This window comes from Citrobacter sp. T1.2D-1 (assembly GCF_950098555.1).
GTDB lineage: Bacteria > Pseudomonadota > Gammaproteobacteria > Enterobacterales > Enterobacteriaceae > Citrobacter_A > Citrobacter_A telavivensis.
The window spans coordinates 57672-114760 of record NZ_CATNHH010000007.1 but is presented as its reverse complement, the minus strand read 5'-3'; the positions used below and the strand labels follow the sequence as shown (position 1 = coordinate 114760).

The 57089-nt window shown below is 55.2% G+C and carries 54 protein-coding genes and 1 pseudogene (2 of these 55 cut by a window edge); 23 read left to right on the top strand and 32 right to left on the bottom strand.

What is annotated here, in order from left to right; genetic code table 11:
* The 7 genes from phnJ to phnP all read left to right on the top strand — a co-directional run.
* Positions 1-686, top strand: the 3' portion of a protein-coding gene (gene phnJ, locus QQZ17_RS08880) for an alpha-D-ribose 1-methylphosphonate 5-phosphate C-P-lyase PhnJ (RefSeq protein ID WP_235922514.1). The gene continues 106 nt to the left of window position 1, outside the view; the window shows 686 of its 792 coding nt (coding positions 107-792); its start codon lies beyond the left edge, outside the window; it ends in the stop codon at positions 684-686.
* Positions 683-1441, top strand: a complete 759-nt coding sequence (phnK, locus tag QQZ17_RS08875; RefSeq protein WP_152401496.1) for a phosphonate C-P lyase system protein PhnK — start codon at positions 683-685, stop codon at positions 1439-1441. Before phnJ ends, phnK begins: the two co-directional genes overlap by 4 nt.
* Before the next feature lie 189 nt (positions 1442-1630).
* On the top strand, positions 1631-2311 hold the full coding sequence (phnL, locus tag QQZ17_RS08870; RefSeq protein ID WP_152401494.1) for a phosphonate C-P lyase system protein PhnL: 681 nt from the start codon (positions 1631-1633) through the stop codon (positions 2309-2311).
* Positions 2308-3444, top strand: coding sequence for an alpha-D-ribose 1-methylphosphonate 5-triphosphate diphosphatase (gene phnM / locus QQZ17_RS08865; RefSeq protein WP_152401492.1), 1137 nt, complete (start codon positions 2308-2310; stop codon positions 3442-3444). Before phnL ends, phnM begins: the two co-directional genes overlap by 4 nt.
* Positions 3445-3446: 2 nt before the next feature.
* Entirely contained in the window at positions 3447-4001 is a 555-nt protein-coding gene (gene phnN, locus QQZ17_RS08860; RefSeq protein WP_152401490.1) for a ribose 1,5-bisphosphokinase, read from the top strand.
* Positions 3988-4422 carry an aminoalkylphosphonate N-acetyltransferase gene (gene phnO / locus QQZ17_RS08855; protein ID WP_152401487.1) on the top strand — a complete coding sequence of 145 codons (435 nt, stop codon included), beginning with the start codon at positions 3988-3990 and terminating at the stop codon, positions 4420-4422. Before phnN ends, phnO begins: the two co-directional genes overlap by 14 nt.
* A 63-nt stretch (positions 4423-4485) precedes the next feature.
* Positions 4486-5244, top strand: coding sequence for a phosphonate metabolism protein PhnP (gene phnP / locus QQZ17_RS08850; protein ID WP_152401485.1), 759 nt, complete (start codon positions 4486-4488; stop codon positions 5242-5244).
* A gap of 21 nt (positions 5245-5265) precedes the next feature.
* On the opposite strand, the gene yjdP is transcribed toward phnP, so the two are convergent.
* Positions 5266-5595: a DDRRRQL repeat protein YjdP gene (gene yjdP, locus QQZ17_RS08845; protein ID WP_152401483.1), complete on the bottom strand. Its 330-nt coding sequence runs from the start codon at positions 5593-5595 to the stop codon at positions 5266-5268.
* Positions 5596-5938: 343 nt separating this feature from the next.
* On the opposite strand from yjdP, the gene fdhF reads away from it, so the two are divergent.
* Together fdhF and yjcO are read left to right on the top strand one after the other, a co-directional pair.
* The gene (fdhF, locus tag QQZ17_RS08840; protein ID WP_152401481.1) at positions 5939-8086 is read left to right on the top strand and encodes a formate dehydrogenase subunit alpha; all 2148 of its coding nucleotides are present in this window, start codon (positions 5939-5941) and stop codon (positions 8084-8086) included.
* 102 nt (positions 8087-8188) lie between these two features.
* Complete coding sequence (gene yjcO, locus QQZ17_RS08835; protein WP_152401479.1) at positions 8189-8878, top strand: Sel1 family TPR-like repeat protein YjcO; 690 nt, start codon at positions 8189-8191, stop codon at positions 8876-8878.
* Positions 8879-8990: 112 nt separating this feature from the next.
* Here yjcO and gltP read toward each other — a convergent pair whose 3' ends face one another.
* The 8 genes and pseudogenes from gltP to nrfA all read right to left on the bottom strand — a co-directional run bounded on the left by gltP (position 8991) and on the right by nrfA (position 17226).
* Entirely contained in the window at positions 8991-10301 is a 1311-nt protein-coding gene (gene gltP / locus QQZ17_RS08830; protein WP_152401477.1) for a glutamate/aspartate:proton symporter GltP, read from the bottom strand.
* A 334-nt stretch (positions 10302-10635) separates the two neighbouring features.
* Positions 10636-11256 (bottom strand): heme lyase NrfEFG subunit NrfG, encoded by a 621-nt coding sequence (gene nrfG, locus QQZ17_RS08825; RefSeq protein ID WP_152401475.1) that lies wholly within the window; start codon positions 11254-11256, stop codon positions 10636-10638.
* Positions 11253-11735: a heme lyase NrfEFG subunit NrfF gene (gene nrfF, locus QQZ17_RS26405; protein WP_371306077.1), complete on the bottom strand. Its 483-nt coding sequence runs from the start codon at positions 11733-11735 to the stop codon at positions 11253-11255. Before nrfF ends, nrfG begins: the two co-directional genes overlap by 4 nt.
* Positions 11717-13476 (bottom strand): annotated as a pseudogene (locus tag QQZ17_RS08820) (heme lyase CcmF/NrfE family subunit); the annotation flags it as partial. The gene nrfF and the pseudogene QQZ17_RS08820, both read right to left, overlap by 19 nt.
* Positions 13477-13502: 26 nt before the next feature.
* Positions 13503-14459, bottom strand: coding sequence for a cytochrome c nitrite reductase subunit NrfD (nrfD, locus tag QQZ17_RS08815; RefSeq protein WP_152401469.1), 957 nt, complete (start codon positions 14457-14459; stop codon positions 13503-13505).
* Positions 14456-15127 (bottom strand): cytochrome c nitrite reductase Fe-S protein, encoded by a 672-nt coding sequence (gene nrfC, locus QQZ17_RS08810; RefSeq protein WP_152401467.1) that lies wholly within the window; start codon positions 15125-15127, stop codon positions 14456-14458. Before nrfC ends, nrfD begins: the two co-directional genes overlap by 4 nt.
* Complete coding sequence (nrfB, locus tag QQZ17_RS08805) at positions 15124-15687, bottom strand: cytochrome c nitrite reductase pentaheme subunit (RefSeq protein WP_046493984.1); 564 nt, start codon at positions 15685-15687, stop codon at positions 15124-15126. The genes nrfC and nrfB overlap by 4 nt, the downstream gene beginning before the upstream one ends.
* 102 nt (positions 15688-15789) lie before the next feature.
* Positions 15790-17226, bottom strand: a complete 1437-nt coding sequence (gene nrfA / locus QQZ17_RS08800; RefSeq protein WP_152401465.1) for an ammonia-forming nitrite reductase cytochrome c552 subunit — start codon at positions 17224-17226, stop codon at positions 15790-15792.
* Between the two features lie 432 nt (positions 17227-17658).
* Between nrfA and acs the strand changes: the two genes are divergently transcribed.
* From acs to QQZ17_RS08780, 4 genes are all read left to right on the top strand, one after another.
* Positions 17659-19617 (top strand): acetate--CoA ligase, encoded by a 1959-nt coding sequence (gene acs / locus QQZ17_RS08795; protein WP_152401464.1) that lies wholly within the window; start codon positions 17659-17661, stop codon positions 19615-19617.
* 240 nt (positions 19618-19857) lie between these two features.
* Positions 19858-20172, top strand: coding sequence for a DUF485 domain-containing protein (locus QQZ17_RS08790; RefSeq protein ID WP_042321140.1), 315 nt, complete (start codon positions 19858-19860; stop codon positions 20170-20172).
* Positions 20169-21818, top strand: coding sequence for a cation/acetate symporter ActP (actP, locus tag QQZ17_RS08785; protein ID WP_152401462.1), 1650 nt, complete (start codon positions 20169-20171; stop codon positions 21816-21818). The genes QQZ17_RS08790 and actP overlap by 4 nt, the downstream gene beginning before the upstream one ends.
* Positions 21819-22013: 195 nt before the next feature.
* Positions 22014-22556, top strand: coding sequence for a YbjP/YqhG family protein (locus QQZ17_RS08780; RefSeq protein WP_152401461.1), 543 nt, complete (start codon positions 22014-22016; stop codon positions 22554-22556).
* A gap of 79 nt (positions 22557-22635) precedes the next feature.
* Here the strand turns inward: QQZ17_RS08780 and QQZ17_RS08775 are convergent, their stop codons facing one another.
* Together QQZ17_RS08775 and QQZ17_RS08770 are read right to left on the bottom strand one after the other, a co-directional pair.
* On the bottom strand, positions 22636-23325 hold the full coding sequence (locus QQZ17_RS08775) for an LrgB family protein (RefSeq protein ID WP_152401459.1): 690 nt from the start codon (positions 23323-23325) through the stop codon (positions 22636-22638).
* Complete coding sequence (locus QQZ17_RS08770; RefSeq protein WP_152401458.1) at positions 23318-23728, bottom strand: CidA/LrgA family protein; 411 nt, start codon at positions 23726-23728, stop codon at positions 23318-23320. The genes QQZ17_RS08775 and QQZ17_RS08770 overlap by 8 nt, the downstream gene beginning before the upstream one ends.
* 103 nt (positions 23729-23831) lie before the next feature.
* Here QQZ17_RS08770 and QQZ17_RS08765 point away from each other — a divergent pair, with 103 nt between their 5' ends.
* Positions 23832-24725: a LysR family transcriptional regulator gene (locus tag QQZ17_RS08765; RefSeq protein ID WP_152401456.1), complete on the top strand. Its 894-nt coding sequence runs from the start codon at positions 23832-23834 to the stop codon at positions 24723-24725.
* 100 nt (positions 24726-24825) lie between these two features.
* Here QQZ17_RS08765 and QQZ17_RS08760 read toward each other — a convergent pair whose 3' ends face one another.
* From QQZ17_RS08760 to soxR, 5 genes are all read right to left on the bottom strand, one after another.
* Complete coding sequence (locus QQZ17_RS08760) at positions 24826-25317, bottom strand: REP-associated tyrosine transposase (RefSeq protein WP_152406243.1); 492 nt, start codon at positions 25315-25317, stop codon at positions 24826-24828.
* Positions 25318-25694: 377 nt separating this feature from the next.
* Positions 25695-27341, bottom strand: a complete 1647-nt coding sequence (locus QQZ17_RS08755; RefSeq protein WP_152401454.1) for a Na+/H+ antiporter — start codon at positions 27339-27341, stop codon at positions 25695-25697.
* 148 nt (positions 27342-27489) lie between these two features.
* Positions 27490-28839: a guanine/hypoxanthine transporter GhxP gene (gene ghxP, locus QQZ17_RS08750; RefSeq protein WP_152401452.1), complete on the bottom strand. Its 1350-nt coding sequence runs from the start codon at positions 28837-28839 to the stop codon at positions 27490-27492.
* A 346-nt stretch (positions 28840-29185) separates the two neighbouring features.
* Positions 29186-29854 (bottom strand): glutathione S-transferase family protein, encoded by a 669-nt coding sequence (locus QQZ17_RS08745; RefSeq protein ID WP_152401450.1) that lies wholly within the window; start codon positions 29852-29854, stop codon positions 29186-29188.
* 254 nt (positions 29855-30108) lie between these two features.
* On the bottom strand, positions 30109-30573 hold the full coding sequence (soxR, locus tag QQZ17_RS08740) for a redox-sensitive transcriptional activator SoxR (RefSeq protein WP_042321119.1): 465 nt from the start codon (positions 30571-30573) through the stop codon (positions 30109-30111).
* Positions 30574-30658: 85 nt separating this feature from the next.
* Between soxR and soxS the strand changes: the two genes are divergently transcribed.
* Positions 30659-30982: a superoxide response transcriptional regulator SoxS gene (soxS, locus tag QQZ17_RS08735; protein ID WP_042321117.1), complete on the top strand. Its 324-nt coding sequence runs from the start codon at positions 30659-30661 to the stop codon at positions 30980-30982.
* Between the two features lie 2 nt (positions 30983-30984).
* Here soxS and QQZ17_RS08730 read toward each other — a convergent pair whose 3' ends face one another.
* Positions 30985-32571 carry an EAL domain-containing protein gene (locus QQZ17_RS08730; RefSeq protein ID WP_152401448.1) on the bottom strand — a complete coding sequence of 529 codons (1587 nt, stop codon included), beginning with the start codon at positions 32569-32571 and terminating at the stop codon, positions 30985-30987.
* A gap of 594 nt (positions 32572-33165) precedes the next feature.
* Here QQZ17_RS08730 and QQZ17_RS08725 point away from each other — a divergent pair.
* Together QQZ17_RS08725 and QQZ17_RS08720 are read left to right on the top strand one after the other, a co-directional pair.
* The gene (locus tag QQZ17_RS08725) at positions 33166-33447 is read left to right on the top strand and encodes a YjcB family protein (protein ID WP_042999048.1); all 282 of its coding nucleotides are present in this window, start codon (positions 33166-33168) and stop codon (positions 33445-33447) included.
* A gap of 555 nt (positions 33448-34002) precedes the next feature.
* The gene (locus tag QQZ17_RS08720; RefSeq protein WP_152406241.1) at positions 34003-36711 is read left to right on the top strand and encodes a cation-transporting P-type ATPase; all 2709 of its coding nucleotides are present in this window, start codon (positions 34003-34005) and stop codon (positions 36709-36711) included.
* A 66-nt stretch (positions 36712-36777) separates the two neighbouring features.
* Here QQZ17_RS08720 and QQZ17_RS08715 read toward each other — a convergent pair whose 3' ends face one another.
* Together QQZ17_RS08715 and ssb1 are read right to left on the bottom strand one after the other, a co-directional pair.
* Entirely contained in the window at positions 36778-37209 is a 432-nt protein-coding gene (locus QQZ17_RS08715; RefSeq protein ID WP_152401445.1) for a universal stress protein, read from the bottom strand.
* Positions 37210-37457: 248 nt separating this feature from the next.
* Positions 37458-37985, bottom strand: a complete 528-nt coding sequence (gene ssb1, locus QQZ17_RS08710) for a single-stranded DNA-binding protein SSB1 (protein ID WP_284554129.1) — start codon at positions 37983-37985, stop codon at positions 37458-37460.
* A gap of 252 nt (positions 37986-38237) precedes the next feature.
* Here ssb1 and uvrA point away from each other — a divergent pair, with 252 nt between their 5' ends.
* A complete protein-coding gene (gene uvrA, locus QQZ17_RS08705; RefSeq protein WP_152401443.1) occupies positions 38238-41060 on the top strand; it encodes an excinuclease ABC subunit UvrA in 2823 nt (940 codons plus the stop codon).
* A 41-nt stretch (positions 41061-41101) separates the two neighbouring features.
* Here the strand turns inward: uvrA and QQZ17_RS08700 are convergent, their stop codons facing one another.
* The 6 genes from QQZ17_RS08700 to dnaB all read right to left on the bottom strand — a co-directional run bounded on the left by QQZ17_RS08700 (position 41102) and on the right by dnaB (position 46581).
* A complete protein-coding gene (locus QQZ17_RS08700) occupies positions 41102-41452 on the bottom strand; it encodes an MmcQ/YjbR family DNA-binding protein (RefSeq protein WP_061075572.1) in 351 nt (116 codons plus the stop codon).
* Between the two features lie 127 nt (positions 41453-41579).
* Complete coding sequence (gene aphA / locus QQZ17_RS08695) at positions 41580-42293, bottom strand: acid phosphatase AphA (protein WP_152401441.1); 714 nt, start codon at positions 42291-42293, stop codon at positions 41580-41582.
* Positions 42294-42527: 234 nt separating this feature from the next.
* A complete protein-coding gene (tyrB, locus tag QQZ17_RS08690; RefSeq protein ID WP_152401440.1) occupies positions 42528-43721 on the bottom strand; it encodes an aromatic amino acid transaminase in 1194 nt (397 codons plus the stop codon).
* A 30-nt stretch (positions 43722-43751) separates the two neighbouring features.
* Positions 43752-43988 (bottom strand): hypothetical protein, encoded by a 237-nt coding sequence (locus tag QQZ17_RS08685; RefSeq protein WP_152401438.1) that lies wholly within the window; start codon positions 43986-43988, stop codon positions 43752-43754.
* 66 nt (positions 43989-44054) lie between these two features.
* Positions 44055-45134, bottom strand: coding sequence for an alanine racemase (gene alr / locus QQZ17_RS08680; RefSeq protein WP_152401436.1), 1080 nt, complete (start codon positions 45132-45134; stop codon positions 44055-44057).
* Between the two features lie 31 nt (positions 45135-45165).
* Positions 45166-46581: a replicative DNA helicase gene (gene dnaB, locus QQZ17_RS08675; protein WP_042321088.1), complete on the bottom strand. Its 1416-nt coding sequence runs from the start codon at positions 46579-46581 to the stop codon at positions 45166-45168.
* Between the two features lie 64 nt (positions 46582-46645).
* Between dnaB and QQZ17_RS08670 the strand changes: the two genes are divergently transcribed.
* On the top strand, positions 46646-47629 hold the full coding sequence (locus QQZ17_RS08670; protein WP_152401434.1) for a quinone oxidoreductase: 984 nt from the start codon (positions 46646-46648) through the stop codon (positions 47627-47629).
* A 298-nt stretch (positions 47630-47927) separates the two neighbouring features.
* On the opposite strand, the gene pspG is transcribed toward QQZ17_RS08670, so the two are convergent.
* A complete protein-coding gene (pspG, locus tag QQZ17_RS08665; RefSeq protein ID WP_046493907.1) occupies positions 47928-48170 on the bottom strand; it encodes an envelope stress response protein PspG in 243 nt (80 codons plus the stop codon).
* A gap of 133 nt (positions 48171-48303) precedes the next feature.
* Positions 48304-49299: a tRNA dihydrouridine(20/20a) synthase DusA gene (gene dusA / locus QQZ17_RS08660; protein WP_152401432.1), complete on the bottom strand. Its 996-nt coding sequence runs from the start codon at positions 49297-49299 to the stop codon at positions 48304-48306.
* 188 nt (positions 49300-49487) lie between these two features.
* Between dusA and QQZ17_RS08655 the strand changes: the two genes are divergently transcribed.
* Together QQZ17_RS08655 and QQZ17_RS08650 are read left to right on the top strand one after the other, a co-directional pair.
* On the top strand, positions 49488-49709 hold the full coding sequence (locus QQZ17_RS08655; protein WP_152406240.1) for a type II toxin-antitoxin system HicA family toxin: 222 nt from the start codon (positions 49488-49490) through the stop codon (positions 49707-49709).
* Positions 49706-50038, top strand: a complete 333-nt coding sequence (locus QQZ17_RS08650; protein WP_046493903.1) for a type II toxin-antitoxin system HicB family antitoxin — start codon at positions 49706-49708, stop codon at positions 50036-50038. Before QQZ17_RS08655 ends, QQZ17_RS08650 begins: the two co-directional genes overlap by 4 nt.
* Positions 50039-50068: 30 nt before the next feature.
* On the opposite strand, the gene traF is transcribed toward QQZ17_RS08650, so the two are convergent.
* Entirely contained in the window at positions 50069-51283 is a 1215-nt protein-coding gene (gene traF / locus QQZ17_RS08645; protein WP_152406239.1) for a conjugal transfer protein TraF, read from the bottom strand.
* A gap of 312 nt (positions 51284-51595) precedes the next feature.
* Between traF and zur the strand changes: the two genes are divergently transcribed.
* On the top strand, positions 51596-52111 hold the full coding sequence (gene zur, locus QQZ17_RS08640; protein ID WP_042321076.1) for a zinc uptake transcriptional repressor Zur: 516 nt from the start codon (positions 51596-51598) through the stop codon (positions 52109-52111).
* A 77-nt stretch (positions 52112-52188) separates the two neighbouring features.
* Here the strand turns inward: zur and QQZ17_RS08635 are convergent, their stop codons facing one another.
* From QQZ17_RS08635 to QQZ17_RS08620, 4 genes are all read right to left on the bottom strand, one after another.
* A complete protein-coding gene (locus QQZ17_RS08635) occupies positions 52189-52398 on the bottom strand; it encodes a CsbD family protein (protein WP_042321477.1) in 210 nt (69 codons plus the stop codon).
* A gap of 130 nt (positions 52399-52528) precedes the next feature.
* Entirely contained in the window at positions 52529-53854 is a 1326-nt protein-coding gene (gene dinF, locus QQZ17_RS08630) for an MATE family efflux transporter DinF (RefSeq protein WP_152401429.1), read from the bottom strand.
* A gap of 93 nt (positions 53855-53947) precedes the next feature.
* Entirely contained in the window at positions 53948-54556 is a 609-nt protein-coding gene (gene lexA / locus QQZ17_RS08625; RefSeq protein WP_042321072.1) for a transcriptional repressor LexA, read from the bottom strand.
* A gap of 123 nt (positions 54557-54679) precedes the next feature.
* Entirely contained in the window at positions 54680-55048 is a 369-nt protein-coding gene (locus tag QQZ17_RS08620; RefSeq protein WP_152401427.1) for a diacylglycerol kinase, read from the bottom strand.
* 170 nt (positions 55049-55218) lie between these two features.
* On the opposite strand from QQZ17_RS08620, the gene plsB reads away from it, so the two are divergent.
* Positions 55219-57089: the 5' portion of a glycerol-3-phosphate 1-O-acyltransferase PlsB gene (plsB, locus tag QQZ17_RS08615; RefSeq protein ID WP_152401425.1), read on the top strand. Its footprint extends 550 nt past the window's final position; 1871 of the gene's 2421 nt are visible here — the first part of the coding sequence; its start codon is at positions 55219-55221; the stop codon falls past the right edge of the window.

The window sequence follows — 57089 nt, the reverse complement described above, 5'->3', positions numbered from 1 at the left end:
AGATTACCGCCAGTGTGATTGGCGAACCGGATGTGCTGAAGGTTATCGATCAGGGCGCGGATGACACCACCAACGCCGTATCGATCCGCAACTTCTTCAAACGCGTCACCGGCGTTAATACCACCGAACGCACGGAAGACGCCACGCTTATCCAGACCCGTCACCGGATCCCGGAAACGCCGCTGGGAGAAGATCAGATCATTATCTTCCAGGTGCCGATCCCCGAACCGCTGCGTTTTATCGAGCCGCGCGAAACAGAAACCCGCACCATGCATGCGCTGGAGGAGTACGGGATCATGCAGGTAAAACTGTATGAAGATATCGCCCGCTTCGGCCACATCGCGACCACCTACGCCTACCCGGTGAAGGTGAATGGCCGCTATGTGATGGACCCGTCGCCAATCCCGAAATTCGATAACCCGAAGATGGACATGATGCCCGCCCTCCAGCTGTTTGGCGCGGGACGCGAAAAACGGATCTACGCCGTGCCGCCGTATACCCGCGTGGAAAGCCTCGACTTCGACGATCATCCGTTCACCGTGCAGACCTGGGATGAGCCCTGCGCCATCTGCGGTTCAACACACAGTTATCTTGACGAAGTGGTGCTCGATGACACCGGCAAACGGATGTTTGTCTGCTCCGACACCGACTACTGCCGCCAACAGAGCGAGGCACTCAGCCAATGACGCAACCGCTGCTTTCGGTTAATAACCTGACCCATCTCTACGCGCCGGGCAAAGGCTTCAGCGAGGTCTCTTTTGACCTGTGGCCTGGCGAAGTGCTGGGCATTGTCGGCGAGTCCGGTTCAGGTAAAACCACCCTGCTGAAATCCATTTCCTCACGCCTGACGCCGCAGTCGGGCGAGATTCAGTACCAGAACCGTTCGCTCTACGCCATGAGCGAGGCCGACCGTCGTCGCCTGCTGCGCACCGAATGGGGCGTGGTGCATCAGCATCCGCTGGACGGTCTGCGTCGTCAGGTCTCTGCGGGCGGCAATATCGGCGAACGCCTGATGGCGACCGGTGCGCGCCACTACGGCGAGATCCGCGCCACGGCGCAGCGCTGGCTGGAAGAGGTCGAAATTCCGGCCTCACGTATCGACGACCTGCCGACCACCTTTTCCGGCGGCATGCAGCAACGTCTGCAGATCGCCCGCAACCTCGTCACGCATCCGAAGCTGGTGTTTATGGATGAACCGACCGGCGGCCTGGACGTCTCCGTACAGGCGAAGCTACTGGACCTGCTGCGCGGCCTGGTGGTGGAACTGGATCTGGCGGTGGTGATTGTCACCCACGATTTAGGCGTGGCGCGCCTGCTGGCAGACCGTCTGCTGGTGATGAAACAGGGTCAGGTGGTGGAAAGTGGATTAACCGACCGCGTGCTCGACGATCCGCACCACCCTTATACCCAACTGCTGGTGTCGTCAGTTTTACAGAATTGATGTCGCTGCTGTGCCGGATGACGACGCTAACGCGTCTTATCCGGCCTACAGAACCGCGCTTACCCGACCTACGGTACATGTAGGCCGGATAAGGCAAAGCCGCCATCCGGCTACGAAACGTGTAGGCCGGATAAGGCAAAGCCGCCATCCGGCGATCGGACATCCGGCAAAAAGAACGAAGAGGCCAACATGATTCGCGTAGAAAATGTCAGCAAGACTTTTGTGCTCCACCAGCAAAACGGCGTGCGCCTGCCGGTGCTGCAAAACGCCTCGCTGGAGGTAAAAAACGGTGAATGCGTCGTGCTGCATGGCCATTCCGGCAGCGGGAAATCGACACTGCTCCGTTCGCTGTATGCCAACTACCTGCCCGATGAAGGACACATCCATATTCGCCATCGCGACGAATGGGTGGATCTGGTGCAGGCCCCGGCGCGCAAAGTGCTGGAAGTACGCCGCGCCACGATCGGCTGGGTGAGCCAGTTTCTGCGGGTGATCCCGCGGATCTCCGCGCTGGATGTCGTCATGCAGCCGCTGCTGGATCTCGGCGTGCCGCGCGAGGCGTGCGCCGCCAAAGCCGCAAACCTGCTGACGCGCCTGAACGTGCCGGAACGCCTGTGGCACCTTGCCCCGTCAACTTTTTCCGGCGGTGAACAACAGCGCGTCAACATTGCGCGCGGTTTTATCGTCGATTACCCGATTTTGTTACTCGACGAACCGACCGCATCGCTCGATGCCAAAAACAGTGCCGCCGTGGTGGCGCTGATTGAAGAGGCAAAAGCGCGCGGCGCGGCCATTGTCGGCATTTTTCACGATCAAACTGTGCGCGACCGCGTAGCGGATCGTTTGCACCTGATGGGAACAACACCATGATTATCAACAATGTAAAGCTGGTGCTGGAAGATGAAGTGGTGCAGGGATCGCTGGAAATGCAGGAGGGTGTGATTCGCGCGTTTGCGCAAAGTCAGAGCCGTCTTCCACAGGCGCTCGACGGTGAAGGCGGCTGGCTGCTGCCGGGACTGATTGAGCTTCACACCGACAATCTCGACAAATTCTTCACCCCCCGCCCGAAGGTGGACTGGCCCGCCCATTCGGCGATGAGCAGCCACGACGCGCTGATGGTCGCCAGCGGTATCACCACCGTGCTAGACGCGGTAGCGATTGGCGATGTCCGCGACGGCGGCGATCGTCTGGAAAACCTGGAGAAAATGATCAACGCCGTGGAGGAGACGCAAAAGCGTGGGGTGAACCGCGCCGAACACCGCCTGCATCTGCGCTGCGAACTGCCGCACCACACCACGTTACCGCTGTTCGAGAAACTGGTGGGTCGTGAACCGGTCACGCTGGTTTCGCTGATGGATCACTCGCCGGGCCAGCGCCAGTTCGCCAACCGCGAGAAGTACCGTGAGTATTATCAGGGCAAGTATTCGCTGACCGATGAACAGATGGCGCGTTACGAAGAGGAACAGCTTCAGCTTGCCGCACGCTGGTCACAGCCCAACCGGACGGCCATCGCGAAGTTGTGCCATGAGCGCAACATTGCGCTGGCGAGCCACGATGACGCCACCGCCGGACATGTGCTTGAATCACATCAGCTTGGCAGCGTGATCGCCGAATTTCCCACCACCTTTGAAGCTGCAGAAGCCTCACGCCAGCACGGCATGAACGTGCTGATGGGCGCGCCGAACATCGTGCGCGGCGGTTCTCACTCCGGCAACGTCGCGGCGCATACGCTGGCGGAGTTGGGCCTGCTGGATATTCTCTCGTCGGATTACTACCCTGCCAGCCTGCTGGATGCGGCGTTTCGCGTCGCGGACGACGCGGCCAACCGCTTCACCCTGCCGCAGGCGATCCGCCTGGTCACCGCCAACCCGGCACGGGCGCTCAGTCTCAGCGATCGCGGCACGATCGCCGAAGGGAAACGCGCCGATCTGGTACTGGCGCACCGCAAGGGCGATCACATCCACATCGACCACGTCTGGCGTCAGGGAAAGAGGGTGTTCTGAGTATGGGAAAACTGATCTGGCTGATGGGGCCGTCCGGCTCCGGAAAGGACAGTTTGCTGACGGCACTCCGTCAGCAGGAACATGCGCAACTGCTGGTGGCGCATCGTTACATCACCCGCGCGGCGAACGCCGGGAGCGAGAATCATGTTGCCCTGAGCGAACAGGAGTTTTTCACCCGCGCCGGGCATAACCTGCTGGCGTTAAGCTGGCATGCTAACGGCTTTTACTATGGCGTCGGCGTGGAGATCGACCTCTGGCTCAACGGCGGCTTCGACGTGGTGGTCAACGGCTCCCGGGCGCATCTTCCCCAGGCGCAGGCGCGCTACGGTACGGCGCTGCTGCCGGTCTGTTTGCAGGTCTCCCCCACGATTTTGCGCCAGCGTTTACAGGCGCGCGGGCGGGAAAGCGAAACGGAGATCGCCGCGCGTCTCGAACGCGCCGCCCGCTATGCCCCGTTTGACTGCCATACGTTGAATAACGACGGCAGTTTGCACCAGTCCGTCGATACACTGTTAACGTTAATGGGACGCAAGGAGCCACGCCATGTCTGCCTGTGAACTTCGTCGCGCCACGGCACAAGACACCGAGGCCGTGTACGCGCTCATCTGCGAACTGAAACAAACCACGTTTGATTACCCGGCCTTTCGCGCCGGATTCACCGCCAATTTGCAGGATGCCCGATTGCGCTATCAGTTGGCGCTGCTTGACGGTGAGGCGGTTGGGTTGATTGGCCTGCATTTGCAGTATCATTTACATCACGCCAACTGGATTGGCGAGATTCAGGAGCTGGTGGTGATGCCGCAGGCGCGGAGTCTGAAAATCGGCAGCCAGTTGTTGGCATGGGCGGAACAGAAAGCCCGCGAGGCGGGAGCGGAGATGACGGAGCTGTCCACCAGCGTGAAGCGCCATAACGCCCACCGTTTTTATCTGCGCGAAGGCTACGAACAGAGCCATTTTCGCTTCACAAAAGCATTGTGAGGTACGTAGCCCGGATAAGACGCTCGCGTCGCCATCCGGCACGATACGACAAGGGGAGTCACGATGAGCCTGACCATTACGCTGAGCGGCACGGGCGGCGCGCAAGGGGTGCCGGCGTATGGCTGCGACTGCGCCGCCTGTCGTCGCGCACGCTTGCAGGAACAGTATCGCCGACGCCCGTGTAGCGGCGTGGTCAAATTCAACGATGCGGTGACGCTGCTGGATGCGGGCATACCGCACCTGATGGACGACTGGCCGGCGGGCAGTTTCCGACAGTTTTTACTCACCCACTACCACATGGATCATGTACAGGGATTGTTTCCGCTGCGCTGGGGCGTTGGTGCGTCTATCCCGGTGTATGGCCCGCCGGACGAACAGGGTTGCGACGATCTGTTTAAGCACCCCGGCATTCTGGACTTTAGCTACACCGTCGAGCCGTTTGTGGTGTTTGAGTTACAGGGATTACAGGTCACACCGCTGCCGCTGAATCACTCAAAGCTGACGTTGGGTTATCTTCTGGAGACGGCGCACAGCCGCGTGGCGTGGCTATCCGACACCGCCGGACTGCCCGATAAAACGCTCACCTTTCTGCTCAACAATCAGCCGCAGGTTATCGTCATCGACTGTAGCCATGCGCCGAGTCCGGAACCCCCGCGCAACCACGGTGATTTAACCACGGTGATGGCGATGAATGAGGTGATCCACTGCCCGCAGGTGATCCTCACCCATATTAGCCACCAGTTCGACGTCTGGCTGATGGATAACCCGCTCCCGGACGGATTTGAAGCGGGCTATGACGGAATGCAGATTGTGGTGGATTAGGGCATTTTGTGCACGACTGCGTTAACGTTCGTCGTCCTCTTCCATTCGACGCTCTTCATCTTCCAGTTGGCGGCGCTCGCGATCGAGCAGGCGCTGGCGTTCATCCAGTTGACGACGTCTGTCCTCAAACTGACGGCGACGGTCGTCATACTGCCTGCGGCGATCGTCGCTCATTTCATTCTGCCACCTGTCGTCACGCGAATCCTCGTAGTCCCGCCCGCTGTCAGGCTTATAGGCATCGTTGATCGCCTGCTGAATGTTGCCGATGGCATCATCAATAATATCGGCCTGCGCCGGCACGGTAGCCAGCGACAGCAGGCTGAATAAAAAGAGCGTCGGAGTGCGTTTCATAAAACCAGCCTCAAAAGGGGACGTTTTCTACGTTAGTCAACGCAACCTGATGCAACCAGAGGAGGAATCTCAAATTCAGTCTGGGTCAGCAGCGTCCCTCCATGGGTGTACCGGGTTCAAAGCCTTAGCCAGCCAACACGACTCTGCCGCTGCGCGGGGTCGATATGTTGTCATTCACGGGAAATCGTCACGTCAAATATGACGACAGCCTGCTTTTCGTCAGGGTTTTGACCAAAAAATACCCGTAATATCAGGGAAAGTCCCCAATTAAAATGTGGCATAAAAGATGCATACTCAGGGCGACAAGCGTGTATGCGCGATTTGATTAACTGGAGCGAAACCGATGAAAAAAGTCGTCACGGTTTGCCCGTATTGCGCATCAGGTTGCAAGATAAACCTGGTGGTCGATAACGGCAAAATCGTCCGGGCTGAGGCGGCGCAGGGGAAAACCAATCAGGGTACTCTGTGTCTGAAGGGCTATTACGGCTGGGATTTCATTAACGATACCCAGATCCTGACCCCGCGCCTGAAAACCCCTATGATTCGTCGCCAGCGTGGCGGCAAACTGGAATCTGTTTCCTGGGATGAAGCGCTGAACTACGTCGCCGAGCGCCTGAGCGCCATCAAAGCGAAATACGGCCCTGATGCCATCCAGACGACCGGCTCGTCTCGTGGTACCGGGAATGAAACCAACTACATCATGCAAAAATTTGCGCGCGCCGTTATTGGTACCAATAACGTTGACTGCTGCGCTCGCGTCTGACACGGCCCATCGGTTGCAGGTCTGCACCAGTCGGTCGGTAACGGCGCAATGAGTAATGCAATTAACGAAATTGATAACACCGATTTAGTGTTTATCTTCGGCTACAACCCGGCGGATTCCCACCCTATTGTGGCGAATCACGTGATTAACGCTAAACGTAACGGGGCGAAAATTATCGTCTGCGATCCGCGCAAAATTGAAACCGCGCGCATTGCCGACATGCACATCGCATTGCGAAACGGCTCGAATATCGCGCTATTGAACGCAATGGGTCATGTCATTATTGAAGAAAGCCTCTACGACCAGGCGTTTGTGGCCTCGCGTACGGAAGGCTTTGAAGAGTACCGCAAGATTGTCGAAGGCTATACGCCGGAGTCCGTTGAGGAGATAACCGGCGTCAGCGCGAGTGAAATTCGCCAGGCGGCGCGGATGTATGCCGGGGCGAAAAACGCGACCATCCTGTGGGGCATGGGTGTAACCCAGTTCTATCAGGGCGTGGAAACCGTGCGTTCACTGACCAGCCTCGCGATGCTGACCGGCAACCTCGGTAAGCCCAGCGTGGGCGTTAACCCGGTACGTGGTCAGAACAACGTTCAGGGCGCGTGCGATATGGGTGCGCTGCCGGATACCTATCCGGGCTATCAGTATGTGAAAGAACCGGCCAACCGCGAGAAATTCGCCAAAGCCTGGGGCGTGGACAGTCTGCCTGCGCACACCGGCTATCGCATCAGCGAGCTGCCGCACCGTGCGGCGCATGGCGAAGTGCGTGCGGCATACATCATGGGTGAAGATCCGCTGCAAACCGATGCGGAACTCTCTGCGGTGCGCAAAGGCTTTGAGGATCTGGAGCTGGTCATCGTGCAGGACATCTTTATGACCAAAACCGCCTCGGCGGCGGATGTTATTTTACCGTCGACGTCATGGGGTGAGCATGAAGGGGTATTTACCGCGGCTGACCGTGGCTTCCAGCGCTTCTTTAAAGCCGTTGAGCCGAAGTGGGATCTGAAAACCGACTGGCAAATCATCAGTGAAATTGCCACACGGATGGGGTATCCGATGCACTACAACAACACCCAGGAGATCTGGGATGAGTTGCGTCATCTGTGCCCGGATTTCTACGGTGCCACTTACGAGAAGATGGGCGAACTGGGGTATATCCAGTGGCCTTGCCGTGACACGTCGGACGCCGATCAGGGGACGTCTTACCTCTTTAAAGAGAAGTTTGATACCCCGAACGGCATGGCACAGTTCTTCACCTGCGACTGGGTGGCGCCTATCGATAAACTCACCGAAGAGTACCCGATGGTACTGTCAACGGTGCGTGAAGTCGGTCACTACTCCTGTCGTTCGATGACCGGTAACTGTGCGGCCCTGGCCGCGCTGGCAGACGAACCGGGCTATGCGCAAATCAACGCGGCCGACGCGGCGCGTCTGGGCATTGAAGATGAAGCGCTGGTCTGGGTTCACTCGCGCAAAGGCAAAATCATCACCCGCGCACAGGTCAGCGAACGCCCGAACAAAGGGGCGATTTATATGACCTACCAGTGGTGGATTGGCGCCTGTAACGAGTTGGTGACGGAGAACTTAAGCCCGATTACCAAAACGCCGGAGTACAAGTATTGCGCCGTGCGTGTGGAGCCGATTGCCGATCAATCCGCCGCCGAGCAGTACGTGATTGATGAGTACAACAAGCTGAAGGCCCGCCTGCGCGAAACCGCAATGGGTTAACCACAACGTTGATGCATCTCAACAGCCTCCTCCTGGAGGCTGTTTTTTTATCCATACGATCTCTTTATACTGTCCATTCCGTACCCTAATTAAAACTTAATAATGAAACCACTTCTTGCATTGATGTTATTGATGACATTCTTTGCCCGTGCTGCCGATCCTGAGCCTGGAAGCCAGTATTTGCAGGCCGCAGAGGCAGGTGACAAACGCGCGCAATATTACCTTGCTGACAGCTGGTTTAGCTTCGGCGATTTGAGCAAAGCCGAGTACTGGGCACAGAAATCTGCGGACAATGGCGATGCGGATGCTTGTGCGCTGCTGGCGCAAATTAAAATCACTAACCCGGTCAGTCTGGATTATCCGGAAGCGAAAATGCTGGCGGAAAAGGCTGCCCAGGCGGGCAGTAAAGCGGGTGAAATTACGCTGGCGCGAATTCTGGTCAATACTCAGGCCGGTAGACCCGATTACCCCAAAGCCATTTCCCTGCTGCAAAACGCTTCTGAAAATCTGGAGAGCGATGTTGCTGTAGACGCGCAGATGTTGCTCGGTCTGATTTACGCCAACGGCGTCGGGATTCAGGCCGATGATGATAAAGCGACCTGGTACTTCAAGCGCAGTTCCGCCATCTCTCGTACCGGATATTCCGAATACTGGGCGGGAATGATTTTTCTGAACGGCGAACAGGGCTTTATTGAGAAGAATAAACAGAAGGCGCTGCACTGGTTAAATCTGAGCTGTAGCGAAGGGTTTGATACCGGCTGCGAAGAGTTTGATAAGTTAACCAATGGGTGAATCAGATTGCCGGATGGCGGATTGCCTGATGACGACGCTCACGCGTCTTATCAGGCCTACAAAGGATGTGTAGGCCTGATAAGCGAAGCGCCATCAGGCAATCCGCTAACCGTTACTGAGCGGTTTTATCGAATTTGCCCAGTACTTCGCGCTCATACGCCAGCGCTTTTTTGCGGTCAAACTTGTGTTCCCATTTGGCGATAACCAGCACCGCCAGCGCATTCCCCACCACGTTCAGCGCCGTACGCGCCATGTCGAGAATACGATCCACACCCGCGATAAAGGCCAGGCCTTCCAATGGAATGCCTACGCTACCAAGCGTTGCCAGCAGTACCACGAAGGAGACGCCCGGTACGCCGGCAATCCCTTTCGATGTCACCATCAGCGTCAGCACCAGCACGATTTCCTGCCACAGTGACAGGTCGATACCGTACAACTGCGCGATGAAGATCGCGGCAATACTCTGGTACAGGGTCGAACCATCGAGGTTGAACGAGTAACCGGTCGGCACCACAAAACTGGTGATCGAGGCCGGCGCGCCATAGGCTTCCATCTTCTCGATAATCCGCGGCAAAACGCTTTCGGAGCTGGCGGTAGAGTACGCCAGAATCAACTCGTCTTTCAGAATGCGGATCAGGATCCAGATGCTCAGCCCGCAAATGCGCGCGACAATACCCAGCACCACCAGCGCGAAGAACAGGATCGCGAAATGAACCAACAGTACCAGCTTCGCCAGCGGCCACAGTGAGGCAAAACCGAAGTTCGCCACGGTCACGGCAATCAGCGCGAATACCCCGATCGGCGCATAGCGCATCACCATGTGCGTCACTTTAAACATGGTTTCGGAAATGGAACGGAACACCGTCACCAGCGGCTCACGATGCGTTGCCGGCAGTGAGGAAAGCCCCAAACCAAACAGCACCGAGAAAAAGATAATAGGCAGCATGTCGCCCTTCGCCATCGAGGCGACGATGTTCGTCGGGACCAGCGACAGAATCGTGCCCATCAGGCCATGCGCGTGGCTCTGCACTTCTGCCGTCGTGTTCTGGTATTTCGAAATGTCCACGGTCGCCAGTTGCGACATATCAATGCCGGACCCCGGCTGAAACACATTCGCCAGCGTAATCCCGAGGATAATGGCGATGGTCGTGATCACTTCGAAATAGAGAATAGTTTTCGCGCCGATACGTCCCAGCTGTTTCGCATCGCCGACACCGGCAATGCCGACAACCAGCGTAGAGATCACAATCGGCACAACGATCATTTTAATCAGATGGATAAAGATATCCCCTGCCGGAGAGAGCAGGTTTGCAATCAGCCACTCGCGGCTATCGCTGTGATAATGCAGATAACTGCCGAGTAAAATGCCCAGCACCATGGCAATCAGGATCTGCCAGGCCAGGCTGAGTTTAAAACTTTTCATAACGACGGACTTCCTCAATGGAGCGCCATTCCGGTAAAAAAAACAGGAATGGTTACATACTGAAAGGGTATGAATTGTGTTGCGTTGGTTTGTAGAGTTTTTTAACGCGCATAATCAGTACCATTTGCAGGGCATCTTACGCAACCCTTTAAGAACAGGGCTTTTCGCTGAAATAATGCATAATAACGCGAATTTATCGGGATTGAGTTGCATAACCATTTGTTATGGAAAGATTTTTAAATCTGCATTTTTGAATTATAACTTTCAGGAATTATTTTGACCGCGAGGTTCATTTGCCTGTTTTTTAAACAGATAAATGACGCAAATCACAAAATTATTTCTGCCGATTCTGTAACAATTTCGCCATATTAATCGACTCTATCAGTTGTACACGATTCACCCGCGGCGAATTTAAATCCAGCACTTTTTGCCACTGCAAAATCGCCTGTTTGTAATCCGCCTGCATAAATGCATCCGACGCCAGCAGCATTAATGCGGTGACTTCCGAAGCATCCAGCGCCAGCGCCTTGTCAATCATCTCGCGAGACGCCGGCGTCATGTGCTGCCCGGCCTGGTAGTAGAGCACGGTCGCCAGCGCCGAATAGATCTCCGCATTCTCTCCACGGCTACGCAGCGCCTGACGATAAGCCAGTAGCGCATTATCGTAATCATTACGCCACAGATAATACTCGCCGAGCAGCGCCCACTTTTCGCTGTCCTGCGGGTTGGCGCGAATCTGTTTTTGCAGGGCTAACAACTGGGCTTCCGGCGTCGATGTTTCAGCAAATTCATGCAGCGGATCGGCCAGTCGTCGTTGTTCGTCACGCACGGCCTGCCATTTTGGTGACAGCAGATAACCACTGAAACAAACGATGACCATCAGCGCAACGGCCAGCGCCAGCCACTTCAGCGGCAGCGGACGAAAAGGTGCGTCTGAACGTTCGGGCAGACTCATGGCTCGTCCTCCTCTTTACGTTGACGCGTACTGACCCGCCAGAGCACCCCGCCCACCAGCAGCAACAGCAGGCACGGAAGCGCCCACAGCAGCATGGTCTGTCCATTGAGCGGCGGGTTATAGCGGACAAAATCACCATACCGTTCGGTCATCCAGGCGGTGATTTCGGCTTCATTTTTCCCTTCTGCCACCATCGTATAGACCTGATGACGCATGCTGACGGCAACCGGCGCATTGGATTCCAGCAAGTTTTGGTTCTGACACTGCGGGCAGCGTAGCTGGCTGGCGATCGACAGCGCCTTTTCCTGCTGCTGCGGGTTATCAAAAGCCCAGGTATCCACCACCTGAGCATGAGCGGAAAAGGAGATAACCAACAGTAAGATAAACGCCATGAGAGTGCCTGATGACGCTGTGCCTATCAGGCCTGCGCAGCGCTTAAATCGTAGGCCGGATAAGGCGTGTGCGCCGCCATCCGGCACATTGCAGATAAGACTACGCATCGCGCTTTCTCCCACGCCAGCCGCTGAGCAGCGCCCCGGCAATCATCAACAGCCCGCCGCCCCAGATCCAGCGCACACCGCTCTGCACGTACAGGCGCATGGCATAACGCTCCTCGCCGGTTTTTTCGCCCATCACCGCATACCAGTCGTGAAGCAGATCCCAGCGGATGCCAGGCTCCATCATCTGCTGGCGGCGGGCGGAATAAAAGCGCCGCTCGGGCGTCAGGCTACCTATCCGTTTGTCACCCTGCCACAGCGTAATAAGCGCCTTTTCGGTGGTGTAGTTCCCTTTCGCGGCCAGCTCCAGCCGTTCAAAACGGAAGGTGTAACCTGCCAGTTCAACCTGCTGACCCGGGCTCAGGTTGAGGCTTATCTCCTGGCGACTGCCGCTGGAGAAGAGAATCCCCGCGGCAAAAACCAGCACGCCAGCGTGCGCCAGCAGCGCCGGACGCTGGCGGCGTACAGACCCCTTCCGGCTTCTGACCATCGAAATAGCGATCGCTACCAGCATCAACAGCCCAAACGGTAAGGTAGCACGGTTAAAATACGGTGCGCCCACGGAGAGTCGTCCCCAACCCAGCAGGCCATAAATCATCGGGTAGAGTGTACCAATCAGCACAATCAGCAGCACCGCGCAAAAGAGCAGCAGCGCTGCCAGAATCAACATCTCGCGCGACCATACGCCTAAACGGACTGTCTGTTGACTGGCTCGCGCCCGCCAGCCGTACAAGCCGAGCGAGACCAGACTCAGAATGGCAAAGAGGGCAAACAGCGGTACAGCGCGCACATTATCCAGCGCAAAGGCGTGTACAGAAACAAGAATGCCGGAGCGGACTATCAGCGTTCCCAGCAAAGAGAGGATCAGCGTGACGATCGCCAGCAGCAGCGACCAGTGGCGGAAATGGCCGCGTTCGCGCGACACAGACAGGCTGTGCAGCAGCGCACTGGCGGAAAGCCAGGGTAATAAAGAGGCGTTTTCCACCGGGTCCCAGAACCACCAGCCGCCCCACCCCAGTTCGCAATACGCCCACCAGGAACCGAGAATGATACCGAGCGTCAGCGCGCACCAGCCGGGTAGCGCCCAGCGCCAGCATACCCAGGCCGTCATCTTCGTGAAATCGCCATGCAGCAGGGACGCCAGCGCCACACCGGTGGCGACCATCAAACCACCGTAGCCGAGATACAGCAGCGGCGGATGCAGGATCAGCCCCAGATGTTGCAGCATCGGGTTGAGATCGCGTCCTTCTATTGCCGGCGGAAAAATGCGGACAAACGGATCGGACCAGAACACGATGAACAGCAGCAGAAAGGCGACGATCGCGCAGAGCACGCCGAGCGTCAGCGGGAACAGGGGATCCGATTCGCGGCGATAACGCCAGGCAAACAGCGCGCTCCAGCCGGACAGGAAGAGTACCCACAACAACAGCGACCCTTCGTGACCACCCCATACCGCCGCCAGTTTGAGTCCCCACGACAACAGGCTGTGGCTGTGTTGTGCCACATAGAGAACCGAGAAGTCGCTGGTCAGAAAGCAGAATACCAGAATCGAAAAGGCGAGCAGCAGGCACGCAAATTGCGCCCAGACGCCTGCGCTCGCCAGACGCATTACGCCCTGCCAGCGCAGGCGTTCACCTGCCAGTACGGCAAGCGGGGTCAACACGTTGACCCCGAGACTGAATAGCAGCGCCAGAAAACCGGCTTCAGGAAGGAGTACGTCCAGAAATCACCTTTCCCTCACAGCCAGGCCTATGCAACCGTGAGCTGTCCAGCATAAAGAATGAAAAAGCGCAGCAACAGTACGCCCGTCAGGCTGGCACCACATACCGCCAGCACACCGTGAAACGTCGAACCACGACTGGCCCAGGGTTTCAGTAGCATCGGAACGATCAGTCCCAGCCCCGCGACGCCGATCCAGAACCACCACGTCCAGAAGCCTCCGCCCAGCGCCGCCGACAGCGCGCGCATTTTGCCGTCATCCCCCAGAGCCAGCCCCACAAAGAAGGCGGCCAGCAGGAAGATCTCTAGCCACACCACCGGGGTTTCCACGCGGTGAATAAAGTGCGCCTCGGTACTGTGCGGGTTACCGCGCTGGCGTAACGCCATCGCGATCAGCGCCACCGCCGCACCGGAAGAGATCCCGGAGAACAGGAACAATACCGGCAGGATCGGGTTATTCAGGAACGGATAGGATTTCAGTACCGAAAGCAGGAAACCGGTATAAGCCCCCAGCAGCACGGCCAGCACCAGCATCAGCGTTTCGAGTCCACGGTTGAACGGCGTTAACAGCGTCAGCCCCTTCTGCACCACCTCCAGACGGGGGAACCAACGCTGTTGCAGGGCAATGACCTCTTTTTGAAAGATGATGGCCAGCCACACAATCAGCACGACCATATACAACTGGAACAGCAGAACCCCCATCGACATCACCGACGTAAAGCTGTAGTGGAACATCAGCTTCCAGAAGGTCCAGGGACGCGTCAGGTGGAAGATCAGAATCAGCAGACCGAGAATAATCGCCCCTGGCCCCACCACCAGCGTGGTGCGCAGCAGTGTACTGTCCGCTCCGCCCGCCTCCGGATGGTAACGGCGCAGCAGGATCGACAGCGTCACCAGTCCGGCAGAGATACCGATCAGAAACAGATAGATGGCGATAGGCCAGTCCCACACCAGCGATTCAAAGTGGAAAGCAGATGCGTTTGTCATTGGCTCACCTCCCCATATTTAAAGGGAACGCGGTAGACCTTCGGTTTGGTACCCAGCGCCAGCTTGTAGCGATACGTGGTTTTCTGTCGCAGCAGTCGGGAAATATCGCTGTCAGGATCGTCCAGATTGCCAAACGTCAGCGCCTTCGTCGGGCACGACTCGACGCAGGCCGGCAATTTGCCCGCTTTCAGGTTGGTTTTGCGGCAGAAATCGCATTTATCCACCGTTTTCGTGACCGGATGGATAAAGCGCACGCGGTACGGACACGCGGCGATGCAGTACTGGCAGCCGACGCAGAGATCCGGGTTCACGTCCACGATGCCATTCGCGGCATCGCGATACGATGCCCCGGTCGGGCAGACGTCAACACACGGCGCATGATCGCAGTGCTGGCACGAATGACGGAAGAAGCGGTACTTCACATCCGGAAACGTGCCCAGCGGTTCGCTGCGAATGATGGTGAGTCGCGACACCCCTTCCGGTACGTTGTTGACTTCCCGACAGGCATCCATACAGGCGGTACAGCCGATGCATAATGATTCATCATGCACCATGCCGTATCGCACGCCGTTAATATTCAACGTTTTCGCCACCACGCGTCCTGCAGTACCGCTGACGGCCACCAGCGCGCCGACGCCGGTGATGAACTGGCGACGAGAGCAACTCATGGATGCTCCTTAAGCAAAGGAACAGACGCCGGATTAAAGTTCGGATTGTTACGCTGATCGCTATGGCAATCGACGCAAATCTTAACCCGTCCTTTATCGCTTAACGTCTGCATCGTGTCTTGCTTCGGATGCAGTGAGTGACAACTGGCGCAGGCCACTTTAGTCACGTGGACATCGTGCGGCCAGAACGCTTTTTGCAACTGCTCAGGCAAGTGACAGGACAGACAAACGCTGTTCTGCTGCTCCACGTTGTACATCGGCTCGTTGAAGCGCATCACATCCTTCGCCCCTTCACGGTGCTGAGGCGATGGCTTGCCATGACAATTGGTACAGGTGACCGGCAGTTTGTTGTTCGGATTGGTCACGGATGCATGCTTACCATGCATCCCTTCGGTATCCGGCTTGTGACAGTCCAGACACGCGGCATCCGGGCTACGCTGTTGGGTGACCGTCCAGCGTTCAGACTCCTGCGGCGTTGGCGTGGCGGTTATCCCACTCAGGCTCCATAACAGACCTGACGCCAGCACCCCAGCAGTTAATAACGAACGGAATACGCTCATATTCACTCCGTTGCATAATGCCTGATGGCGCTACGCTTATCAGGCCTACAAGACTTCCGTAGGCCGGATAAAGCGCTGGCGCTGTCATCCGGCAAATTGAGGTTATTGGCTTAACAAACCGTTTTTACGCGCCTGTTCTTCCCACTGCGGAATCACCGTTTTGATAAAGTCCTGCTTATCGGCGTTAATCTGCTGCATGTTCAGACCAATGGCCGCCTGGGCTTTCTCTTTGGTGGAGATATCTGGTATCGCGATTTCATGGGTGATGCCTTTGGTTGCCAGCAGACGCGCCAGTTTCGTCCGGGCATCGGCGGCTTTGTCCATCGCGATGCCTAACATCCGCAGACCTTCTTCCGGAGCGTGCATATGGATTCCGTGAGAAGCAATGGCCAGATCCCAGCGCCACTGCGCGTGACGGATATCACTCAGAATCGGTTTCATTTCCGCTTCCGTTGCGCCCGCATCCCAGGCCGCTTTCGCTTCGAAGTGAGCACGCACCAGTTGATCTTCAACCTTGATTTTCAGCCCATTGATCGCCTTCTTACGCTCAGCAACGACATTTTGCAGGGCGGCTTTGTCCTGGGTATGGCAGTTCGCGCAGGTCTGTGGGAAGTTGTCGAACGGGTTACCAATCTTATGATCGGTATAGAGTTTGCCATCGGCGTTCTGCACTTTCGGCATGTGACAGTCGATACAGGTCACATTGTTTTTGCCGTGAATGCCCACGCTCCAGGTTTCATATTCCGGATGCTGCGCTTTCAGCATCGGGGTTTTTGACAGCGAGTTGGTCCAGTCAGCGAAGGTAATGGCGTCATAATATTTCTCCATGTCTTCGACCTTCATGCCGTCATCCCACGGGAACTTAACGGCTTTGTTTTTGCCGTCAAAGTGGTATTCCACATGACACTGCGCGCACACCATCGACTGTTGGTCGAAACGACCGGCTTTATCGAACGGCTTGCCGATGGTCTCCATCGCGCGTTCAGCGTACGGACGAGACAACGTCAGCTCAGGTTTGCCTTTCGCGAAGTCAGGTGACGCCGTGTTGTGGCAATCGCCGCAGCCCAGGTTGTTAACGACTTCCGGACCGCCGCGCGCCCACATACCGTGGAAGTAGCCGTCTTCACCGTCTTTCTGGATAAGACGCGCCACGTCCGGGCTTTTGCAGCTCCAGCAGGCCATCGGTAATGGACCGTCTTCAGCCGTCTTTGGTGCGCCGGTACGTAACGTTTCGCGTACATCGGTCACCGCATAGGCGTGCCCACGCGGTTTGTTGTAATCCCGGGAGAACGGATATCCCGCCCACAAGATCACCAGACGGGGATCTTCCGCTAATGCGTCTTCACGTTTTGATTGCTCTGAGGTGGCTTTCCATGAAAGGTATTGATCGGGGTGCTGAGGGGCGAAGACTTCATTCTTCGCTTCAACGGTAACAGTCTTTGCGGGTTCGGGCGTTTGCTCAGCATAAACCGCAGAAATGAAAAACAGCGGTACGACCAGGCTGAAGAAACGGCGTGCGCGTAGTGTAATCCTTGCCATAGAGGTCTCATCCAGATTGCGCCATTGTGTTCAATGACGGTTCTTTTTTTATTCTATCCATGACGATAACCACACACACCGCCATGACATTGCCCTAATCTAGATGTAACAAAAAACCACACACAAAATGTTGTCTTTAATCAATTGTAAGTGTATGTAAAATACCACTTTAGAGTTAGTCAAGCCGTTTTCTCTCTACTCCTTTCCCCTTTTTCGACCCCGATCGCCTTTCTGGAAAAATTAACATAACCCTCTGTAACGGAAAGATTTTGGCAACTTTTGTTGGTTTCCTTCAAAAAACGTATTGCCGCTAATTTGCACAATTCCCGTATTGCGTGATCTGTCGCGCAAAACCTAAACAAAACTGTCAAAGCCCCTACATTTAACGTTTGTGAGACATATTATTAACATCCTACAAGGAGAACAAAAGCCATGAGCCAAATTCACAAACACGCTATTCCCGCAAACATTGCGGATCGTTGCCTGATAAATCCGGAGCAGTACGAAGCGAAGTACCAACAATCTATTAACGAACCAGATACCTTCTGGGGCGAGCAGGGAAAAATTCTCGACTGGATCAAGCCGTACCAGAAAGTGAAGAACACCTCTTTCGCGCCGGGCAATGTGTCCATTAAATGGTACGAAGACGGTACGCTGAACCTGGCGGCAAACTGTCTCGACCGTCACCTGCAGGAAAATGGCGATCGTACCGCCATCCTCTGGGAAGGCGATGACGCCTCGCAGAGCAAACAGATTAGCTATCGCGAACTGCATCGTGATGTCTGTCGTTTCGCCAACACGCTGCAGGATCTGGGCATTAAAAAAGGCGATGTGGTTGCTATCTATATGCCGATGGTGCCAGAGGCCGCTGTCGCGATGCTGGCCTGCGCCCGCATTGGTGCCGTACATTCAGTAATCTTCGGTGGCTTCTCACCGGAAGCCGTTGCCGGGCGCATCATTGATTCCAGTTCGAAGCTGGTGATCACCGCCGACGAAGGCGTACGTGCCGGTCGCAGCATTCCGCTGAAGAAAAATGTCGACGATGCGCTGAAAAACCCGAACGTAAAAACCATCGAACATGTGGTTGTCCTCAAGCGCACCGGCGGCAACATTGAGTGGCAGGAAGGTCGCGACCTGTGGTGGAGCGACCTGATTGATAAGGCCAGCGCCGAGCATCAGCCTGCGGAAATGAATGCCGAAGATCCGTTGTTCATCCTCTATACCTCTGGCTCCACCGGTAAACCGAAGGGCGTGCTGCACACCACCGGCGGCTATCTGGTGTATGCCGCAACCACCTTTAAGTATGTATTTGACTACCATCCGGGCGATATCTACTGGTGTACCGCCGACGTGGGTTGGGTCACCGGACACAGCTACCTGCTGTATGGCCCACTGGCCTGCGGCGCCACCACGCTGATGTTTGAAGGGGTGCCAAACTGGCCAACTCCGGCGCGTATGAGCCAGGTGGTGGATAAGCATAAGGTTAACATTCTCTATACCGCGCCGACGGCGATCCGCGCCCTGATGGCGGAAGGCGATAAGGCGATTGAGGGCACTGACCGCTCATCGCTGCGCATTCTGGGTTCGGTTGGCGAGCCCATCAACCCGGAAGCATGGGAGTGGTACTGGAAGAAGATCGGTAATGAAAAATGCCCGGTGGTGGATACCTGGTGGCAGACCGAAACCGGTGGCTTCATGATCACCCCGCTGCCCGGCGCGACCGAACTGAAAGCCGGTTCTGCCACGCGTCCGTTCTTCGGCGTGCAACCGGCGCTGGTGGATAACGAAGGTCATCCGCAAGAAGGGGCCGCCGAAGGCAACCTGGTGATCACCGACTCCTGGCCGGGACAGGCGCGTACGCTGTTTGGCGATCACGAACGCTTTGAGCAAACCTACTTCTCAACCTTTAAAAACATGTACTTCAGCGGCGATGGCGCTCGTCGTGACGAAGACGGTTACTACTGGATCACCGGTCGCGTTGATGACGTACTGAACGTCTCCGGTCACCGTCTTGGCACGGCGGAAATTGAATCCGCGCTGGTCGCACATCCGAAGATCGCCGAAGCGGCGGTGGTCGGCATCCCGCACAACATCAAGGGACAGGCGATTTATGCCTATGTGACGCTGAATCACGGCGAAGAACCGTCCCCTGAGCTGTACGCCGAAGTGCGCAACTGGGTACGTAAAGAGATTGGCCCGCTGGCGACGCCAGACGTGCTGCACTGGACCGACTCACTGCCGAAAACCCGCTCCGGCAAAATCATGCGCCGCATATTGCGCAAGATCGCGGCGGGCGATACCAGCAATCTGGGCGATACCTCGACCCTCGCCGATCCTGGCGTGGTAGAGAAACTGCTCGAAGAGAAGCAGGCCATCGCGATGCCATCATAACCACCACCGTGAAATGCCCGATGGCGCAAAAGCTTATCGGGCCTACAGGTTCAGCAACCTTTGTAGGCCCGATAAGGCGTTAGCCGCCATCGGCAAAATAAACAATACCCCCTACCCTTTCTCTACATGAGAGAGGGAAATGATAAAACCTCCCCAAAGGATTTCGCGTTGCAGGACTACGACAGCAGTCAGGTCTTGCCTGCGGCGTGAAAGACGAAGGGAACCTCTGGAGACTCTGTGATGAATGACACCATTTATCAGCGGATAGAAGACAATGCGCGTTTCAGGGAGTTAGTTGAAAAAAGGCAACGGTTTGCCACGATACTGTCGATCATCATGCTGGTGGTCTATATCAGCTTTATTCTACTGATTGCCTTTGCGCCTGGCTGGCTGGGAACCCCGCTTCACGAGGGAACCAGCGTCACCCGGGGTATTCCGATTGGCGTGGGGGTGATTCTGATCTCCTTCGTTCTGACCGGCATCTATATCTGGCGGGCGAACGGCGAATTCGACCGTCTGAACAATGCAGTACTGCGCGAGGTTAACGCATCATGAAGAGAGTCCTGACGGCGCTTGCCGCCACACTACCCTTCGCGGCCAACGCGGCGGATGCCATTAGCGGTGCGGTACAACGCCAGCCGACCAACTGGCAGGCGATTATCATGTTCCTGATTTTCGTCGTATTTACACTGGGTATTACGTATTGGGCTTCTAAACGCGTACGTTCGCGTAGCGATTACTATACGGCGGGCGGGAATATCACCGGCTTCCAGAACGGACTGGCGATTGCCGGCGATTACATGTCGGCAGCGTCGTTCCTCGGGATCTCGGCACTGGTGTTTACTTCCGGCTATGACGGGTTGATCTACTCGCTGGGCTTCCTCGTGGGCTGGCCGATCATTCTGTTTCTGATCGCCGAACGTCTGCGTAACCTCGGTCGCTATACCTTTGCCGATGTGGCCTCCTATCGCCTGAAGCAAGGCCCGATCCGTATTCTGTCGGCCTGTGGTTCGCTGGTGGTCGTTGCCCTTTATCTGATTGCCCAGATGGTCGGCGCGGGCAAACTGATTGAACTGCTGTTCGGTCTGAACTACCACATCGCGGTGGTGCTGGTCGGCGTGCTGATGATGATGTACGTGCTGTTCGGCGGCATGCTGGCAACCACGTGGGTGCAGATCATCAAAGCCGTGCTGCTGCTGTTCGGCGCCAGCTTTATGGCCTTTATGGTGATGAAGCACGTGGGCTTTAGCTTCAATAACCTGTTCACCGAAGCGATGGCGGTGCACCCGAAAGGTTCTGCGATTATGAGTCCGGGCGGGCTGGTGAAAGACCCGATCTCTGCGCTCTCACTGGGGCTCGGCCTGATGTTTGGTACGGCGGGTTTGCCACACATCCTGATGCGTTTCTTCACGGTCAGCGATGCCCGCGAAGCGCGTAAGAGCGTGTTCTATGCCACCGGCTTTATGGGTTACTTCTACATCCTGACCTTCATCATCGGTTTTGGCGCCATTATGCTGGTCGGTGCGAATCCGGCGTATAAAGATGCGGCGGGCGCGCTGATTGGCGGGAACAACATGGCGGCGGTACACCTGGCGAATGCGGTGGGCGGCAACCTGTTCCTCGGCTTTATTTCAGCGGTGGCGTTCGCCACTATTCTGGCGGTCGTCGCCGGTCTGACGCTGGCGGGCGCCTCTGCGGTCTCTCACGATCTGTACGCGAACGTGTTCCGCAAAGGTGCGACCGAACGTGACGAGTTGCGGGTGTCGAAAATCACCGTGCTGGTGCTGGGCGTCATCGCCATTATTCTTGGCGTGCTGTTCGAGAATCAGAACATCGCTTTCATGGTAGGTCTGGCGTTTGCTATCGCCGCGAGCTGTAACTTCCCGATCATCCTGCTTTCCATGTACTGGTCGAAACTGACCACGCGTGGCGCAATGCTGGGCGGCTGGTTAGGCCTGTTGACTGCCGTGGTGTTGATGGTGCTTGGCCCTACCATTTGGGTACAAATCCTCGGCCACGAAAAGGCTATCTTCCCGTATGAATACCCGGCGCTGTTCTCCATTACCGTGGCATTCCTTGGGATCTGGTTCTTCTCTGCCACCGATAACTCGGCAGAAGGGAATCGCGAACGCGAGCAGTTCCGTGCTCAGTTCATCCGTTCCCAGACGGGCTTCGGGGTCGAGCAAGGCCGCGCCCACTAATCAACATTATCCCCTTCATATCTGGAGGGGATATTTCAATGGCTGACCCGGCGTTAATCACCCTTCTTAAATTCATCCACATTCCCTCTGCGTTAACACCTTCCATACTTTTCATCTATGGCATTTTATGCAAAAAATTCATTTTAAATCAGTGGATTATTTGTGGTTTTCACCGAACTAAAAACGGAAATCAGTATGGAATGGAATATCAATACAGCGGTCGATCATGCCACAATGCGCACACTATTACTGATATCACTCCTGCTGATGAGTTGCATCACTCATGCACAGACACCTGAAGCAACCGTCAGAGATTTCTATCATTTTTACCTGACAGATTTTGTCTCTGATAATCAAGAAAATCCGTTGAATTCCGCCAAAATGCAGCAATACGTCGCGAAAGAGACGCTGACCAGGCTTAAAGCCATTCAGGATATCAAGGAACAAGAGATCGTAGACGCGGACTATTTCACCTACTGCCAGGATTATGCTGCCGAATGGATATCCGCTCTCGACGTCGGAACGGCCAGGGATGATGCGGGAGGTAAAGTGCTGGATGTCTGGTTGGGTATTGAGGATGGTAAAAAACGCAAACTTCGCGACTATTTGCGCCAGGAAGACGGCAACTGGAAAATCTACCGGGTGGTAGATGTTTCCAACGGGTTTGAGCAAAACATCTTTGACGATAACGCGATTAGCGCGGCCAGAGCACAGGCCGCCACATTGTCCCAACATTAGCGATTCATGATCATGAATTGTACGGGAAGAAAAAGTGGAGACTGACTCTCTGTCGGGTAGCGCTTCGCTACCCGATTTATCAGAACATCAGCTTCGCTACCAGCGGCGCAACCAGTACCATCACCACACCGGAAAGCATCATCACCAGACTGGCGACCACGCCCTCCTGCTGGCCAAGCTCATACGAGCGCGCCGTCCCTGCCCCGTGCGAAGCCGCGCCAAATCCCGCACCTTTCGCCATCCCTTCACGAATCGACAGACGCAAAAACAGCGCATCGCCGACCGCCATGCCAAATACGCCGGTCACCACCACGAACAGCGCCACTAAATCTGGCTGCCCACCCAGCGGTTCAGCCGCCGCCAGGGCAAACGGCGTGGTCACCGAACGCACCGCCAGGCTGCGTTGAATTTCGTCCGGCAGGGTAAATAAACGTGCCAGCCAGACTGAACTGGTCACCGCGACCACCGTTGCCGTTACCACGCCTGCGGTAAGCGACATCCAGTGACGTTTGATAATGGCAAAATTGTCGTAAACCGGCACAGCAAAGGCGATCGTTGCCGGACCAAGCAGCCACAGCAACCAGTGTGATTCACCGATGTAGCTTTGCCAGGAGATATGACCAAATACCAGCATCAGCACCAGCAGCGCGGGCGTGAGTACCAGCGGCATCAGCGGCAGCTTACGAAAACGACGGTACAGGCGTTTATTGGCGAAATAGATAATCAACGTGATCGCCAGACAAAGCACGCTGAGCTGGAGATTAGTCACGGTTTACCCTGCTTATTTCATAACGATAGACTTTATCCACTACCCACGCCGTTGCACCAAGCACCATTAGCGTGCTGATCGCAATGACCGAAAAAATCCGCCAGCCGTCCACCAGTAGCTGATGGGCATAGTTCACTACCGCCACCACCGCCGGAACAAAGAACAGCAGCATCTCCGCCAGCAGCCAGCGCGCCCCGGCGCGAACCCAGCGCAATGGAAGGATGCGACAAACAATCAGCGCCAGCATCAGCATCATCCCCACCAGATTGGCCGGTAGCGGCAGATGCAGCCAGGAAACCAGATATTGCGCAACGATAAACAAACCTGCATACAGCAGTACCTGAACCGGAACCTGGAGTCGTTGCATAACGGCAGGCGTAACGCGGCTTATCGCCACAGCCATGAGGGAACATCCTGAAAAATAATACGGAACGCCAGTATAGAGAGACCCCGTCGATGACTGAAATGAATTAAAATCATTACAGGCATAGTCGGAAGGAATACTCATGGATATCAGAACGCTGCGTTATTTTGTTGAAGTGGTACGCCAACAGAGCTTCACCCGCGCAGCGGAGAAGCTCTTTGTCACCCAACCGACCATCAGTAAGATGCTGAAAAACCTGGAAGATGAGCTGAGCTGTACGCTGCTGATCCGCGATGGTCGCAAACTGTTGCTCACCGACACCGGTCGCGTCGTGTTCGAACGCGGGCTGGCGATTCTGGCCGAGTTTCGCCAACTGGAAGCCGAACTGGGCGACATCAACCACCTTAATAAAGGACTGCTGCGTCTCGGCATCCCGCCGATGGTTGGCATGCTGATGGCCGGACCGATCGGCTTGTTTCGCCAGCGCTACCCCGGCGTGGAGCTTAAGGTTTCTGAGTTTGGCGGCCTGACGGTGCAGCAGGCGGTGATGAACGGGGAACTGGATGTCGCGATGACCGCGCTCCCCGTGGAGGAAGGGAGCGGTCTGGCGACGTTACCGGTATTCAGCCATCCTCTTTGCGTACTGGTGCCGCGCTCCGGTCAGTGGACCACCTGCCAGTCCGTGTCGCCGGAAGCGCTGGCCGAGCATCCACTGCTGATCTACAACGAGGATTTCGCCCTGAGCCGCCAACTGATGCAACTGTTTAGTGAGCATGAGGTGAAGCCGCGTATCGCGGTGCGCAGCGGTCAGTGGGACTTTCTTGCGGCAATGGTGCAGGCAGGCGTGGGGATCGCCATTTTGCCGGAGCCTATTTGCGAACGGCTGGATAAGAATACGCTGCGCTGGATCCCGCTGGAAAGTGAGTTACGCTGGCAGCTAGGGATGATTTGGCGCGAAGGGGTGTATCTCTCACACAGCGCCAAAGCCTGGCTGTCCTGTTGTGAAGGGTTTTGGTTAACCTCGGCTGACCGATAAACATCGTACCGCCGGATGACGGCTAACGCCTTATCCGGCCTACAACATGCACGAACCGTAGGCCTGATAAGCGCAGCGCCATCAGGCATCAGGCTAACGCCTACACTCGTTCACCCGCCTGTAACGATGCCATGCTACTTGCCCACTTCTGAGGGTATAAACCTCGCTTCACATCGCGGTGAAACGTAGAGTACGGCCAATTTTTTACCTGCGTTACCCAACCATGTTTAACGGGATTGATATAAATATAATCAACATGTCTTTGGTAATCATGCTGGTCCCGTATAGTGTGTTCCCAGAAACGGGGCTGCCAGACCTGCCGTAACGCCAGCGACTTTGAAAAAGTCTTTTTAATAGCCCGCCAACGTGCTGAAAAATCATACTCGTTTTCAGGCAACGTCCAGATACAGTGCATATGCTTGGGCAGAACGACCCAGGCATCGATTTGAAAAGGTTTGTTTCTTTTAACCATCCAAATGGCATTTCTCAGCGCTGCGATCTGTTTTATTAAAAGATGACTTCTGCGATTACGCAGGTTAACGGTAAAAAACCACGTTCCACCGTTGATGTAGTTGCGCCGATAATCAGACATATTTCCTCCTTTTTCGCAAAAATAGGCGGGGACGAGGGAGGTGGCAAGCGTGACTGACTTATTCAGGAATACAACTCGCAAACTAAATTGCCGGATGACGGCTGGCGCCTTATCCGGCCTGCAACATGCACGAACCGTAGGCCTGATAAGCGCAGCGCCATCAGGCAACACGACAAATATGTGCAGACAGACCAACGCCGGATGACGGCTGGCGCCTTATCCGGCCTACAACATGCACGAACCGTAGGCCTGATAAGCGCAGCGCCATCAGGCAACACGACAAATATCGCCGGATGACGGCTAACGCCTTATCCGGCCTGCAACATGCACGAACCGTAGGCCTGATAAGCGCAGCGCCATCAGGCAACACGACGGTTTTACTGATTTTCGATCAGCAACGCTTCCAGCAGGTCGAGATCGTGCAGTAATTTTTGCAGGGTTTCATTGCTGATTTCGCGGGTGGCGCGCAGATGATACAACTCCGCCCGCTCTGATCGCAGCGCCGCGAGGCGGAAGCGGCGTTCCAGGTTCTCTTCCTGGAGCGAACTCTCGACATCGTTACGCCCGTCAGCACGACGACGCAGGTTACCGATGACGCGGGAGCTCACTTCGGTCAGGAGCTGATTATCGATATTCTCCTCAGTATCCGCCGCCAGACGCTCTTCCATTTTCTGGATAGCGACAATCGCCACTTCCGCCGTCGCCGCACGAGCAATCCGTTCCTCTTTCAACTGCTGAGAATGATCGGCCACTTCCAGATGTTGCAGCAGAATCGGCAGCATCACTACGCCGACAAACAGCGAGAACAGAATCACCCCAGCGGCGAGGAAGACCAGTTCGTAGCGCGCCGGGAAGACGTTGCCATCCGGCAGCAGCAGCGGGATAGACAGGACACCCGCCAGGGTGATGGCCCCGCGAACCCCCGCAAAGGAGGCAATCAGCAACTCACGCGTGGACCAGGAGCCAAACTCCATCGGCTTCTTGTGCAGAAAACGCACGCTGAATTTTTTCATCGTCCACAGCCAGCCGAAACGCACCAGCATCAGCGCCGCATAAATCAGCACGATGTCGGTAAACAGCATCCAGGTTTCAACGTTCGGGTCGGCTTCTGCCGCCACCAGAGAGGACTCCAGAATGCCCGGCAACTGCAGGCCCAACAGCAGGAACACCATGCCGTTAAAAACAAACTCCAGCATTGCCCAGGTGCTGTTGGCGCGCAGACGCATCGCCAGCGGCGCACGGCGCATCACGCCCGCACGGGTGATGGTCATCCCCGCCGCGACGGCGGCCAGGATGCCCGACACGCCGATATGTTCGGCAATCAAATAAGAAGCAAACGGCAGCAGGAACAGCAGGACGATCTGCGTGGCGGGTTCGTCACCGCCCCAGCGGCTGAGGAACCCGAGCGAGCGACCGTACAGCCAGCTCACCACAAACCCTGCCAGGATACCGCCGATCGCGACTTTGAAGAATTCCACGGTCGCACCGCCGATGGTAAAAATCATCGTCCCCATCGCCACGGCAACGGCAAATTTCAACGCGACCAGGCCGGAGGCGTCGTTCATCAGCGCCTCGCCCTGCAGAATGCCCATGATTTTCTTCGGTATACGGCCTTCGCCGACAATACCGGAAAGGGCCACCGCATCGGTGGGTGACAGCACGGCGGCCAGCGCAAAGGCGGGTATCAGCGGAATACCCGGCACCACCCAGTAAATCAGGAACCCTATCCCGACCACCGTGACGACGACCAGCGCCAGCGCGAGGCCAAATATCTCTCGCCCATGTTCAAGAAATTCTCGCGTTGGCGTCTTCCAGCCATCGGCAAACAGCAGCGGCGGGATAAACAGAACCAGAAACAGTTCGGGGTCAAACTCGACGTGCAGACCAAACGTGGGCCACGCCAACAGCGCGCCGATCGCAATCTGCATGAGGGGTAAGGGGAGCTGGAAGGGCAATACGCGCGTAAATACCCCGGACAGAGAGACCACAAGGGTCATGATGAGTATTGTGAAGAAGATTTCCATGCGTTCCCTGTTTGCGATGTTTCTTATGTGTTTGAGAGGCGTCGTGCCTTGATTTTACCTTTTTCAGAGTATCGCAAAAGACAACAAGTGTGTGCTGAAAATAAAAATGGGCGGCAAAAGCCACCCATTTTCGGAGTACATTTCGTAATCAGATGGCCCAGCCGCCGGCATAGAACGCCACCAGCGCCACGGCAATCACCACGGTGCCGATGTTCAGCTTGCGCCACTCACCCGAAACCACACGGCCAATCACCAGCGTGGCAAAACCAATCATAATACCGGTCACGATGTTACAGGTCAGTACGATGAATACGGCTGTCACCAGACCCGCCATTGCATCAACAAAGTCAGCAAAATCGATTTTCGCCACGTTGCTCAACATCAGCAGACCGACGTACATCAGCGCAGGCGCCGTTGCATACACCGGAACGAGATAAGAGAGCGGAGAGAGGAACAGGATCAGCAGGAACAGTACGCCAACGGTGATGGCGGTCAGACCGGTTTTACCGCCCGCTGCCGTACCAGCCGCTGACTCGATATAGACCGCTGCCGGCGCCGCGCCCACCAGACCGGAGAACACGCTGCTCAGGGAGTCGGTGGTCAGCGCTTTACCGCCGTCGATGATCTGTCCGTCTTTATCCAACAGATTCGCCTGACCCGCCACGGCGCGGATGGTGCCAGTGGCATCAAACACGGCGGTCATCACCAGCGCCAGGACGCTTGGCAGTACAACCGGGTTCAGCGCGCCCATGATATCCAGGCTGCCAATCAGCGATTTGCCGTTTTCATCGCTCAGCGACGGCATGGCGAAAATGCCGGAGAATTTCACGGCCGGATCGAAAAGCAGGCCGACGATAGAAATGCCGATAATCGTCAGCAGAATCCCCCCCGGCACTTTCAGTTTCTCCAGACCGATAATCACCGCCAGACCAACCAGCGACATAATCACCGGGAAGGTCGCGAAATGACCGAGGGCTACCGGCAGACCGTCCAGCGGGTTCTTGATGACCAGACCTACGCCGTTCGCCGCGATCAGCAGTAAAAACAGGCCGATACCGATGCCGGTGCCGTGCGCGATGCCCTGCGGTAAATTGCGCAGGATCCAGCTACGGATCCCGGTCGCGGAGATAATGGTAAACAGCACACCCATCAGGAATACCGCGCCCAACGCGACCGGAACGCTAATCTGCTGGCCCAGTACCAGGCTGAACGCCGTGAAAGCGGTCAACGAGATGGCGCAACCAATCGCCAGAGGCAGGTTTGCCCACAGCCCCATGACGATAGAACCCAAACCAGCCACCAGACAGGTCGCAACGAACACCGCTGCGGGCGGAAATCCGGCTTTGCCCAGCATGCCAGGCACGACGATAACGGAGTACACCATCGCCAGAAACGTTGTTAAACCTGCCACCACTTCCTGACGGACAGTGCTTCCACGTTGTGAAATTTTAAACCAGGCGTCAAGCGAACCGCCGGTACGCGCTGAAGGCGTAGACATAGAAAACATCCCCTGAGAGTTTATTATTCGTTCTTATGCGTGGTGGACAATCCACTGCCAGCGCAACGTCAACTCCCTGTGCTCTGATCGCGACAAAAGGGGTGTCGCAAAAAGCAAACGTTTAGCTCCGCGCATAAAAAAACGGGTAGTAAAAAAAAGCAAACGATTATCCAGCGATCATACGGGGATTTTCAACTGAACTTTGCCGCTTTTTACTCATTTCTTGCGCTAACGCTGAAGAAATCATCAACTGATGCGCAAACGTTATCGTCAATGCGCAATCCGGCAACATCATTTTCCCGGCCATATTGCAGATGCACAGCTGAAGACAGCTAAAAACCCGCCATCAGCCGCCGGGAATTTCAAAAGGTCCCCCCTGCTGGATGGCACGTTGCCAGGCGGGACGCATCTCCACACGTTTTTTCCACTCGCGGATATGGGGAAGATCGGCAATACCACCCCGCGCCAGCAGTGCAAACAGGGGGAAACTCATCTGAATATCCGCCATGCTGAGATGCTCCCCGGCAAACCATGGCCGCTCAGCAAGATGCGCGTCAATAAAGCGCGCATGGGTTTCCAGTTGCGGATTGAGATACGCTTTTTGCACGCCCTGCCCCAGCGCGCCGCCCAGCGTGCGCAAACCAAAGGGCATCGGCGGTTTACCCAGACTGACGAAGACCAGCTTCATTAACAGCAACGGCATCAGTGAACCCTCGGCGTAGTGCAACCAGAAGCGATACTGGCGCTTTGGCTCCGCTTCATTCGGTTTAAATCGCCCTTCGCTGTCGTAGGTGTCCTGCAAATAGTCGAGAATGGCCCCTGATTCCGCGAGGATTGCACCGTTATCTTCAACTACCGGGGATTTACCCAGCGGATGGATTTTCTTCAGGGCAGGCGGGGCGAGCATACTCTTTTCACGCTGATAGCGAACAATCTGGTAAGGCAGCGACAACTCCTCCAGCGCCCAGAGAATGCGCTGTGAGCGGGACTGGTTTAAATGATGCACCGTCAGCATGATGTTCTCCCGTTATTTCCTCTTACTCACTCTAGTAAATTATGGGAGATGACGAAAAAAATTCGCCTAAAAAAACGCCAGATTAGCTGGCAAACGGGATGATGCGGCTTACACTTACAGTATCAACACAAACCGGAACCTCCACCACGTGCTCGAATGAGGGGTGTTGACGTCGGGGGAAACCCTCCCGTGAACCAGCGGGATAGAGAGAAAGACAAAGACCGGAAAACAAACTAAAGCGCCCTTGCGGCGCTTTAGTTTTGTTCATCCTCCAGCAGGCGTGCGCCCGTGCCCTCTTCGCCCAACCGATCCCCTGGGTTACGCAACGGACAGTCTTTACGCGATAAACAGCCACAGCCAATACAGCCATCGAGTTCGTCACGCAGCGCCACCAGCGTATGAATGCGCCGGTCCAGCTCCTCGCGCCATTGCGAAGAGAGTTGCTTCCACTCTTTAGCGCTGAGGGTATGGCCCTCCGGCAGCACGCCCAACGCTTCGCTGATGGTCGCCAGCGGGATGCCGATTCGCTGGGCAATTTTGATAATCGCGACATAACGCAGCACATCACGCCGATATCTGCGCTGATTGCCGCTGTTGCGGATACTGCTGATCAGCCCTTTGCTTTCATAGAAATGCAGTGCGGAAACCGCCACGCCGCTGCGCTTTGCCACTTCTCCCGGCGTGAGCATCGCTTTTATACGGGGTAATTTCTTTTCCATAAATCTCTTTACCTCAAGTTAACTTGAGGAATTATACTCGCCCGCAGACAAAAGACGAATCGAACACTGAGAAGGAGGCAGCAATATGTCCCATCAGCAAATTATTCAAACCCTTATTGAATGGATTGATGAACATATCGACCAACCGCTGAATATTGATGTGGTCGCAAAAAAATCAGGTTATTCAAAGTGGTATTTACAGAGGATGTTCCGCACGGTGATGCGCCAGACGCTGGGTGACTATATCCGTCAGCGCCGACTTCTGTTAGCCGCCGTTGAACTGCGCAACACCGAAAGACCGATATTCGATATTGCGATGGATTTAGGCTATGTGTCGCAGCAGACGTTTTCCCGCGTGTTTCGCCGGGAATTTGATCGCACCCCCAGCGACTACCGTCACCGCCTGTAGTGTTACTGTCCGCGCTGCATCAGGAGTGCGGGCGGTTGTTGCAACCAGTGAATGAAGTCCTGCGGCGGCAGCGCCTTCGCGAAGTGCCACCCCTGACAGTACTGCACCCCGCGTTTAAGTAACCAGCTCACCTGATCCGCCGTCTCCACGCCTTCCGCGATGGTTTTAAGACGCAGGCTTTGCGCCATCTCAATGATATGTTCCGCAATCAGATGGCTGGTACTGTTGGTGGTCAGCGTATCGATAAAGGACTTGTCGATCTTAAGAATATCGACGTTGAGTGAATAGAGGTTGTGCAGGTTAGAGTAGCCGGTGCCGAAATCATCAATCGCCACTTCATAGCCCGCCTGGCGAAATGCCTGGATCACCGGCGTGGTTTTCGGCACATCGATAAATCCTCGTTCAGTCACTTCCACTTTAATTTGTTGTGCAAGCACGGCGTGTTCGCGCGCTTTATCCGCAATCATGGCAATCAGTCGCGAAGAGTGGAAATCCGACGCGGAAAGGTTGATAGAGATATACAACTGCGGGTTGGCAGCCAGAAATGTCCCCATATCGCTGAACACTTCTTCCACCACATAGTCGGTTATCTGCGCGATCATCCCCTCTTTTTCCGCCAGCGGGATGAACTCGGCCGGACTCATGACCTGACCCTTGCAGCCCGGCCAGCGCAGCAGCGCTTCCGCCCCCACGCATTTCTCATTTTTGATATCAATGATCGGCTGATAGTGCAGGCAGAGCTGGCGTTGCTTAAGCGCGCGCTGGAGCATACGACGCGGGGAGTAGTATTGCCGACGCGCCCGCGACCAGAACATTAACAACAGAATGCTACTGATGACCGCCAGCGGAAGGGTGATCAGCAACTGCTGATACAGGTTCTGATAAAACCGCTGCATCGAGGTCGACACAATCACGGCAATGGGCCGTTTATCCGAGTGGGCGATGGTATAAAAGTGACCGTCCTGCTGAAAGACAGATTGATGACGCTGGACCAGTGGCAACAGTTGTGCCACCCAGGCCTGTTCGCTGACGGAGAAAAAGGTATTGGTCACGGTGTCATATACCCCCCAGGCCATTTCGGGGTCTTCGGACATCACTTCACTATATGACAGCGGGTTGATCACCGCGACATAGTTTCCGCGTTGCATATACGTCATTTTATAACCGGTAAAAAAAGGCGTATCGCGAAAGTAATAAATGGAGATATTAGGTTTTCGTTTATAGTCTGCCGTCGGCATAATATAGGGCTCTGACGGTGCCATTACCGTAGAGCATAAAAAACGATCGCCCTGTGCATAAATTAACTCGTTGATATACAGGCGCCCACGGATAATATTCAACATCCGTTGTTGATGCGCCGGTGTACACGCCTGCCCCTGGTACTGTTCAGCGGCATCACGCGCTAAATCAGCCTGTAAAACAACCAGTTCTGTTTTATCTAAAGCCAAATGGGCAAAGGTGCTCAGTTGCCTACTGGTTTGAGAGGTGGCTCGCAACTGGGCAAACCATAGCGCCAGCATCACGGGGAGCAAAACCACCATGATTATCCCGAGGAACCTCAGCATCTTGCGTCGCGCCCGATGATTCATTTAAGCCCTATATCCCTGCATTTTATGTGCCTTTATCATCAAGGCAGGATGCTAAATCACACAGGTGATTACGTTGCATGAATCTATCGATATTAGCAACAGACTTTTATTAGCAAAAGTCTGATATTGCAGGATGGTGATAATATTCGACCGTAAAGCAAACCTACAGTGACGATTAATTTTATTAAGGGTAATCCATTCTCCGAAAGGGGTAGTTTTTTATGAAAGTTTTGTCGGTTCATACACAAAATGAAATTAAGTTAAATTTCCCTGTATGCTTATTTAGGACAAAACAGAAAGGGTAGAATAAATACATCTTTTTACATCGCCTTCCTCCAGTTACGCCACGATCAAAACGTGTTCATTATCGACCAATAACCATTTTTAAAGTGTGGTTAAAAAACAAACAAAAAAGAGGCGTACAGGCTGGCGAACGAATGACTAAACGTGATATAGTTCACAAATATTCTGAAACAGAAACAACGTTTCATTCGGTATTGATGTAAATGCCCGTCGATAGCCAGGAGTGTGCCACGCTTCCCGTGAAAACGCCGCGCTGTCCAGGGCACCTGCTACTCTCAGAGGAAATGTTTCATGGCTACCCTAACCACTGGCGTGGTTCTTCTCCGCTGGCAACTGCTGAGCGCTGTGCTCATGTTTTTAGCCAGCACGTTAAATATTCGTTTTCGTCGCTCAGATTACATTGGTCTGGCTGTGATCAGCAGTGGACTCGGGGTTGTCGCCGCCTGCTGGTTTGCGACGGGGTTACTCGGCATCACCCTGATGGATCTCTCCGCCATCTGGAACAACATTGAATCCGTGATGGTCGAAGTGATGAGTCAGACCCCGCCGGAATGGCCGATGGTCTTGACCTGATTTCACTTGAGCCTCCCTGACGGAGGCTTTTTTATTGTTTCCAGAAAATCCCGACCTATCTCTTGCGGACAAATTCGTCCCGTCTCGATTTCAGCAAGTCCGCGTCTATTATGCGTTCATCTGGCGCGGTCGGTTTACTCAACAGACCGCGGCTTAAAATATATTTTCTGCTCTGTGTTCGTTTCCCTATTGTCATTATTATTCAGGATTTAAAAGTTATGTAAGGAAGACTGTTTTTATTATTTTCACCCCAGATATTTTACAAAGGCATAAGTTGAAATACCGCTAATGGCCGCCACAACAATTGCAAAAACAATCAATAAAATCAATTTCTTAGCATTATAAATTCCAAACATAAAACCTCCTTTCCTAAATTTACATTTCCATTTAACCCCATGACCCGCATGGAAAAATATCATCTTCATTCAAAGATAAAATAATAATTACAGAAACGCCATTGATTAATGTCAAATATCTGCAGGCATTATTCAAATAGTATGCCTGTGTTTCAAAATATTTAAATTTAATACTTCGAGGAATTTTACTTTGACCAGAATGCCGAACAGCAATCGTCTCCATTCTGCGCCATGCGCTGGAAAAAAGCCGTACCAGCTGACCGTTGAGGAGGTTCTGAAAAATCAACAGAGCCAACCTTCCGGGCTGACTCATGATGAGGCCAGCGCACGTCTTGCCAGGGATGGTCTTAACGCACTGCCTGAAAAAGCCGGCAAACCCGCCTGGCTACGCTTTCTGGCCCATTTTCACGATGTCCTGATCTACGTCCTGATTGCCGCAGCGGCACTCACCGCCGTAATGGGGCACTGGGTGGATACTGCCGTCATCCTCGGCGTCGCAGTGATCAACGCCATGATAGGTCACATTCAGGAAAACAACGCGGAAAAATCACTAAAAAGTATCCGCAATATGCTCTCCGCTTCTGCTGTGGTGGTACGAAACGGGCAACATGAGACGGTCGCGACCACCGATCTGGTCGTTGGCGATATCGTGGTGCTGCGCGCGGGCGACCGCATCCCCGCCGATCTTCGCGTCATGGAAGCCCATAACCTGCGGGTTGAAGAGGCCATCCTGACCGGCGAATCTACCGTTGTGGATAAAACGGCAGACGCGCTGGCAGGCGAGTTGCCGCTGGGCGATCGCAAAAACCTGCTGTTCTCTGGTACAACGATTAGCGCCGGTGCCGGGCTTGGCGTGGTGATCGCCACCGGGGAAGCGACGGAACTGGGCCATATCAACCAGATGATGACCGGGATCGAGAAGCACCGCACGCCGCTACTGGTGCAGATGGATAAACTCGGCAAAGCGATTTTCTCCCTCATTCTCGCCATGATGGCCGGTCTGTTTATCTTCAGCCTGTTGCTACGCGATATGCCAATGAGCGAGCTGCTGCTTTCGTTAATCAGCCTTGCTGTCGCGGCCGTTCCGGAAGGTTTACCGGCGATTATCTCGATCATCCTGTCGCTGGGTGTGCAGACCATGGCCCGCAAACGCGCGATCATCCGCAAACTGCCTACCGTTGAAACGCTGGGGGCCATGTCGGTGATCTGTTCCGATAAGACTGGCACCCTGACCATGAACGAGATGACGGTCAAAGCCATCATCACGGCGGATAAAAATTACCGCGTGCAGGGCAACAGCTACGAGCCAACGGGCGAGATCCACGTCGAGGAAGATGACGCGCTGGCAGAGATTGCGCCAGGCAGCCTGCTTGAAAACTATCTGCGCACGATTGACCTGTGTAACGACAGCCAGCTGATTCGCGATGATCAGGGTCACTGGGGGATTACCGGCGGCCCCACGGAGGGGGCGCTGAAAGTGCTGGCCGCCAAAGCCATGCTACCTGCCGTCGAGTGCGAACTGCGCAGTAAAATTCCGTTCGATTCCCAGTACAAATACATGGCGACGCACTATCGCATCGGCAACGACGAGCGCGTGCTGGTGACCGGAGCGCCGGATGTGCTGTTTAAACTCTGCCAGTTGCAGCAAACCGCGAACGGTACGGAAGCCTTTACCCAGCCGCACTGGGAGGCCGAAATTGCCCGCTATGCCAAAGAAGGTCTGCGGATGGTGGCCGCCGCCTGGAAACCCGCGCGTGCCGATGCCAGTACGCTGACTCATGACTGTCTGAACGAGGGGCTCATTTTCCTCGGCATCGCCGGGATGATGGATCCGCCGCGCCCGGAAGCCATTGCGGCGATCGGCGCCTGCCAGCAGGCCGGGATCCGCGTCAAAATGATCACTGGCGATCACCCGCAAACCGCCATGAGCATCGGCGGCATGTTGGGTATCCATAACAGCTGCCACGCGGTGACGGGCTATGAGCTCGAGCAGATGGATGATGCTGAACTCGCCGAAGCGGCTGTCACCTACGATATCTTTGCCCGTACCAGCCCGGAACATAAATTGCGTCTGGTAAAAGCCCTGCAAGAGAAAGGCGAGATCGTCGGCATGACCGGCGATGGCGTGAACGATGCCCCGGCGCTGAAGCAGGCCGACGTGGGGATCGCGATGGGTATTAAAGGCACCGAAGTGACGAAAGAAGCCGCCGACATGGTGCTGACGGACGATAACTTCGCGACCATCGCCAGCGCGGTACAGGAAGGGCGACGCGTCTACGACAACCTGAAGAAAACCATTCTGTTTATCATGCCCACTAACCTGGCGCAGGGTCTGCTGATCGTCGTCGCGCTACTGGCTGGCAATTTGATCCCCCTGACTCCGGTACTGATCTTGTGGATGAACATGGCGACCTCTGCCACGCTGTCATTCGGTCTGGCGTTTGAAGCCGGTGAGCGAAACATCATGCGCCGCCCACCGCGTCAGAGTAACGAGAACGTGATGGATGGCTTTGCTATCTGGCGCGTCGGTTTTGTCGGCACGCTGATTGCCGCCTGTGCCTTTACGCTGGAAGCCTGGCTGCAGCCGCGCGGTCACAGCCCGGAATTCATCCGTACGGTCCTGTTGCAAACGCTGGTGACGGCGCAGTGGGTATACATGCTTAACTGCCGCGTCTCCGATGGCTTCTCGCTGGGTCGTGGACTGTTGATGAATAAAGGCATCTGGCTGGTCAGCGGTATTCTGTTGCTGCTGCAGTTGGCGATTATCTATGTGCCGTTCCTGCAAATGCTGTTTGGTACCGAAGCCCTGCCGCTGCGCTACTGGGGAATTACCTTTGCCATCGGCATCGCGCTATTCTTCATTGTTGAGATTGAGAAACCGCTCACCCGCAAATTCCGCCGGAAATAACCGGCGGTATCCGGCAATAAAAAGGCCTTCCATATTGGGAGGCCTTTTTTCAAATGCGATAACGGATTAACGCACAACCATTACCGGTACCTTTGCGTAACGTAAAATATTGGCGGCTGCCGAGCCCAGCAGATGGGTGGCAATCCCCGGCTTGCGCGAGCCGATAATAATCATTTCGGCGTTATGTGCGATTACCGCGTTATTCACTTCATCACGAATATTGCCATGACGGACTTCAAAGCGAATCCTCTCCAGCGGCGTTTTGAATTTTCTCGCCAGGGCGAGCATTTTCTCCTGCGCATCGTTGGTCATGTACTCTTCGTATTTTTTGATATCCGAAGCAAAACCGCGAATCGGCGACGTGTGCAGCTTGGGGAAAACGTGCAGGAGATGCAGAACGCCCTCTTCTCTATTGAGCATGTGATCGGCCCAGGCAATCGCTTTGTCAGAAAGGTCCATCGCCAGAATATCAACCGGCATTAAAATGGCTTTGTTCATTCTAATTTCCTTATGTTCGCTGACAGGCTGATCGTGTTTCCCTGAAAAGCCCGGCAAGGTTCAGTCTTAATGGGTGAAAGTTGCGAACGCAGGATAACCGATAATCCCACCTACGATTTGATCACAGGCAATTTAATTATCTTATTGAAAAGTATGTAGGTTTATTTACTTTGCGGGAGATAAACTGACAAAAAACCCCGTTTTCACGGGGTCTTATAACGATACTGAGAATTCGACATGAATAATGATCAGAACGGGATATCGTCGTCGAAATCCATCGGCGGTTCATTGGATGGTGCTGCTGGCGCAGACTGCTGCTGCGGACGAGACTGCGCGTCGCCGCTGAACTGGTTACCGCCCTGTGGCTGCTGAGGCTGACCCCAACTGCCCTGTTGCTGCTGACCACCCGCCGGGGCGCCACCACCCTGACGACCACCCAGCATTTGCATGGTGCCGCCAACGTTCACCACCACTTCCGTGGTGTATTTCTCAACACCGGACTGATCGGTCCATTTGCGGGTACGCAACTGACCTTCAATGTAGACCTGAGAACCTTTACGCAGATATTCGCTGGCCACTTCCGCCAGTTTGCCGAACAGCACAACGCGGTGCCATTCCGTCTGCTCTTTCATCTCGCCGGTCTGCTTGTCACGCCAGGATTCGGAAGTAGCCAGCGTGATGTTGGCGACAGCGCCACCATTCGGCATGTAGCGTACTTCCGGGTCCTGGCCCAGATTACCCACGAGAATAACCTTATTTACGCCTCTGCTGGCCATGATCGAGTCTCCTGAAAACGTTTCTTAATAAGTGTAAACGCGCGATTGTAGCATTACCAATAGCGATTTTACTACGTTGCGACGCGGATTCCGCGAAACAACTTCAGCCGGGTATTGTTACACAAGACTCTGTGTTTTGCATTCCAATACTGTATATCCATTCAGGTTTTATTGTGTCATAATTAACCGTTTGTGATCGCCGGTGGCACCCTGCTGCCCCGGGCAAAAAAGCGTTTAATCCGGGAAAGGTGAATGGATAAGATCGAAGTTCGGGGCGCCCGCACCCATAATCTCAAAAACATCAACCTCGTCATCCCCCGCGACAAACTGATTGTCGTGACCGGGCTTTCGGGGTCAGGCAAATCCTCGCTCGCATTCGACACCTTGTATGCCGAAGGACAGCGTCGTTACGTTGAATCCCTTTCTGCCTATGCGCGTCAGTTTCTGTCGCTAATGGAAAAGCCGGATGTCGATCATATTGAGGGGCTGTCGCCCGCTATCTCAATTGAACAGAAGTCGACGTCTCATAACCCGCGCTCCACGGTCGGTACTATTACCGAGATCCACGACTACCTGCGTCTGCTGTTTGCTCGCGTTGGCGAACCGCGCTGTCCGGATCATGATGTCCCGCTGGCGGCGCAGACCGTCAGTCAAATGGTGGATAACGTCCTGTCACAACCGGAAGGCAAGCGCCTGATGCTGCTGGCGCCGGTCATTAAAGAGCGTAAGGGCGAGCACACCAAAACGCTGGAAAACCTGGCAAGCCAGGGTTATATCCGCGCCCGCATTGATGGCGAAGTGTGTGACCTCTCCGATCCGCCCAAGCTGGAACTGCAGAAGAAACACACCATCGAGGTAGTGATCGATCGTTTCAAAGTGCGTGACGATCTCAGTACCCGTCTGGCGGAATCGTTTGAAACCGCGCTGGAACTTTCCGGCGGGACGGCGGTAGTTGCCGATATGGACGACGAAAAAGCAGAAGAACTGCTCTTTTCCGCCAACTTCGCCTGCCCAATTTGTGGCTACAGCATGCGCGAACTGGAACCGCGCCTGTTCTCCTTTAACAACCCGGCGGGTGCCTGTCCAACCTGCGACGGCCTCGGTGTACAGCAGTATTTCGACCCCGATCGCGTGATCCAGAACCCTGAGTTGTCGCTGGCAGGCGGAGCCATCCGCGGCTGGGATCGTCGGAACTTCTATTATTTCCAGATGCTGAAATCGCTGGCGGAGCACTATAAGTTCGACGTTGAGGCCCCGTGGGCCAGCCTGAATGCGAACGTGCACAAAGTGGTGCTGTACGGCTCCGGTAAAGACAATATTGAATTTAAGTATATGAACGATCGTGGCGACACCTCCGTGCGCCGCCATCCGTTTGAAGGCGTGCTGCACAACATGGAACGCCGCTATAAAGAGACGGAATCCAGTGCGGTACGTGAAGAGCTAGCCAAGTTCATCAGCAACCGCCCGTGCGCCAGCTGTGAAGGAACCCGTCTGCGTCGCGAAGCGCGCCACGTCTTCGTTGAGAATACGCCGCTGCCGACCATCTCCGACATGAGCATCGGCCACGCGATGGACTTCTTTAACAATCTCAAACTCGCAGGCCAGCGGGCAAAGATTGCAGAGAAAATCCTCAAAGAGATTGGCGATCGCCTCAAGTTCCTGGTCAACGTCGGCCTTAACTATCTGACGCTGTCGCGCTCCGCAGAAACGCTCTCCGGCGGCGAAGCCCAACGTATTCGTCTGGCAAGCCAGATTGGTGCCGGGCTGGTCGGCGTAATGTACGTGCTGGATGAACCGTCCATCGGTCTTCACCAGCGCGATAACGAACGTCTGCTGGGGACGCTGATCCACCTGCGTAATCTTGGCAATACCGTGATTGTGGTGGAGCACGATGAAGATGCAATTCGCGCCGCTGACCACGTGATTGATATCGGTCCGGGAGCCGGCGTCCACGGCGGCGAAGTGGTTGCCGAAGGTCCGCTGGAAGCCATTATGGCGGTACCGGAATCACTGACCGGCCAGTACATGAGCGGCAAGCGCAAGATTGAAGTGCCGAAACAGCGCGTGCCAGCGAATCCGGAAAAAGTGCTGAAACTGACCGGCGCACGCGGCAACAACCTGAAAGACGTGACGCTGACCCTGCCCGTGGGGCTGTTCACCTGCATCACCGGCGTGTCGGGTTCCGGTAAATCGACCTTGATCAACGATACGCTGTTCCCGATTGCTCAGCGCCAGTTGAACGGCGCAACGATCGCCGAACCGGCGCCGTACCGCGACGTGCAGGGGCTGGAGCATTTCGACAAGGTTATCGACATCGACCAGAGCCCGATTGGGCGGACGCCGCGTTCCAACCCGGCGACCTATACCGGGGTCTTTACGCCGGTGCGCGAACTGTTTGCCGGGGTACCGGAGTCGCGCTCACGCGGCTATACGCCAGGGCGTTTCAGCTTTAACGTTCGTGGTGGGCGTTGCGAAGCCTGTCAGGGCGATGGCGTGATTAAAGTCGAGATGCACTTCCTGCCGGATATTTACGTGCCGTGCGACCAGTGCAAAGGCAAACGCTATAACCGCGAAACGCTGGAGATTAAGTACAAGGGTAAAACCATCCACGAAGTGCTGGATATGACTATCGAAGAAGCCCGCGAGTTCTTTGATGCCGTCCCGGCGCTGGCGCGTAAGCTGCAAACCCTGATGGACGTAGGGCTGACCTACATTCGTCTTGGCCAGTCGGCGACGACGCTTTCCGGTGGCGAAGCGCAGCGCGTGAAGTTAGCGCGCGAACTGTCGAAACGCGGTACCGGTCAGACGCTCTATATTCTGGATGAACCGACTACCGGTCTGCACTTTGCTGATATTCAGCAACTGCTGGACGTGCTCCATCAGTTACGCGATCAGGGCAACACTATCGTGGTGATTGAGCACAACCTGGACGTTATCAAAACGGCGGACTGGATAGTCGACCTGGGACCGGAGGGCGGTAGCGGCGGTGGGGAAATCCTCGTTTCCGGTACCCCTGAGACCGTGGCGGAATGTGAAACATCGCATACTGCCCGCTTCCTCAAACCGATGCTGTAAAACGCAAAACGCCGTTCATGTGAAGATGTGAACGGCGTTGTTCATTGCAGCTGTTTGCGTTTCTCTTCCGGTAGCGTATTAACCGCCTGTTGGTAGGACGCATCCACCAGATAATAGATTTGTGAATCCGGCAACGAGCCGTCGAGGTAGACGGTGCTCCAGTGCGCCTTATTGAGATGTCGGCTCGGACGCACATCGCTGTGCTGCTGGCGTAATAGTTCTGCCAGTTCGGGGCTGGTTTTCAGAGATACCGCCGGGCGATCTTCCACCTCTTTCACCATGGCAAAGAGCACATCTTCAACTTTGATTTGTGTGGCTTTCCAGTCACTGTGCACACTCTGCTCCGCGCCGATTTTCGCCATGCAGTATTGCAGTAACTCCGAATTGGTCATCGTTATTCCCCTTGCAAGCGTGATGCTCCACTGAAATGTCATCTACTCAGTGTGCAGCAAGACTGCAAAAGGTAAAAGCTGACAGATCAATTTTGTTTAAAAAAACAGCAAATGCCCTCCCCGCTTTTTAATACTCCGAGTTTACGATCACCTCTTCGCCATACCCGCCAGCCTGCGGCAGCGGTTTGTAAGTCGAGTTTGAGGCGCGCAGGATTCGGATCCCACGAATGCCCGCATCGCGCGCGGCGGTAATGTCGTTGTCCGAATCGCCATAGAACATGCGGATATTTTTATCCTGCAACCACTGCGTTTTGGTGTTCTGACCGGGCTTATCTCCGGCGAAAATCACCGGATTCATATTTGTCGCCGGAATGTGGAAGTTATCGGCCAGCGTTTTCGACACGGTTTCGGTTTTTGTCGGCGAACGTCCGGTAATAAAAAAGATGCTGTCGCCGCGACGGACGTGCATATCGATCAGCAGACGGGCGACCTCTTTTGGAATACTGAACTCATCCCAGCCGTTGTTCATTTTCTCCCAGAATGCCGGGGTTTTCAGATACGCTTCGCTGTCAGGGGACCAGGTTTTCTTACCGCGCCAGAAGCCAGGGCTGGAAAACAGCACGGTGTCATCAATGTCGAAACCAACGACCATCGGCGGACGACCAGCGAGGCTGTTTTCGATCTGCGCCACGGAAACCCAGTGAATGGGGGCTTGTTCCGCGAGTTTCGCAACGTTAGTACCTGGATTGAGCGGAGAAGGAGAAGAGGCCAGCGCGCTGGCGGAATGGTTTAATGTGAATAACAAGCAGATGGCGCTCAGCGCCAGTGTGAGCCTTCGCATATTTTTCCCTGTTAAGTCATTTAGTTATCATTTTATTAGACCAATTGTTCAAAAAACCCTCTGACCATAACCCCGGCGGCAGGTGAAAGGAAGGATTTTCTGCGGTTTTGTCCCGGAAAAGGAGGAGGATCACATAAGTATGGAAGAGACCATTACCAGGCCGGATAAGGCGATTCGTCGTCATCCGGCCAGTGGCGTTTTGCCGGATGACGCTGCGCTTATCTGGCCTGGCAATTACATGACTGCGGCAAAAGCCTTCGCCACGCGCTGCACATTCGCCACGTTCAGACCAGCCACGCACATGCGTCCGCTGGCGATCAGATAGACGCCAAACTCGTCACGCAGGCGATCGACCTGAGCCGCGCTCAGCCCGGTGTAGCTGAACATACCGCGCTGTTGCAGCAGATAGTCGAAATTACGTCCCGGAATCGTAGCGGTTAGCACGTTCACCAGTTCCTGACGCATGGCCAGAATACGGGTTCGCATCGCCTCCACTTCCGCCAGCCAACTGGCTTTCAGCGCTTCATCGCCGAGTACCGTCGCGACCACCTGTGCGCCAAAGTTCGGCGGACTGGAGTAGTTACGGCGGACGGTCGCCTTCAGTTGCCCCAGCACGCGACCTGCGGTAGTTGCATCTTCACAGACAACAGAAAGCCCACCGACGCGCTCGCCGTACAGAGAGAAGATTTTCGAGAACGAGTTGCTGACCAGCGCTGGCAGTCCGGCGCTGGCAATCGCGCGGATAGCATAGGCATCATCGTCCATACCGGCACCAAAGCCCTGATAAGCAATGTCGAGGAACGGGATCAGATCGCCCGCTTTCAGGATCTCGATAACCGCATCCCACTGCGCATGCGTTAAATCTGCACCGGTCGGGTTGTGACAGCAAGGATGCAGCAGGACGATACTGCGCGCAGGCAGGGTTTTCAGGGTCGCTAACAGATCGTTGAAACGCACGCCGTTGGTGGCATTGTCGTACCAGGGATATGTGCTGACGTTAAATCCCGCCCCTTCAAAAATGGCGATGTGGTTTTCCCACGTCGGGTCGCTGACCCACACACCGGAATCCGGGAAATAGCGCTTCAGGAAATCGGCCCCCACTTTCAGCGCGCCAGAGCCGCCCAATGTCTGGATCGTCGCCACTCGCTGCTGCCGGAGAACCGGATGGTCAGCTCCAAACAGCAATGGCGCGATAGTATGACGATAGGTATTTAACCCTTCCATCGGCAGATACAGCGAGGCACCGTGCGGTTGCGCGTTAAGACGCGCTTCGGCTTCCTCCACGGCCTTCAACTGCGGGATAATCCCGTCTTCGTTGTAATACAGGCCGATACTCAGATTCACTTTGTCACTACGCGGGTCTTCTTTGAACCGCTCCATGAGCGACAGAATCGGGTCGCCAGCGTAGGCGTCAACTTTTTGAAACACGCGATGGTTCTCCAGGTTTACAGGCAGGGGTTAAGACACAATAAACCGGATGGAGAGGAAGATCGAGCGCCTGGTGGGAATATTGCCGGATGGCGGCGTAATCGCCTTATCCGGCCTACGGTCCGTGCGCGATATACGGGAAACGCTTTTAGGCCGGATAAGCGTTAGCGCCATCCGGCATCCCGGCAACATATTGTAGGCCGGATAAGCGTTAGCGCCATCCGGCATCCCGGCAACATATTGTAGGCCGGATAAGCGTAGCGCCATCCGGCATCCCGGCAACACCTTGTAGGCCGGATAAGCGTTAGCGCCATCCGGCAGGAACCGGCGTACTTAATCCACGTACTTCATCGCCACCCGTGAGGTCAGGCGGGTGATCAGTTCGTAAGCACTAACTTTAGTCATTGCCGCAATACGCTCAACCGGGAGGCCCTCTCCCCATAAAATCACCGGGTCACCGGCCTGGTCAGTCGCCTGCGGCCCAAGATCAACGCAAATCATGTCCATCGCCACGCGGCCCACAATCGGCACTTCGCGGCCATTCACCAACACCGGCGTACCGGATGGCGCTGCGCGCGGGTAACCATCGCCATAGCCCATCGCCACGACGCCAAGGCGCGTATCACGTTCACTGATCCACGTTCCGCCATAGCCTACCGGCTCACCCGCTTTATGCTCGCGCACGGCGATCAGGCTGGAGGTCAGCGACATCACCGGTTGGCAGCCGAAATCCGCTCCCGTGGACTGGTTTTCCAGCGGCGACACGCCGTAGAGAATAATGCCCGGTCGCACCCAGTCAAAATGTGACTGCGGCCAGAGTAAAATCCCGCCGGACGCGGCAATTGAGCGTTGACCCGCTTTGCCTTCACAAAAGGTATTGAACACATCAAGCTGCCGTTCAGTCGCACCGCATTCCGGCTCATCCGCACGGGCAAAATGGCTGACGACATTCACCGGTTGACGCACGTTTTTACATTGCGTCAGGCGCTGCCAGAAGGCGTCCGCCTCTTCGGGAAGGACACCCAGGCGATGCATACCGGTGTCGAGTTTCATCCACACGGTTACCGGTTCATCCAGTTCGGCGGCTTCCAGCGCGGCCAGTTGTTCCTGGTTATGGACAGCCGTATGCAGGCGCTGCGCGGAAATGGTGGGCAAATCGGCCGCCTCAAAAAAGCCTTCCAGCAGCAGGATGGGCTGCGTGATCCCACCCGCTCGCAGACGCAGCGCTTCTTCGAGACGCGCCACGCCAAAAGCGTCAGCATCGGGGAGCGTTCGCGCGGTCTCTAACAGACCGTGTCCGTAAGCGTTCGCTTTCACGACCGCAACCAGCTTACTGGCGGGTGCCAGCTCACGCAGACGTTGCAGGTTGTGTCGCAGAGCGCGGCGGTTAATCACTACAGTTGCCGCTTGCATTTCAAATCCTTAATAAAAGAAGGACGGAGATTTACTCGTCGTCGTACTGCGGTCCCGCATAGTTATCAAAGCGCGACCATTGTCCATTAAAGGTCAGTCGCACCGTCCCGATGGGGCCGTTACGCTGCTTACCAATGATGATTTCCGCAATACCTTTCAGATCGCTGTTCTCGTGATAAACCTCATCACGGTAGATGAACATGATCAAGTCGGCATCCTGTTCGATGGAGCCGGATTCACGCAGGTCGGAGTTGACCGGACGCTTATCGGCACGTTGTTCCAGCGAGCGGTTAAGCTGCGACAGCGCCACGACCGGCACATGCAGTTCTTTCGCCAGCGCTTTCAGCGAGCGGGAAATTTCAGCAATCTCCAGCGTACGGTTGTCGGACAGCGACGGCACTCGCATCAACTGCAGGTAGTCGATCATAATCAGCCCGATACCGCCGTGTTCGCGGGCGATACGGCGCGCGCGGGAGCGCACTTCCGTTGGCGTCAGACCGGAGGAATCATCGATATAGATGTTACGTTTTTCCAGCAGAATGCCCATTGTGCCGGAAATCCGCGCCCAGTCCTCATCGTCCAGTTGTCCGGTACGAATACGGGTCTGATCCACGCGGGACAGCGATGCCAGAGAACGCATCATAATCTGCTCAGAGGGCATCTCGAGGCTGAAGATAAGAACCGGTTTATCCTGCAACATCGCCGCGTTTTCGACGAGGTTCATCGCAAATGTGGTTTTACCCATCGACGGACGTGCCGCAACAATAATCAGATCTGACGGCTGCAGGCCAGCGGTCTTTTTGTTGAGATCGTCATAGCCGGTGTTAACGCCCGTCACCCCGTCGTGCGGCTGCTGGAACAGTTGTTCGATACGCGCGACGGTTGCGTCGAGCACATCGGCAATGTTTTTTGGTCCTTCGTCTTTATTGGCGCGGCTTTCCGCGATTTTAAAGACGCGTGACTCGGCGAGATCGAGCAAGTCTTCACTGGTGCGCCCCTGCGGATCAAAACCCGCATCGGCAATTTCATGGGCAACGGCGATCATGTCGCGCACTACCGCGCGTTCGCGCACGATATCCGCATACGCGCTGATGTTCGCCGCACTTGGCGTATTTTTGGAGAGTTCAGCCAGATAAGCAAAACCGCCGACGCTGTCCAGTTGCCCTTGTCGCTCCAGCGATTCCGCGAGCGTAATCAGGTCAATCGGACTGCCGGTTTCCTGCAACCGTCCCATCTCGGTGAAGATGTGACGATGTGGACGGGTATAAAAATCTTCCGCCACCACGCGCTCGGCGACATCGTCCCAGCGCTCGTTATCCAGCATTAAACCGCCCAACACCGACTGTTCCGCTTCAATCGAGTGCGGCGGTACTTTCAGTCCGGCAACCTGTGGGTCGCGGTCACGGACATCAGTCTGTTGTTTGTTGAAGGGTTTATTTCCTGCCATAGTGAATGGAGTTACCGAGATAAAAGTGAGTTGAAGCTAATCTTCCGATGATACTGGAGAAATCATGGCAACACGAATTGAATTTCACAAGCATGGCGGCCCTGACGTGCTTCAGGCCGTGGACTTTACCCCCTCCGATCCGGCGGCGAACGAAATCCAGGTCGAAAACAAAGCGATCGGCATTAATTTTATCGATACCTATATTCGTAGCGGGCTCTATCCGCCTCCCGCGCTGCCCAGCGGTTTAGGGACCGAAGCGGCTGGCGTCGTCGTCAAAGTCGGCAGCGGCGTCAGCCATATTAACGTGGGCGATCGCGTGGTGTATGCGCAGTCCGCGCTCGGCGCCTACAGTTCAGTCCACAACGTACCGGCTGATAAGGCCGCTATCCTGCCTGATGCCATCTCCTATGAGCAGGCTGCTGCCTCTTTCCTGAAGGGACTGACCGTTTTTTATCTGCTGCGCAAAACTTACGAAATCAAGCCCGACGAACCGTTCCTGTTCCACGCGGCCGCTGGCGGCGTCGGGCTGATTGCCTGTCAGTGGGCAAAAGCACTCGGCGCGAAACTGATTGGCACCGTCGGCAGCGCGCAGAAGGCGCAGCGGGCACTGGATGCCGGCGCATGGCAGGTGATTAACTATCGCGAAGAGAACATTGTCGAGCGGGTAAAAGAGATAACCGGCGGTAAAAAAGTCCGCGTGGTCTATGACTCCGTCGGCAAGGATACCTGGGAAGCCTCGCTGGACTGTCTGCAACGTCGTGGACTGATGGTCAGTTTTGGCAACGCATCGGGGCCAGTGACCGGCGTGAACCTGGGGATTCTGAATCAGAAAGGTTCCCTGTACGCCACGCGCCCTTCTCTTCAGGGCTACATCACCAACGCGGAAGAACTGACCGAAGCCAGCAACGAACTGTTTTCGCTGATCGCCAGCGGTGTGATCAAAGTGGATGTGGCAGACAGTCAGAAATATCCGTTGAAAGAGGCGCGGCGAGCACATGAAGTGCTGGAGAGTCGGGCGACGCAGGGTTCCAGTTTGCTGATTCCTTAACTGCCTGGCTCCCCTGAATCATTCAAGTTGCAGGAAGGCGGCAATGGAACGAATCCTCAGGAGCTTACTGAAATCAGTGACTGGGGTGAGTGACAGCAGCCAACACACCTGCAGCTTTAATTATGACAGGGAGAAAGAAATTGGGCTTCCCATTGGGAAGCCCTTTCTTTTTTTGTTCGGCTGTATGTAGGGTACAGCTCGATGAATCTGTTAGACGCGCAATACTGACAGATTTGACGATCAATTCCTATTTGGTTATGACGCCAAAATTACAGGTTGTGACGCATCCCTCACATCTTTAGTAACGCCAACGGTTATTGCGCTGATATTGTGGGACTTTCGGCGACTTAATCGCCTTGATCACCCACACTACGGCAACAGCCAGCAGTAGCCACGGCAGCAGTTTGATCATCAGTGCAAACATGCCGCCAAGGAACATCACGAACGCGGCGACAACCAGCGCAGCCAGAATGCCCAACAGCGAGACGCCGGTGACCATCAGCATGATAAAGAAGCCAAGCACAAAAAGTAGTTCCAGCATGATGCTCTCCCATAATGAATTCCTGCACAATCCATTACAAAAATCATGCCAAAGTTAATTTGTTGATTTATCAACAAAACGCCCCGTAAATTTTTGCAGGGCGTGGTGAAATTGACTAACTTTTAGTGAAAATCTACCGCTTATCGGCAACCAGCTTTAGCGCATGCTCCAGCACATTGATATCGGCACCGGCTTTATGGGCGTTTTCGCTCAGGTAACGACGCCACTGGCGCGCCCCAGGGATCCCCTGGAACAGACCCAGCATATGGCGCGTAATGTGGCCGAGATACGTCCCCTGGCTCAGTTCGCGCTCGATATAGGGATACATGGCCCGCACCACCGCCACCGGATCGGCATCAGCGGTCGGGGAGCCAAAGATTTCGCGGTCGACAGAGGCCAGAATACCCGGGTTCTGATAAGCCTCGCGGCCAACCATCACACCGTCCATATGTTCGAGATGCGCCTTCGCCTCATCCAGCGACTTAATGCCGCCGTTGATGGACATCGTCAGCTGCGGGAAGTCGCGTTTCAGTTGATAAACGCGCGGATAATCCAGCGGCGGGATCTCACGGTTTTCTTTCGGACTTAACCCGGAAAGCCAGGCTTTGCGGGCGTGGATGATGAACATCTCGCACTCACCGCGACCGGACACCGTACTGATGAAATCACAGAGAAATTCATAGCTGTCCTGGTCATCAATACCAATGCGGGTTTTCACCGTCACCGGAATCGACACCACGTCGCGCATCGCCTTTACGCAATCCGCCACCAGTTGCGCATTGCCCATCAGACAGGCGCCAAACATGCCGTTCTGCACGCGATCGGAAGGACAGCCGACATTGAGGTTAATCTCATCGTAGCCGCGTGCCTCAGCCAGCTTCGCACAGTGCGCCAGCGCTGCCGGATCGCTGCCGCCCAGTTGCAGCGCGAGCGGATGCTCTTCTTCGCTGTACGCCAGATAATCCCCTTTGCCATGAATAATCGCCCCCGTCGTCACCATCTCGGTGTAGAGCAACGTCTGGCGAGACAACAAGCGCAGGAAATAGCGACAGTGCCTGTCCGTCCAGTCGAGCATGGGCGCGATGGAAAAACGGTGGGCCGGAAAGACGGATTGTAATTCTGGTGACATGGTGATTTTTTGAGCATCCGGTGATTTGGGGGCGCTACTATAGCACAGGCAGGAAAGGGATACGATTCACCTTGATGTGCTATCAAAAAATGATAGCATCAAATTGTCCTGGCGGGCATTATACTCACAAGGAAACGGCATTGATATGACATCACTAAGCGCCAGATACCAAAAAAACATTACAGCAGATTTTCTCACTACCAACGCCTGCGGCGCTGGAATGGCGAAAAATTGAGGCGCTGTTTGTTGCCTTAGGTGCAAAGGTCTCAGAGGGGAACGGATCCCGTGTCAGATTTGAAATCAATCAGGTTGTGGCCTCTTTTCATCGCCCACATCCTGAAAAGGAAGCCAAAGTTTATCAGGTCAAGGATGCTATGGCCTTTCTTATCGCAGTAGGAGTGATCCCATGAACACCATGACTTATAAAGGCTATGCCGCCAAAATTGATTACAGTGACGAAGATTTGTGCTTCGTCGGGCATGTTGCCGGTATACGTGATGTGATTGGTTTCCATGCCGACAACGTTTCCGATCTTCGCAATGCCTTCGAAGAAGCGGTCGATGATTACCTTTCTTACTGTGCTGAACAAGGCAGAGAACCTCTGCGCCCGGCTAGTGGAAAGATCAGTCTGCGTATTTCTCCGGAGGTGCATTCGGCGATTAACATCGCCGCCGAAGTCTCCGGGAAAAGTGTAAATCAATGGATTAACGATACGTTGACTAAAGCAGCTCATGGCTGAAAGACGGGGCATACTGCCCCGCCATCCTCATCAGAACGTCACGCTGACCTGCGCGCCTGCACCCCAGGTTTCGTCCTCGCCGTACAGCCCCATCAAATCAAGATGGACGCGATTGAACGGGGCAAACCCGACACCGCCGGTGAAGACATTGCTGTCATTGTCCTTCACGTCAGCACGATAACCGGCACGGACGGCCAACCAGTCGAGCGGTCGGACTTCAGCACCGACGCCAACATACTGTGAGTTTTCCTCGCTTTTGAAGCCTTTAGTTTCGGTTAAATCACCGTCTGCGCTCAGCGTCAGCAGATCGTTGTGCCACGCCACACCGGCGGTGACCAACGGTCGAATCTGGTAAGTATCGCGGACGCCAGCCACCTCTTTTGTGTCGATATCGCGAGAGAACAGGTTTTGCCCGCTCAGGCCAACCGTCCAGTGTTCGCCAAAGTCCGCGGCCAGGCCCGCATCAACGTTAAAACCGGTATCATCATTGCGATAGCGACTGCTGTTGATGTCGTCGCTATTGAAATCGTAAATCGAGACCGTGTAGTTGTAGAGCCAGGTTTTTTGCAGTTTCGGCGTCACGCCAACCGAAACCGGTACGCCGCCCAGGTCGAACTGGCGAGCCACCGCGACACCGTAATCAGAGACAATGGCGGCGCGGCCAAACCCTTTTGACTTAAGGTTCTCAGGATCCACCGCCAGGATGCTGGAAGGCACCGCTTCAACGCCGCGCAGCGTGTCAATGTCGCCCTGATCAATAGACGAACTCACACGGGCGCGGGCGTTGGCTTTCGCCACAAAGGCCACGGCTAACACATCGTTCGGAATGCTGACCGCAAGCCCGCCCCCGGCTTTCGCACTGGCCGTTTTCCCTTTCAGGGATTCCAGTTGGTCAGCCAGATCGCCCGCGGCATTAGACACCTGCCGGTAGCCTGCGCTGCCGGGAACAAAGAGATCGAGAGGGTTGATATTGTCCAGGGAGCGGCGGTAGTTATTCACGTCGTCGGTGACATCATCAATCTTATCGCGCAGATTATCCTTGTCGGAAATCTGTCCACCGATAGCCGGGAAGATCACCGTAATGTCATCATCCGGCTGTGACTTCGCCAATAATGCCGGGTTGATGAGTACGCCGCTGCCATAATTTGCTGACGCCACGCCCGTGCCGCCCATCGCGTCATTACGCGCTTCTGTCCAGGAATTCGCGGCACTCGCGGTTTGAGACGCCAACAGCGAGCCCGTCATCGCCACCACCAAAATATTCAAATTTTTATTCACAGTAAGCCCATTTTATTCGCAGGTGAAAATCGTCTCTGCCAGTATCAACCGGACAAAGCTGGAGCATTGCTGTGATTAACAAGGAAAAAGTTGCCTGTTTTGCCCCGTCCTTTTATCGCCGGGGCGTTTATTTTTGTGACATGCCTCAATATATATAGAAGAGTTTGTAAATCAGGGAAAGATTAGCGGGCGATTTATCGCTCTGGCCTGGAACTCGGCGTTTCTCCCATAACATGATAAAGTGAGGGTTTTCTTACTCCACGCGATCCGAGGTGCCCAATGGAAAAGACCACAACGCAAGAGTTGCTGGCGCAAGCTGAAAAACTGTGCGCGCAACGCAATGTGCGCCTGACCCCACAGCGCCTCGAAGTGTTGCGTCTGATGAGCCTGCAGGAAGGCGCGATTAGCGCTTACGATCTGCTCGACCTGCTGCGTGAATCCGAACCGCAGGCCAAGCCGCCAACGGTCTATCGCGCCCTCGATTTTCTACTTGAACAAGGGTTTGTGCATAAGGTCGAATCCACCAACAGCTACGTGTTGTGCTACCTGTTCGATCAGCCGACCCATACTTCCGCCATGTTTATCTGTGACCGCTGCGGCGCGGTGAAGGAAGAGTGTGCGGAAGGCGTGGAAGACATTATGCATACGCTGGCAGCGAAGATGGGATTTGCCCTGCGCCACAATGTCATTGAAGCACACGGATTATGTTCAGCCTGCGTGGAAGTAGAAGCCTGTCGTCATCCTGGCGAGTGCCAGCACGACCATTCGATTCAGGTTAAAAAGAAGCCCCGTTAAGGGCGTGGGCGGCACGCGATGCCGCCCGAAGCAAACAGAGGGGTGTACATCCTTGTACTCACGGGTAAGAGGGGGGATTACCAGCGATAGTCGTTGCGTTTTTCCCAGCTATCGACCTCTTTCTCCGCCTGGTCTTTCGCGTAACCATAACGTTCCTGGATTTTACCCACCAGTTGATCACGCTTACCTTCAATGACCGTCATATCGTCATCGGTCAGTTTGCCCCACTGCTCTTTCACTTTACCTTTGAACTGTTTCCAGTTACCGCCGACTTCGTCTTTATTCATCATAAAGTCCTCTTTATTAGGCTGTGAATAGTGAGAGTAAACCGCCCAACTGCGTTCGTTTTCTGCTGGACGTGAGATTAAGTGTAGTCATAGATTCTGGGTTAAATTCACTATTCAGAATCTTTAACCATTACGAGACAGTAAACCAGGTTCCGTTTCGCCAGTGACGCCGCCAGATCCAGGCTAATGACAGCCCGCGCAGCGCCAGAAATACCGCCAGCGCCAGCCATAAACCGTGATTACCCAACACGGGTAGCGCGAATAGCGTCAGCGCAAACCCGGCGGCGGCCACCGCCATGCTGTTGCGCATTTCAGCCGCCCGCGTTGCGCCGATAAACATGCCATCCAGCAGATAGCACCAGACGCCGACCAGAGGCAAAATCGCCTGCCAGAGCAGGTAGCGATCGGCCAGTTGTTGGATTTGTGGTAGTGATGTCAGCAGCGCAACGATCGGTTCGCCGGCGAGTAAATAAACCAGTGAAAACAGCAGCGCGACGATACCTGACTGGCGGCACGCGGCACGCCAGACTTCCAGTAACTGACTGCCGTCGCGGGCACCATAGGCCTGACCAGAATGCGCCTCCACGGCGTAAGCAAAGCCATCCAGCGCATAGGCCGTAAATGTCAGCAGCGTCATCAATACGGCGTTAACGGCGATGATATCGCTGCCCAGTCTGGCCCCCAGCACGGTGATAGCGCCAAAGCAAAGTTGCAGCAGCAGTGAACGCAGCATGATGTCGCGATTGAGCGCCAGAAGGCGACGAATGTTTCCCCGCCAGGCCTGTTTGAGCATAACGAGGGAGACGCCACGCAGGTGCAACACTTTACGCACCATCAACAAACCGATCAGCAGCGTCGCATATTCCGCGATCACCGTCGCCAGCGCGGCTCCTTGCACGTTCATGTGCAACCCCATCACCAGCCAGAGGTCGAGCACAATATTCAGGATATTGCCGACAATCAGCAGGATCACCGGCGCACGCGCGTACTGTACGCCCAGTAACCAACCGAGCAATACCAGATTCGCCAGCGATGCCGGGGCGCTCAGCCAGCGAATGGCCAGAAACCGTCTTGCCTGTTCCAGTACCGCTTCGCTACCACCCACAATGTGCAGCGCCAGATCGATAATCGGTGTACGAAAGAGCGCAATCACTGCCCCTGCGCCCAACGCCAGGATCAGCGGTTGCACCAGAGCCCGCGCCAGCGCCTGAGGATTCTTCGCACCGAACGCCTGCGCCGTCAACCCGGTCGTGCTCATGCGTAAAAAGAGCAGGAGCATGAACAGAAAACTGGTTGCCGTCGCCCCCACCGCCACCCCGCCGAGATACACGGGGCTGTCCAGGTGACCAATGACCGCCGTATCCACCAGTCCCAACAGCGGAACGGTGATATTGGAGAAAATCATCGGTAAGGCGAGACGCCAGAGCGCTTTGTCAGCAGGAGCAAAAAACGGCATGGAGCGAGCCTGAGAAGAGGTCATAACGAGAGTGGTGAGAGTGGTGAGAGTGCCGGATAGCGGCGTAAACGCCTCATCCGGCCTACAGGAATACTACAGCCATTCACCGTTACGGATGACGCCAACGGCCAATCCTTCGATGGTGAAATTCTGTTCGCGAAGGTCAACCAGGATAGGTTTAAATTCGCTGTTTTCAGGCAGCAACTCAACTTTGTTGCCCTGTTTTTTCAAGCGTTTGACCGTCACTTCGTCGTCGATACGCGCCACAACCACCTGGCCGTTACGCACATCCTGGGTTTTGTGTACCGCCAACAAATCGCCATCCATAATGCCGATATCTTTCATCGACATTCCGCTGACGCGCAGCAGGAAATCGGCATTCGGCTTAAACAAAGACGGATCCACCTGATAATGGCCTTCAATGTGCTGCTGCGCCAGCAAGGGTTCGCCCGCCGCAACACGACCGATGAGCGGTAAACCCTCTTCTTCTTCCTGCAGCAGTCGAATGCCGCGAGAAGCGCCGGAGACGATTTCAATTGCTCCTTTACGCGCCAGCGCTTTCAGGTGTTCTTCAGCCGCGTTTGGGGAACGGAACCCCAAACGCTGTGCGATCTCTGCACGCGTCGGTGGCATACCTGTCTGGCTGATGTGATCCCGAATGAGATCAAACACCTCTTGTTGCCTGGCCGTTAACGCTTTCATTCCGCCCCCTGGGTGTATATACAGTTATGCTGTGAGTATATACAGCTAAAGGTGATTTTGGAACCACAAACTGCACATTCAACAGCAGATTTAACCTGTTATGGAATCAGGGTCGAAAAAACCTTAGCGAAAATGTGTCCACAGCAGGATGCCCCAGGTGATCAGCGCCACAATGATAGAGAGCAGCACCGCCGCCGAGCCCATATCTTTTGCGCGACCAGAGAGTTCGTGATAGTCAGAACCAATACGGTCCACCACGGCCTCGATGGCGCTGTTCAGGATTTCAACAATCATGACCAGCATGACGGAGCCAATCAACAGCACGCGCGTAATGGCATCCACATCCAGCCAACAGGCGATAGCCACGGCCAGCAGAACCGCCACGCTCTCCTGACGGAACGCGGCCTCGTTAATCCACGCGGCGCGAAAACCTTTCCAGGAATAGCCTGCGGCTTTGATAATTCGGGTGAATCCAGTGGTATTATTAGCCATTAAAAGAACCTTTTTGCATTATTGGCGTCAATGACATTGTCTTGTTAACTCATGTGATTCGAGTTAAGGCAACGCGGCGCGAAGTATGACGGGATACACCAGAAATTCACATGACTTTCTGATATCCTTGCAACGCAATTGCATTATTAACCAGAGGCTTTACATCGTTTATGTCCGGCTGGCCACGAATTTACTACAAAATCCTGAATTTACCATTAAGCGTACTGGTAAAAAGCAAGTCTATTCCGGCAGATCCTGCCCCGGAGTTAGGACTCGATACCTCTCGTCCAATTATGTACGTTTTACCGTACAACTCCAAAGCGGACTTGCTGACGCTGCGCGCGCAATGCCTGGCGCACGATCTCCCCGACCCATTAGAGCCGCTGGAGATCGATGGTACGCAGTTGCCGCGCTATGTGTTCATTCACGGCGGACCGCGGGTGTTCACCTATTACACGCCGAAAGAAGAGTCCATTAAGCTGTTCCATAACTATCTCGACCTGCATCGCAGCAATCCGGATCTGGATGTGCAAATGGTGCCGGTGTCGGTGATGTTTGGACGCTCACCGGGTCGCGAGAAGGGTGAGGTTAACCCGCCGCTGCGTATGCTTAACGGCATCCAGAAATTCTTTGCCGTCTCCTGGCTGGGTCGCGACAGCTTTGTCCGTTTCTCTCCTTCCGTCTCCCTGCGCCGCATGGCCGATGAGCACGGCACGGATAAAATCATTGCGCAGAAACTGGCACGCGTGGCGCGTATGCACTTTGCCCGTCAGCGACTGGCTGCCGTGGGGCCACGTCTGCCTGCACGTCAGGATCTCTTCAACAAGCTACTGGCGTCCAAAGCGATTGCCCGCGCGGTAGAAGATGAAGCGCGCAGCAAGAAAATCTCCCATGAAAAGGCGCAGCAAAACGCGATTGCGCTGATGGAAGAGATCGCCGCCAACTTCTCATACGAGATGATTCGCCTGACTGACCGTATCCTGGGCTTCACCTGGAATCGGCTCTATCAGGGGATTAACGTTCACAACGCTGAGCGCGTGCGCCAGCTGGCGCACGACGGGCACGAAATTGTCTATGTTCCCTGCCACCGCAGCCACATGGACTATCTGTTGCTCTCATACGTGCTCTATCACCAGGGGCTGGTGCCGCCGCATATTGCCGCGGGTATCAACCTGAACTTCTGGCCGGCAGGCCCGATCTTCCGCCGCCTGGGCGCGTTCTTTATTCGTCGTACCTTTAAGGGCAATAAGCTCTATTCCACCGTCTTCCGTGAGTATCTGGGCGAACTGTTCAGCCGCGGCTACTCGGTTGAATACTTTGTCGAAGGCGGTCGTTCCCGTACCGGTCGTCTGCTGGATCCGAAAACCGGCACGCTGTCGATGACTATCCAGGCGATGCTGCGCGGTGGCACCCGTCCGATCACCCTGGTGCCGATTTACATCGGTTACGAACACGTGATGGAAGTGGGAACCTATGCCAAAGAGCTGCGCGGGGCAACCAAAGAGAAAGAGAGTCTGCCGCAGATGCTGCGTGGCTTGAGCAAGCTGCGTAATCTCGGTCAGGGCTACGTGAACTTTGGCGAGCCGATGCCGTTGATGACGTACCTGAATCACCACGTGCCGGAGTGGCGCGAGTCTATCGATCCTATCGAAGCCGTGCGTCCGGCCTGGCTGACGCCAACGGTGAACGGGATTGCGGCAGAGCTGATGGTGCGTATTAACAACGCGGGTGCGGCAAACGCCATGAACCTGTGCTGCACCGCGCTGTTAGCTTCTCGTCAGCGTTCGCTGACCCGCGAGCAACTGACCGAGCAGCTCAACTGTTATCTGGATCTGATGCGCAATGTGCCGTATTCCTCTGATTCGACCGTGCCATCTGTCAGCGCCGGCGATCTTATCGATCACGCGTTGCAGATGAACAAGTTCGAAGTCGAGAAGGATACCATTGGCGATATCATCATTCTGCCGCGCGAGCAGGCGGTGCTGATGACCTACTATCGCAATAACATCGCGCATATGCTGGTGTTGCCTTCACTGATGGC

Excerpts from the sequence above, each read along its gene's own strand:
- phnK (WP_152401496.1), top strand. The coding sequence starts at position 683 with ATGACGCAACCGCTGCTTTCGGTTAATAACCTGACCCATCTCTACGCG.
- phnL (WP_152401494.1), top strand. The coding sequence starts at position 1,631 with ATGATTCGCGTAGAAAATGTCAGCAAGACTTTTGTGCTCCACCAGCAA.
- phnM (WP_152401492.1), top strand. The coding sequence starts at position 2,308 with ATGATTATCAACAATGTAAAGCTGGTGCTGGAAGATGAAGTGGTGCAG.
- phnN (WP_152401490.1), top strand. The coding sequence starts at position 3,447 with ATGGGAAAACTGATCTGGCTGATGGGGCCGTCCGGCTCCGGAAAGGAC.
- phnO (WP_152401487.1), top strand. The coding sequence starts at position 3,988 with ATGTCTGCCTGTGAACTTCGTCGCGCCACGGCACAAGACACCGAGGCC.
- phnP (WP_152401485.1), top strand. The coding sequence starts at position 4,486 with ATGAGCCTGACCATTACGCTGAGCGGCACGGGCGGCGCGCAAGGGGTG.
- yjdP (WP_152401483.1), bottom strand. The coding sequence starts at position 5,595 with ATGAAACGCACTCCGACGCTCTTTTTATTCAGCCTGCTGTCGCTGGCT.
- yjcO (WP_152401479.1), top strand. The coding sequence starts at position 8,189 with ATGAAACCACTTCTTGCATTGATGTTATTGATGACATTCTTTGCCCGT.
- gltP (WP_152401477.1), bottom strand. The coding sequence starts at position 10,301 with ATGAAAAGTTTTAAACTCAGCCTGGCCTGGCAGATCCTGATTGCCATG.
- nrfG (WP_152401475.1), bottom strand. The coding sequence starts at position 11,256 with ATGAGTCTGCCCGAACGTTCAGACGCACCTTTTCGTCCGCTGCCGCTG.
- nrfD (WP_152401469.1), bottom strand. The coding sequence starts at position 14,459 with ATGACAAACGCATCTGCTTTCCACTTTGAATCGCTGGTGTGGGACTGG.
- nrfC (WP_152401467.1), bottom strand. The coding sequence starts at position 15,127 with ATGAGTTGCTCTCGTCGCCAGTTCATCACCGGCGTCGGCGCGCTGGTG.
- nrfB (WP_046493984.1), bottom strand. The coding sequence starts at position 15,687 with ATGAGCGTATTCCGTTCGTTATTAACTGCTGGGGTGCTGGCGTCAGGT.
- nrfA (WP_152401465.1), bottom strand. The coding sequence starts at position 17,226 with ATGGCAAGGATTACACTACGCGCACGCCGTTTCTTCAGCCTGGTCGTA.
- acs (WP_152401464.1), top strand. The coding sequence starts at position 17,659 with ATGAGCCAAATTCACAAACACGCTATTCCCGCAAACATTGCGGATCGT.
- QQZ17_RS08790 (WP_042321140.1), top strand. The coding sequence starts at position 19,858 with ATGAATGACACCATTTATCAGCGGATAGAAGACAATGCGCGTTTCAGG.
- actP (WP_152401462.1), top strand. The coding sequence starts at position 20,169 with ATGAAGAGAGTCCTGACGGCGCTTGCCGCCACACTACCCTTCGCGGCC.
- QQZ17_RS08780 (WP_152401461.1), top strand. The coding sequence starts at position 22,014 with ATGGAATGGAATATCAATACAGCGGTCGATCATGCCACAATGCGCACA.
- QQZ17_RS08770 (WP_152401458.1), bottom strand. The coding sequence starts at position 23,728 with ATGGCTGTGGCGATAAGCCGCGTTACGCCTGCCGTTATGCAACGACTC.
- QQZ17_RS08765 (WP_152401456.1), top strand. The coding sequence starts at position 23,832 with ATGGATATCAGAACGCTGCGTTATTTTGTTGAAGTGGTACGCCAACAG.
- QQZ17_RS08760 (WP_152406243.1), bottom strand. The coding sequence starts at position 25,317 with ATGTCTGATTATCGGCGCAACTACATCAACGGTGGAACGTGGTTTTTT.
- QQZ17_RS08755 (WP_152401454.1), bottom strand. The coding sequence starts at position 27,341 with ATGGAAATCTTCTTCACAATACTCATCATGACCCTTGTGGTCTCTCTG.
- ghxP (WP_152401452.1), bottom strand. The coding sequence starts at position 28,839 with ATGTCTACGCCTTCAGCGCGTACCGGCGGTTCGCTTGACGCCTGGTTT.
- QQZ17_RS08745 (WP_152401450.1), bottom strand. The coding sequence starts at position 29,854 with ATGCTGACGGTGCATCATTTAAACCAGTCCCGCTCACAGCGCATTCTC.
- soxR (WP_042321119.1), bottom strand. The coding sequence starts at position 30,573 with ATGGAAAAGAAATTACCCCGTATAAAAGCGATGCTCACGCCGGGAGAA.
- soxS (WP_042321117.1), top strand. The coding sequence starts at position 30,659 with ATGTCCCATCAGCAAATTATTCAAACCCTTATTGAATGGATTGATGAA.
- QQZ17_RS08730 (WP_152401448.1), bottom strand. The coding sequence starts at position 32,571 with ATGAATCATCGGGCGCGACGCAAGATGCTGAGGTTCCTCGGGATAATC.
- QQZ17_RS08725 (WP_042999048.1), top strand. The coding sequence starts at position 33,166 with ATGGCTACCCTAACCACTGGCGTGGTTCTTCTCCGCTGGCAACTGCTG.
- QQZ17_RS08720 (WP_152406241.1), top strand. The coding sequence starts at position 34,003 with ATGCCGAACAGCAATCGTCTCCATTCTGCGCCATGCGCTGGAAAAAAG.
- QQZ17_RS08715 (WP_152401445.1), bottom strand. The coding sequence starts at position 37,209 with ATGAACAAAGCCATTTTAATGCCGGTTGATATTCTGGCGATGGACCTT.
- ssb1 (WP_284554129.1), bottom strand. The coding sequence starts at position 37,985 with ATGGCCAGCAGAGGCGTAAATAAGGTTATTCTCGTGGGTAATCTGGGC.
- uvrA (WP_152401443.1), top strand. The coding sequence starts at position 38,238 with ATGGATAAGATCGAAGTTCGGGGCGCCCGCACCCATAATCTCAAAAAC.
- QQZ17_RS08700 (WP_061075572.1), bottom strand. The coding sequence starts at position 41,452 with ATGACCAATTCGGAGTTACTGCAATACTGCATGGCGAAAATCGGCGCG.
- aphA (WP_152401441.1), bottom strand. The coding sequence starts at position 42,293 with ATGCGAAGGCTCACACTGGCGCTGAGCGCCATCTGCTTGTTATTCACA.
- QQZ17_RS08685 (WP_152401438.1), bottom strand. The coding sequence starts at position 43,988 with ATGGCGCTACGCTTATCCGGCCTACAATATGTTGCCGGGATGCCGGAT.
- alr (WP_152401436.1), bottom strand. The coding sequence starts at position 45,134 with ATGCAAGCGGCAACTGTAGTGATTAACCGCCGCGCTCTGCGACACAAC.
- dnaB (WP_042321088.1), bottom strand. The coding sequence starts at position 46,581 with ATGGCAGGAAATAAACCCTTCAACAAACAACAGACTGATGTCCGTGAC.
- QQZ17_RS08670 (WP_152401434.1), top strand. The coding sequence starts at position 46,646 with ATGGCAACACGAATTGAATTTCACAAGCATGGCGGCCCTGACGTGCTT.
- pspG (WP_046493907.1), bottom strand. The coding sequence starts at position 48,170 with ATGCTGGAACTACTTTTTGTGCTTGGCTTCTTTATCATGCTGATGGTC.
- dusA (WP_152401432.1), bottom strand. The coding sequence starts at position 49,299 with ATGTCACCAGAATTACAATCCGTCTTTCCGGCCCACCGTTTTTCCATC.
- QQZ17_RS08650 (WP_046493903.1), top strand. The coding sequence starts at position 49,706 with ATGAACACCATGACTTATAAAGGCTATGCCGCCAAAATTGATTACAGT.
- traF (WP_152406239.1), bottom strand. The coding sequence starts at position 51,283 with ATGACGGGCTCGCTGTTGGCGTCTCAAACCGCGAGTGCCGCGAATTCC.
- zur (WP_042321076.1), top strand. The coding sequence starts at position 51,596 with ATGGAAAAGACCACAACGCAAGAGTTGCTGGCGCAAGCTGAAAAACTG.
- QQZ17_RS08635 (WP_042321477.1), bottom strand. The coding sequence starts at position 52,398 with ATGAATAAAGACGAAGTCGGCGGTAACTGGAAACAGTTCAAAGGTAAA.
- dinF (WP_152401429.1), bottom strand. The coding sequence starts at position 53,854 with ATGCCGTTTTTTGCTCCTGCTGACAAAGCGCTCTGGCGTCTCGCCTTA.
- lexA (WP_042321072.1), bottom strand. The coding sequence starts at position 54,556 with ATGAAAGCGTTAACGGCCAGGCAACAAGAGGTGTTTGATCTCATTCGG.
- QQZ17_RS08620 (WP_152401427.1), bottom strand. The coding sequence starts at position 55,048 with ATGGCTAATAATACCACTGGATTCACCCGAATTATCAAAGCCGCAGGC.